General features: G+C 70.0%; 51 protein-coding genes and 1 tRNA gene (1 of these 52 running past the window's edge). 24 read left to right on the top strand and 28 right to left on the bottom strand.

The features are described from left to right. Both HNQ58_RS11090 and HNQ58_RS11085 read right to left on the bottom strand, forming a co-directional pair. Positions 1-1263, bottom strand: partial view of a SulP family inorganic anion transporter gene (locus HNQ58_RS11090; RefSeq protein ID WP_183948990.1) — the 5' portion only. 447 nt of this gene lie to the left of the window's left edge; 1263 of the gene's 1710 nt are visible here — the first part of the coding sequence; the start codon lies at positions 1261-1263; the stop codon falls past the left edge of the window. Further along, a complete protein-coding gene (locus HNQ58_RS11085; protein ID WP_183948989.1) occupies positions 1263-1514 on the bottom strand; it encodes a helix-turn-helix domain-containing protein in 252 nt (83 codons plus the stop codon). The genes HNQ58_RS11090 and HNQ58_RS11085 overlap by 1 nt, the downstream gene beginning before the upstream one ends. Positions 1515-1647: 133 nt before the next feature. On the opposite strand from HNQ58_RS11085, the gene thiD reads away from it, so the two are divergent. Beyond that, positions 1648-2463 carry a bifunctional hydroxymethylpyrimidine kinase/phosphomethylpyrimidine kinase gene (gene thiD, locus HNQ58_RS11080; RefSeq protein WP_183948988.1) on the top strand — a complete coding sequence of 272 codons (816 nt, stop codon included), beginning with the start codon at positions 1648-1650 and terminating at the stop codon, positions 2461-2463. A 67-nt stretch (positions 2464-2530) separates the two neighbouring features. Here thiD and HNQ58_RS11075 read toward each other — a convergent pair whose 3' ends face one another. The 3 genes from HNQ58_RS11075 to grxC all read right to left on the bottom strand — a co-directional run bounded on the left by HNQ58_RS11075 (position 2531) and on the right by grxC (position 4413). Continuing rightward, positions 2531-3535 (bottom strand): isocitrate dehydrogenase, encoded by a 1005-nt coding sequence (locus HNQ58_RS11075; RefSeq protein WP_183948987.1) that lies wholly within the window; start codon positions 3533-3535, stop codon positions 2531-2533. Between the two features lie 195 nt (positions 3536-3730). Further along, positions 3731-4126, bottom strand: coding sequence for a carboxymuconolactone decarboxylase family protein (locus HNQ58_RS11070; RefSeq protein WP_183948986.1), 396 nt, complete (start codon positions 4124-4126; stop codon positions 3731-3733). After that, positions 4123-4413, bottom strand: coding sequence for a glutaredoxin 3 (gene grxC / locus HNQ58_RS11065; RefSeq protein WP_343057298.1), 291 nt, complete (start codon positions 4411-4413; stop codon positions 4123-4125). The genes HNQ58_RS11070 and grxC overlap by 4 nt, the downstream gene beginning before the upstream one ends. 101 nt (positions 4414-4514) lie before the next feature. On the opposite strand from grxC, the gene HNQ58_RS11060 reads away from it, so the two are divergent. The 5 genes from HNQ58_RS11060 (at position 4515) to ppx (ending at position 12209) form a co-directional block, all read left to right on the top strand. Continuing rightward, positions 4515-6188 (top strand): M48 family metalloprotease, encoded by a 1674-nt coding sequence (locus tag HNQ58_RS11060; RefSeq protein ID WP_183948985.1) that lies wholly within the window; start codon positions 4515-4517, stop codon positions 6186-6188. A 191-nt stretch (positions 6189-6379) separates the two neighbouring features. Beyond that, entirely contained in the window at positions 6380-7069 is a 690-nt protein-coding gene (phoB, locus tag HNQ58_RS11055; protein ID WP_183948984.1) for a phosphate regulon transcriptional regulator PhoB, read from the top strand. A gap of 133 nt (positions 7070-7202) precedes the next feature. Beyond that, positions 7203-8516 carry a phosphate regulon sensor histidine kinase PhoR gene (gene phoR, locus HNQ58_RS11050; protein WP_183948983.1) on the top strand — a complete coding sequence of 438 codons (1314 nt, stop codon included), beginning with the start codon at positions 7203-7205 and terminating at the stop codon, positions 8514-8516. An 89-nt stretch (positions 8517-8605) separates the two neighbouring features. Next, positions 8606-10681, top strand: coding sequence for a polyphosphate kinase 1 (gene ppk1 / locus HNQ58_RS11045; protein ID WP_183948982.1), 2076 nt, complete (start codon positions 8606-8608; stop codon positions 10679-10681). 4 nt (positions 10682-10685) lie between these two features. Next, on the top strand, positions 10686-12209 hold the full coding sequence (gene ppx, locus HNQ58_RS11040; RefSeq protein ID WP_183948981.1) for an exopolyphosphatase: 1524 nt from the start codon (positions 10686-10688) through the stop codon (positions 12207-12209). A 159-nt stretch (positions 12210-12368) separates the two neighbouring features. Here the strand turns inward: ppx and HNQ58_RS11035 are convergent, their stop codons facing one another. Beyond that, positions 12369-13565, bottom strand: a complete 1197-nt coding sequence (locus HNQ58_RS11035) for a J domain-containing protein (RefSeq protein WP_183948980.1) — start codon at positions 13563-13565, stop codon at positions 12369-12371. A gap of 167 nt (positions 13566-13732) precedes the next feature. Further along, positions 13733-14047, bottom strand: coding sequence for a DMT family transporter (locus HNQ58_RS11030; RefSeq protein ID WP_183948979.1), 315 nt, complete (start codon positions 14045-14047; stop codon positions 13733-13735). A 202-nt stretch (positions 14048-14249) separates the two neighbouring features. Between HNQ58_RS11030 and HNQ58_RS11025 the strand changes: the two genes are divergently transcribed. Both HNQ58_RS11025 and HNQ58_RS11020 read left to right on the top strand, forming a co-directional pair. Continuing rightward, complete coding sequence (locus HNQ58_RS11025) at positions 14250-15404, top strand: glycosyltransferase (RefSeq protein ID WP_183948978.1); 1155 nt, start codon at positions 14250-14252, stop codon at positions 15402-15404. Between the two features lie 2 nt (positions 15405-15406). Further along, complete coding sequence (locus tag HNQ58_RS11020) at positions 15407-15934, top strand: phosphatase PAP2 family protein (RefSeq protein ID WP_425504176.1); 528 nt, start codon at positions 15407-15409, stop codon at positions 15932-15934. Between the two features lie 177 nt (positions 15935-16111). On the opposite strand, the gene HNQ58_RS11015 is transcribed toward HNQ58_RS11020, so the two are convergent. The 12 genes from HNQ58_RS11015 to HNQ58_RS10960 all read right to left on the bottom strand — a co-directional run bounded on the left by HNQ58_RS11015 (position 16112) and on the right by HNQ58_RS10960 (position 30672). Further along, positions 16112-17935, bottom strand: a complete 1824-nt coding sequence (locus tag HNQ58_RS11015) for a DUF885 domain-containing protein (protein ID WP_183948976.1) — start codon at positions 17933-17935, stop codon at positions 16112-16114. 257 nt (positions 17936-18192) lie between these two features. After that, entirely contained in the window at positions 18193-19047 is an 855-nt protein-coding gene (locus tag HNQ58_RS11010; RefSeq protein ID WP_183948975.1) for a pirin family protein, read from the bottom strand. Positions 19048-19149: 102 nt separating this feature from the next. Further along, positions 19150-19770, bottom strand: a complete 621-nt coding sequence (locus tag HNQ58_RS11005; RefSeq protein ID WP_221301271.1) for a class I SAM-dependent methyltransferase — start codon at positions 19768-19770, stop codon at positions 19150-19152. Between the two features lie 70 nt (positions 19771-19840). Further along, on the bottom strand, positions 19841-21973 hold the full coding sequence (gene rlmKL, locus HNQ58_RS11000) for a bifunctional 23S rRNA (guanine(2069)-N(7))-methyltransferase RlmK/23S rRNA (guanine(2445)-N(2))-methyltransferase RlmL (RefSeq protein ID WP_183948973.1): 2133 nt from the start codon (positions 21971-21973) through the stop codon (positions 19841-19843). A gap of 66 nt (positions 21974-22039) precedes the next feature. Further along, positions 22040-23338, bottom strand: coding sequence for an argininosuccinate lyase (gene argH / locus HNQ58_RS10995; protein WP_183948972.1), 1299 nt, complete (start codon positions 23336-23338; stop codon positions 22040-22042). After that, on the bottom strand, positions 23335-24297 hold the full coding sequence (gene argC, locus HNQ58_RS10990; protein WP_183948971.1) for an N-acetyl-gamma-glutamyl-phosphate reductase: 963 nt from the start codon (positions 24295-24297) through the stop codon (positions 23335-23337). The genes argH and argC overlap by 4 nt, the downstream gene beginning before the upstream one ends. After that, positions 24290-24895: a GNAT family N-acetyltransferase gene (locus HNQ58_RS10985; protein ID WP_183948970.1), complete on the bottom strand. Its 606-nt coding sequence runs from the start codon at positions 24893-24895 to the stop codon at positions 24290-24292. The genes argC and HNQ58_RS10985 overlap by 8 nt, the downstream gene beginning before the upstream one ends. Before the next feature lie 24 nt (positions 24896-24919). After that, a complete protein-coding gene (locus HNQ58_RS10980; protein ID WP_183948969.1) occupies positions 24920-26227 on the bottom strand; it encodes an acetylglutamate kinase in 1308 nt (435 codons plus the stop codon). Positions 26228-26292: 65 nt separating this feature from the next. Beyond that, entirely contained in the window at positions 26293-27375 is a 1083-nt protein-coding gene (locus tag HNQ58_RS10975) for an acetylornithine deacetylase (protein WP_183948968.1), read from the bottom strand. A gap of 117 nt (positions 27376-27492) precedes the next feature. Then, positions 27493-28734 carry an argininosuccinate synthase gene (locus HNQ58_RS10970; RefSeq protein ID WP_183948967.1) on the bottom strand — a complete coding sequence of 414 codons (1242 nt, stop codon included), beginning with the start codon at positions 28732-28734 and terminating at the stop codon, positions 27493-27495. Between the two features lie 100 nt (positions 28735-28834). Continuing rightward, positions 28835-29839 (bottom strand): N-acetylornithine carbamoyltransferase, encoded by a 1005-nt coding sequence (locus HNQ58_RS10965; RefSeq protein WP_183948966.1) that lies wholly within the window; start codon positions 29837-29839, stop codon positions 28835-28837. Between the two features lie 281 nt (positions 29840-30120). Then, on the bottom strand, positions 30121-30672 hold the full coding sequence (locus tag HNQ58_RS10960; RefSeq protein ID WP_183948965.1) for a glycine zipper 2TM domain-containing protein: 552 nt from the start codon (positions 30670-30672) through the stop codon (positions 30121-30123). Between the two features lie 161 nt (positions 30673-30833). Between HNQ58_RS10960 and cysS the strand changes: the two genes are divergently transcribed. From cysS to HNQ58_RS10945, 3 genes are read left to right on the top strand one after another with little or no spacing between them, the layout of a single operon-like run. Next, complete coding sequence (gene cysS / locus HNQ58_RS10955) at positions 30834-32207, top strand: cysteine--tRNA ligase (RefSeq protein WP_183948964.1); 1374 nt, start codon at positions 30834-30836, stop codon at positions 32205-32207. Next, positions 32204-32650 (top strand): SufE family protein, encoded by a 447-nt coding sequence (locus HNQ58_RS10950; RefSeq protein WP_183948963.1) that lies wholly within the window; start codon positions 32204-32206, stop codon positions 32648-32650. Before cysS ends, HNQ58_RS10950 begins: the two co-directional genes overlap by 4 nt. A 17-nt stretch (positions 32651-32667) precedes the next feature. Beyond that, positions 32668-34419: a DUF885 family protein gene (locus tag HNQ58_RS10945; protein ID WP_183948962.1), complete on the top strand. Its 1752-nt coding sequence runs from the start codon at positions 32668-32670 to the stop codon at positions 34417-34419. 136 nt (positions 34420-34555) lie between these two features. Here the strand turns inward: HNQ58_RS10945 and dksA are convergent, their stop codons facing one another. Continuing rightward, entirely contained in the window at positions 34556-35527 is a 972-nt protein-coding gene (gene dksA, locus HNQ58_RS10940; RefSeq protein WP_183948961.1) for an RNA polymerase-binding protein DksA, read from the bottom strand. A 122-nt stretch (positions 35528-35649) separates the two neighbouring features. On the opposite strand from dksA, the gene yidD reads away from it, so the two are divergent. Genes yidD through HNQ58_RS10925 form a run of 3 tightly spaced genes read left to right on the top strand, consistent with a single transcriptional unit; the run spans position 35650 to position 38032 of the window. Beyond that, entirely contained in the window at positions 35650-35892 is a 243-nt protein-coding gene (gene yidD / locus HNQ58_RS10935; RefSeq protein ID WP_183948960.1) for a membrane protein insertion efficiency factor YidD, read from the top strand. Continuing rightward, a complete protein-coding gene (locus HNQ58_RS10930) occupies positions 35889-37223 on the top strand; it encodes a dihydroorotase (RefSeq protein WP_183948959.1) in 1335 nt (444 codons plus the stop codon). Before yidD ends, HNQ58_RS10930 begins: the two co-directional genes overlap by 4 nt. Then, complete coding sequence (locus HNQ58_RS10925) at positions 37223-38032, top strand: M23 family metallopeptidase (protein WP_183948958.1); 810 nt, start codon at positions 37223-37225, stop codon at positions 38030-38032. Before HNQ58_RS10930 ends, HNQ58_RS10925 begins: the two co-directional genes overlap by 1 nt. Positions 38033-38096: 64 nt before the next feature. On the opposite strand, the gene folE2 is transcribed toward HNQ58_RS10925, so the two are convergent. The 6 genes from folE2 to efp form a co-directional block, all read right to left on the bottom strand. After that, the gene (gene folE2 / locus HNQ58_RS10920; protein ID WP_183949007.1) at positions 38097-39041 is read right to left on the bottom strand and encodes a GTP cyclohydrolase FolE2; all 945 of its coding nucleotides are present in this window, start codon (positions 39039-39041) and stop codon (positions 38097-38099) included. A 149-nt stretch (positions 39042-39190) separates the two neighbouring features. Continuing rightward, positions 39191-39964 (bottom strand): isoprenoid biosynthesis enzyme family protein, encoded by a 774-nt coding sequence (locus tag HNQ58_RS10915; protein ID WP_183948957.1) that lies wholly within the window; start codon positions 39962-39964, stop codon positions 39191-39193. Beyond that, positions 39951-40634, bottom strand: coding sequence for a phosphoglycolate phosphatase (gene gph, locus HNQ58_RS10910; protein WP_183948956.1), 684 nt, complete (start codon positions 40632-40634; stop codon positions 39951-39953). The genes HNQ58_RS10915 and gph overlap by 14 nt, the downstream gene beginning before the upstream one ends. Further along, a complete protein-coding gene (gene ubiG, locus HNQ58_RS10905) occupies positions 40631-41362 on the bottom strand; it encodes a bifunctional 2-polyprenyl-6-hydroxyphenol methylase/3-demethylubiquinol 3-O-methyltransferase UbiG (protein ID WP_183948955.1) in 732 nt (243 codons plus the stop codon). Before ubiG ends, gph begins: the two co-directional genes overlap by 4 nt. Before the next feature lie 9 nt (positions 41363-41371). Then, entirely contained in the window at positions 41372-42718 is a 1347-nt protein-coding gene (locus HNQ58_RS10900; protein WP_183948954.1) for a TRZ/ATZ family hydrolase, read from the bottom strand. Between the two features lie 130 nt (positions 42719-42848). Beyond that, a complete protein-coding gene (gene efp, locus HNQ58_RS10895; protein ID WP_183948953.1) occupies positions 42849-43415 on the bottom strand; it encodes an elongation factor P in 567 nt (188 codons plus the stop codon). Positions 43416-43499: 84 nt separating this feature from the next. Here efp and epmB point away from each other — a divergent pair, with 84 nt between their 5' ends. Continuing rightward, a complete protein-coding gene (gene epmB, locus HNQ58_RS10890; RefSeq protein ID WP_183948952.1) occupies positions 43500-44543 on the top strand; it encodes an EF-P beta-lysylation protein EpmB in 1044 nt (347 codons plus the stop codon). Between the two features lie 32 nt (positions 44544-44575). Continuing rightward, positions 44576-46651 (top strand): EAL domain-containing response regulator, encoded by a 2076-nt coding sequence (locus HNQ58_RS10885; protein WP_183948951.1) that lies wholly within the window; start codon positions 44576-44578, stop codon positions 46649-46651. Between the two features lie 109 nt (positions 46652-46760). Here the strand turns inward: HNQ58_RS10885 and htpX are convergent, their stop codons facing one another. After that, entirely contained in the window at positions 46761-47636 is an 876-nt protein-coding gene (gene htpX, locus HNQ58_RS10880; protein ID WP_183948950.1) for a protease HtpX, read from the bottom strand. 154 nt (positions 47637-47790) lie between these two features. On the opposite strand from htpX, the gene gluQRS reads away from it, so the two are divergent. The 4 genes from gluQRS (at position 47791) to phbB (HNQ58_RS10860) (ending at position 50935) form a co-directional block, all read left to right on the top strand. Then, the gene (gluQRS, locus tag HNQ58_RS10875; protein WP_183948949.1) at positions 47791-48741 is read left to right on the top strand and encodes a tRNA glutamyl-Q(34) synthetase GluQRS; all 951 of its coding nucleotides are present in this window, start codon (positions 47791-47793) and stop codon (positions 48739-48741) included. Further along, the gene (phbB, locus tag HNQ58_RS10870) at positions 48738-49478 is read left to right on the top strand and encodes an acetoacetyl-CoA reductase (protein ID WP_183948948.1); all 741 of its coding nucleotides are present in this window, start codon (positions 48738-48740) and stop codon (positions 49476-49478) included. Before gluQRS ends, phbB (HNQ58_RS10870) begins: the two co-directional genes overlap by 4 nt. Before the next feature lie 127 nt (positions 49479-49605). Further along, positions 49606-50094, top strand: a complete 489-nt coding sequence (gene phaR, locus HNQ58_RS10865) for a polyhydroxyalkanoate synthesis repressor PhaR (RefSeq protein ID WP_183948947.1) — start codon at positions 49606-49608, stop codon at positions 50092-50094. A gap of 100 nt (positions 50095-50194) precedes the next feature. After that, positions 50195-50935 (top strand): acetoacetyl-CoA reductase, encoded by a 741-nt coding sequence (gene phbB / locus HNQ58_RS10860; protein ID WP_183948946.1) that lies wholly within the window; start codon positions 50195-50197, stop codon positions 50933-50935. A gap of 204 nt (positions 50936-51139) precedes the next feature. On the opposite strand, the gene HNQ58_RS10855 is transcribed toward phbB (HNQ58_RS10860), so the two are convergent. Continuing rightward, complete coding sequence (locus tag HNQ58_RS10855; protein WP_183948945.1) at positions 51140-53005, bottom strand: formylglycine-generating enzyme family protein; 1866 nt, start codon at positions 53003-53005, stop codon at positions 51140-51142. A gap of 83 nt (positions 53006-53088) precedes the next feature. Here HNQ58_RS10855 and rnd point away from each other — a divergent pair, with 83 nt between their 5' ends. The 4 genes from rnd (at position 53089) to HNQ58_RS10835 (ending at position 56251) form a co-directional block, all read left to right on the top strand. Next, complete coding sequence (rnd, locus tag HNQ58_RS10850; protein WP_183948944.1) at positions 53089-54207, top strand: ribonuclease D; 1119 nt, start codon at positions 53089-53091, stop codon at positions 54205-54207. Positions 54208-54246: 39 nt separating this feature from the next. Then, positions 54247-54322, top strand: a tRNA-Ala gene (locus HNQ58_RS10845). 633 nt (positions 54323-54955) lie between these two features. Next, positions 54956-55162 carry an integrase core domain-containing protein gene (locus HNQ58_RS13690; RefSeq protein ID WP_409617599.1) on the top strand — a complete coding sequence of 69 codons (207 nt, stop codon included), beginning with the start codon at positions 54956-54958 and terminating at the stop codon, positions 55160-55162. A 186-nt stretch (positions 55163-55348) separates the two neighbouring features. Further along, the gene (locus HNQ58_RS10835; protein ID WP_425504173.1) at positions 55349-56251 is read left to right on the top strand and encodes a S1C family serine protease; all 903 of its coding nucleotides are present in this window, start codon (positions 55349-55351) and stop codon (positions 56249-56251) included. The last annotated feature ends 94 nt before the right edge of the window (positions 56252-56345 follow it).

Below are 56345 nucleotides of genomic sequence, written 5' to 3'. Positions count from 1 at the left end.
CACCGTCGCGGACATCCGGTGCATGAACACGAAGGCCGCCACGACCATGCCGACCTCGATGGCGATGGTCAGGTCCACCAGCACGGTGAGCACGAACGTCAGCAGCAGCACCAGCCGGTCGCCCCACGGCGCCGAGAGTGTGTGGCGGAAGTGGCGATGCTCACTCATGTTCCAGGCCACCACCACCAGCACGCCAGCCAGCGCCGGCAGCGGCACGTAGCGCATCCAGTCGGCCAGCAGCAGCATGAACAGCAGGATGAACAGCGCGTGCAGCATGCCGCTGACCGGGGTGCGTCCACCGGCGCGGACGTTGGTCGCCGTGCGGGCGATGGCGCCGGTCGCCGGCAAGCCGCCGACGAGGGCCGAGCCGGCATTGGCGATGCCCTGCGCGATCAATTCGGTATTGGAACGATGCCGCCCGCCGGCCATGCCGTCGGCGACGACCGCCGACAGCAGCGATTCGACACCGGCGAGAAAGGCGATCGTGAAGGCGCTGGGCAGCAACTCGATCAGCCGCGCCCACGACACCTCGGGCAGACTCAGGGACGGCATCGCCAACGGAATCTCGCCGAAGCGCGAGCCGATCGTCTCCACCGGCAGCCCGAACGCGGCCACCAGCACCGAGGCCGCCAGCACCGCCACCAGAAAGCCGGGAGCAGTCGGGGCGATCCGGCGCAGACCGACGATCAGGCCGATACAGGCCAGCGCCAGGCCCAGGGCCCAGGGATTGAAGCTGCCCAGGTGGGCATACAGGGTCGCCAGCACCGGCAGGAACTCGCCCGGCATGCGCTCGACCTGCAGGCCGAGCAGCTCCCTGAGCTGGCTGGTGAAGATGATCACTGCGATGCCGGCGGTGAAACCGGTGATCAGCGGCTGCGGCATGTAGCGCAGCAGCGCCCCCAGCCGCAGCAGCCCGGCCAGCACCAACATCGCACTGGCCATCAGCGTCGCCAGCAGCAGACCGTCATAGCCGTGGCGCGAGATGATCAGGTACACCACCGGGATGAAAGCGCCGGTCGGCCCTCCGATCTGGAACCGTGAGCCGCCCAGGGCAGAGATCAGGAATCCGGCGACCACGGCCGTGAGCAGCCCCTTCTCGGGGGTGGTGCCGCTGGCGATCGCCAGCGCCATCGCCAGCGGCAGGGCGACGATCGCCACCGTCAGGCCCGCGACTGCGTCACGACGCAGATCGCTCCAGCCGTAACCGGCGCGCAGCGCCGTCACCAGCTTGGGCAGGAACAGCGGCGGCCGCTGGATGGCCATCAACGCGGCGCCTTCAGCCTGACGCCACGGCCGCGACCGATGCTCGGCTGTGCCTCGCCGATCAGTTCGATACCGGCCGCATCCAGCGCTTGGACGATCCGGGTCATCGTGTCGAGCGTGCCGCGCACGCGGTCACCCGACGCCTCCATCCGCTGCACGGTCGCCAGCGAAACCCCGGCCAGTTCGGCCAGCCGACGTTGGTCGATATCCAGCAATGCCCGCGCCGCGCGCAGTTGCGAGCCACTGATCACCGGCCGTACCCCATTATGATCTTGAAAGTGTCCATTCTGATGTAAAAAACATCGATACTGAGTGTAAAACTAGCCCAACGCCCCTTGCGCTGCAAGCCGACCCGGCGGCCCGCCGCCCGACTACAATCCGCCGATGCCCACCGACACCCGCCCCGTCTCCGCCCTGACCATCGCCGGCTCCGATTCCGGCGGCGGCGCCGGCATCCAGGCCGACCTGCGCAGCTTCGCCGCCCACGGCGTGCACGGGCTGTCCGCGCTGGCCGCGCTGACCGCGCAGAACACCCGCGGCGTCGATGCCGTGCACGTGCCTCCGGCGGACTTCCTGCGCGCGCAGATCGACGCCTGCTTCGCCGACTTCCGCATCGGCGCGGTCAAGCTCGGCATGCTCGCCACCGCCGAGGTGATCCATGCGGTCGCCGATTCCCTCCAAGCGCATCGTCCTGCCCACGTCGTGCTCGACCCGGTGATGGTCGCCACCTCCGGCGCCAGGCTGCTGGCCGATGACGCCCTCGACGCATTGCGCCAGCGCCTGATGCCGCTCGCCACCGTCATCACGCCGAACATCCCCGAAGCCGAGCTGCTGCTCGGCCAGGCCATCGACGACCACGAGGCCGCCGAGGCCGCCGTGGTCGAGTTGCTGGCACGCGGTGCCGCCGCAGTGCTGCTCAAGGGCGGCCACCTGCCCGGCGATCCGGTCATCGACCGTCTGCAGACGCAGGAGGCGCTGTACGAGTTCGAGCATCCGCGGCTGGCCGTCAACGGCCACGGCACCGGCTGCACCCTGGCCTCGGCGATCGCCGCCAACCTTTGTCTGGGCCTGCCGCTGCCCGACGCCTGCGCCGAGGCCGGCGACTACATCCACGGCGCGCTGGCCCACGCCTACCGGCCCGGCAACAGCGACGTGGCCGTGCTCGACCACTTCTGGAGAGGGCTGAGCCCCAGGGGCTGATGGCTGTGCCGCAAACGAAACGGGGCGCCGAAGCGCCCCGTTGCTCCATGCAGCGATGCCGACCAGCTCAGACGCGGCTGGCGATGGCCCGGGCGAACGACATCGTGGTGCCCTCGCCACCGAGGTCCGGGGTGAGGTTGTCGCGGGCCTCCAGCGTGGCGACGATGGCCGCGCGCAGGCGCTTGGCGTCATCGACCTTGCCCAGGTGGTCGAGCATCTGCGCCGCCGCCAGCAGCAGCGCGCAGGGATTGGCGACGCCCTTGCCGGCGATGTCCGGCGCCGAGCCGTGCACCGCCTCGAAAATCGCCGCCTCGGTGCCGATGTTGGCGCCCGGCGCCAGGCCCAGGCCGCCGACCAGGCCGGCGCACAGGTCGGAGATGATGTCGCCGAACAGGTTGGTGGTGACGATCACGTCGAACTGCTCGGGCTTCATCACCAGCTGCATGCAGGCGTTGTCCACGATCATCTCGTTGCACTCGATGTCGGGATACTGCGCCGCCACCTCGCGCGCCACCCTCAGGAACAGGCCCGAGGTCGATTTCATGATGTTGGCCTTGTGCACGACCGTGACCTTCCTGCGGCCGATCCTGCGGGCCAGGTCGAAGGCGTAGCGCACGATGCGCTCGGAGCCGCGGCGGCTGATACGGATCAGCGACTGCGCCTGCTCGCCATCCGGCGACAGGGTCTGGCCTTCCGAGCCGTAGGCACCCTCGGTGTTCTCGCGCACCGTGATGATGTCGATACCGCTGTAGCGCGCCTTGGTATTGGGGAAGCTGATCGCCGGGCGCACGTTGGCATACAGGTCGAAGCGCTTGCGCAGCTCGACGTTGATCGAGCTGAAGCCCTCGCCGACCGGGGTGGTCAGCGGGCTCTTGAGGGCGACGCGGTGGCTGCGGATGGCGTCCATGGTGGCGGCCGGCAGCAGTTCGCCATGCTTGTCCATCGCCGACACACCGGCATCGACGAAGTCGTATTCCAGGCCGACCTGCAGCGCATCGAGCACGTGCAGGGTGGCGTCCATGATCTCCGGGCCGATGCCGTCGCCGCGGATGACCGCAATCTTCTGAGTCATAGGGGGATTTTCGTTCTTCGGGGGATGCGGCCGCGCGCCATGCCGGGCCGTACGGGGCGCAGATTATGCCCGAAGCGGCTGGCGGCTGCAGGCGCCGGCGTGCGCTCGAACGTGCGGCAAGCCTCGGCCGCGACCGGGCACGGTGTGGTGCTGCCGGTCGCGGCTCACGCCGCTCCCCCATCGAAGCCGGAGGTCTCAGCCGTGCTCGTGGCCAGGGTCGGCAGGCGCCACGGCGCCTGCCGCGTCCTCCAGCCGGTCGAGGAAGTCCACCGCCCGGCGCAGGTGCGGGATCACGATCGAGCCGCCGACCACCAGGCTGACGCTGAAAGCCTCGAAGAACTCGTCACGGTTGACGCCGGCCTCCCGGCACTGGGCGATGTGGTAACTGATGCAGTCGTCGCAGCGCAGCACCATCGAGGCGACCAGGCCCATCAGCTCCTTGGTCTTGGTGTCCAGCACACCGCGCCGGTAGGTCTGGGTGTCGAGCGCGAAGAAGCGGCGCACCACCTGGTTGTCGTGTGCCAGGATGCGCTCGTTCATGCGCTTGCGGAACTCGGTGAAGTCCTTCACGCGATCGTCGCCGCCGCTCATGCCGCGTCCTCCAGCAGCGGCTGCAGACCGCCGGCGCGGTCGAGCGCCACCAGATCGTCGTAGCCGCCCACGTGCGTGTCGCCGACGAAGATCTGCGGCACGCTGCTGCGGCGGGTCCGGGACATCATCTCCTCGCGCCGAGCGGGATCGGTGTCGACGCGGACCTCGGTATAGTCCACGCCCCTGCTCTTGAAGAAGTTCTTGGCGGCGACGCAGAACCCGCACATCGCCGAGGAATAGATGGTGACTCGTGCCACGGAAACTCTCCTGTGAGGACGCGGTCGAATATGGGGCTCGCCGGCTTGGATTTCCAGCGGGCAGTCCGCATTTCCGACAGGACCTGCCGGAGTTTTACGACCGGTTCACACCGCCCCCCGCCTGCTGCGGCATGCTTCCCAGGCCAGTCCGGACTCGACCGCCCGTGCGTACCCGCCTCCCGCTCGCCCTCGCCATCGCGCTGACCCTCGGCGTCACCACGCCGGTCCGGGGCCAGGGCATGGCCAACCTGCCCGACATCGGCTCCTCGGCCGGCGAGCTGATCAGCCCGGCGCGCGAGGCGCAGTACGGCGCCATGTACCTGCGCGAGCTGCGCCGCCACGGCTACGTGCTGGACGACCCGCTGGTCGATGACTGGCTGCAGGCCATGGCCTTCCGGCTGGTCGCCGCCAGCGAGCGGCCCGGCAACGACTACACCTTCTTCATGCTGCGCTCGCGGCAGATCAACGCCTTCGCCACGCTGGGCGGCTACATCGGCACCAACGCCGGACTGGTGCTCACCGCCGAAAGCGAGGACGAGGTGGCGGCGGTACTGGCCCACGAGATCGCCCATGTCACCCAGCGCCACATCGTGCGCTCGGTGGAGCGCGCGCAGAAGGACACGCTGCCGATCATGCTCGGCATGCTGGCGGCGGTGATCGCCGCGCAGTCCTCCGGCAGCTCCAGCAGCGACAACGCCGCCCAGGCCGCCATCGCTGGCGGCATGGGCCTGATGCAGCAGCGGCAGATCAACTACACCCGCGCCAACGAGCACGAAGCCGACCGCCTCGGCATCCACACCCTGGCCCGCGCCGGCTACGACCCTGGCGCAATGGCGGTGTTCTTCGGCCGCCTGCAGCGCAGCTACCGGGCGGTAGGCTACGAGGGCTACATCCCCGACTACCTGCGTACCCACCCGGTCACCACCACCCGCATCAGCGAGGCGCGCGACCGCGCCGCGCGCTATCAGACCACGTCAGGCGGCAGCGTCTGCGTGATGGAGAACGACGGCCGGGTCGTCGAGTGTGTGCGCAGCGTCGCCCAGGGCGGCAGTGCGTCCATCGCGCACCGCAACCCGCTGCTGCCCGAACACCTCAGCCGGAGCCGGCTCGACCCGGGCGCCGTCGGCGAGCCGGGCCTGTTCGACTGGGCGCGCGAGCGGCTGCGGGTGATGAGCGCCGAATCCGGCGCCGCCGCCGTGGCCGAATACCAACGCCTGATCGAGGGCGGCGCGGCCCTCAGCGACGCCCAACGCTACGGCCTGGGCCTGGCCCGCCTGCGCGCGAATCAGGGCAAGGCGGCGATGGCCGAACTGATGCCGCTGGTCGACCGTCACCCGGCCAACTACTGGGCCGCCCTGGCACTGGCCGAGGCCGAATTCCGCGCCGGCCGCATCGACGCCGCACGCACGCGCTTCGACGCCATACAGGCCAGCCTGCCGAACAGTCGCGCCGTGGCGCTGAACTACGCCCGCGTGCTCGGCGAGATCGGCACTCCCGAGGCCGGCCGGCGCGCGCAGGAAGTGCTGCGCCCACTGCTCCCCCACGCTGCCGAGGATTACGCCTTCCAGCAGATCTTCGCCCGTGCCAGCGAGCTGGCCGGCGACCTGGTCCGCGCCGGCGAAGCCCATGCCAAGGCGGCCTTCCTGTCCGGCCGCGCCGAGGACGCGCTCAACCAGCTCGAAGCGCTCAAGCGCCGCGAGGATCTGGACTACATCCAGCGCGCCCGGATCGATGCCCGCATCGCCGCCCTGACCCCGATCGTGCTGGAGATGCGCCGGCAGGGGATCGGGCCGGGACGGGGCTGAGTTTCGGGACCGGGGACCGGGGACCGGAAAAGCGTCTCCACCCGTAGCCCGGATGCAGGCCGCAGGCCGGAATCCGGGAAGGTAACGAACCGGCGCCGCCCGCCCCGCCGCGCCTGCGCGCCACGTCACCGAACGGTCACAAAACTGTTATCTACTTGCACGCAGGTTTGCAGACTGAGACGGTATCCCGCGTGCACAAGCGCATCCTCATCGTCGACGACGAGCCAGCCATCCGCGAGATGGTCGCCTTCGCCCTGCGCAAGGGCGAGTACGAACCGGTCCACGCGGGCGACGCCCGCGAGGCGCAGGCGGCCATCGCCGAGAAAGTCCCCGACCTGATCCTGCTCGACTGGATGCTGCCCGGCACCAGCGGCCTGGAGCTGGCCCGCCGCTGGCGCAAGGAGGACCTCACCCGCGAGATCCCGATCATCATGCTCACCGCCCGCGGCGAGGAGAACGACCGGGTCGGCGGGCTGGAGGCCGGCGTCGACGACTACGTGGTCAAGCCCTTCTCCGCGCGCGAGCTGATGGCGCGGGTGCGCGCGGTGATGCGCCGCAGCCGCAGCGACGAGGAGGACGGCAGCGTCTCGCTCGGCGGTCTGCGCATCGACGGCGCCGCCCACCGCGTCTTCGCCGGCAGCGAAGCGATCCACATCGGCCCGACCGAGTACCGCCTGCTGCACTTCTTCATGACCCATCCCGAGCGGGTCTACTCGCGGGCCCAGCTGCTCGACCAGGTGTGGGGCGGCAACGTCTATGTCGAGGAGCGCACGGTGGATGTGCACATCCGCCGCCTGCGCAAGACCCTCGAGCCTTACGGCCTGGATCACCTGGTGCAGACGGTGCGTGGCGCCGGCTACCGCTTCTCCACCGCACCCTGAGGCGGCGCAGCCGGGCGAGGCATGCCCGCCGGACAGGCGCACGCTCATGACCGCAATCGGGCAAACTCGCACTCCGGTCGCAGTCACGATCACGACCCTGGCCACCCCCACCCTGCCCGCACACGCCTGATCCATGTCCTTCACTCTTGGCCGCTCGGTCCAGCACTCGTTCTGGCGCCTGCTGGCCTACTACCTGGCCTGCGGCCTGACCGGCTGGGCGCTGGGCATGTTCTGGCCGACCCTGGCGATCGCCTCCACCCTGCTCGCGGTCTGGCACTTCCTCAAGCTGTGGGACGTGCTGCGGATGCTCACGAACCGGCAATGGATACCGATGCCCGACGGGGCGGGACTGTGGGCCGAAATGGAAGGACTGCTCAACCGACGCCAGCGTGAATCGCGCCATCGCAAGCGCCTGCTGCTGGACATGGTGCGCGCCTATCGCCGCGCCTTCGCCGCGCTGCCCGACGCCACCGTCATCCTCGACCGAGAACTGCGCATCGAGTGGTTCAACGAGGCCGCCACCCGCCTGCTCGGGCTGCGCCACCCACGGGATCGCGGCGCCGTCTTCACCCACCTGCTGCGCTCGCCACGCATCGCCGACTGGCTGGCCGAGCGCCGCACCGACGAGCCGCTGCTGGACGTGCCGGCGCCGACCGACCCCGGCGTGCGGCTGAGCCTGCGCCTGATTCCCTACGCCGACGAGGGCTGGCTGCTGGTCGCGCGCGACATCACCAAGCTGATGCACCTGGAACAGGTGCGGCGCGACTTCGTCGCCAACGTCTCGCATGAGCTGCGCACCCCGCTCACGGTCATCCACGGCTATCTCGACCTGTTCGAGCCCGAGGACGACCCGCAGATGGCGCCGATGATCGAAGAGATGCGCCGGCAGTCGCAGCGGATGGCGCAGATCGTCGAGGACCTGCTCACCCTGTCGCGGCTGGAGGCGCAGGAGCGCCCCGCCGAGGAAACCGTCGCCATGGCCCCGATGCTGGCCACCCTGCGCCGCGAGGCCGAGGCGATCAGCCAGGGCCGGCACCGGGTCAGCGTCGAGGACAGCGCCGGCTGCGACCTGTTCGGCTCGACCAAGGACCTGCACAGCGCCTTCTCCAACCTGGTCGCCAACGCCGTGCGCCACACCCCGGCCGGCGGCGAGGTGCGCATCCGCCTGTCCCCGCACGGGGACGGCGTGGCACTGGCGGTCGAGGACACCGGCCAGGGCATCCCGGCCCAGCACCTGCCGCGCATCACCGAGCGCTTCTACCGCGTCTCGGCCAGCCGCTCGCGCGACTCCGGCGGCACCGGACTGGGCCTGTCGATCGTCAAGCACGTGCTCAACCTGCATCAGGCCCGGCTGGAGATCGAAAGCGAGGTCGGCAAGGGCAGCACCTTCCGCTGCGTGTTCGGCCCCGAACGGGTGCGGCCGCGCGCCGCCGAGGCCACTGCATGACGCCGGGCTTGCAGGACACCGGCACGATGGCCTCCAATGCGCCGGATACGCCCCGGCCTCCGCCGGCGGATGCCACGCCTTCCGACGCCATGGATCAACCCCAGCCCACGCCCGACCTGCGCGACCCCGCGCTGTACCTCAACCGCGAACTCTCGCAGCTGGAGTTCAACTACCGCGTCCTCGCCCAGGCGATGGACCCGAGCGTCCCGCTGCTGGAGCGGCTGCGCTTTTTGTGCATCTCCTGCACCAACCTCGACGAGTTCTTCGAGATCCGCGTCGCCGCGGTCCGCCACCAGCTCGACTACGGCGGCAGCATCGGCCCGGACGGCCTCGGCGCCGCCACCGCGCTCAAACTGATCCACGAGAAAGCCAGCGGCCTGGTCGAGGCGCAGTACCGCTGCTGGAACGAGGTGCTGCGCCCGGAGCTGGGCGCGGCCGGCATCCGCATCCTCGCCCGCGACAGCTGGAACGCGCGCCAGCAGCGCTGGCTGCGCAATTACTTCCGCGACGAGATCCTGCCGGTGCTGTCGCCACTGGGCCTGGACCCGGCGCACCCGTTCCCGCGCATCCTCAACAAATCGCTCAACATCGTGGTGGTGCTGCAGGGCAAGGACGCCTTCGGCCGCGCCGGCCACATGGCCATCGTGCGCGCGCCGCGCTCGCTGCCGCGCATCATCCAGCTGCCCGAGCGCGTCTCCGGCGGCGCTCACGACTTCGTGCTGCTCTCGGCCGTGCTCGGCGCCTTCGTCGACGAGCTGTTCCCCGGGATGAAGGTCAAGGGCGCCTACCAGTTCCGCGTCACCCGCAACTCCGAGCTGTTCGTCGACGAGGAGGAAGTCGAGAACCTCGCCCTCGCGCTCAAGGACGAACTCGCCGGCCGCGGCTTCCGTCGCGCGATGCGGCTGGAGATTGCCGAGAACTGCCCCAAGCCGATCGTCAAGACGCTGCTGAAGAACTTCGAGCTTCCGGAAAACGCGGTCTACCGCATCAACGGCCCGGTCAACCTCAACCGTGTGATCCAGGTCTACGACCTGGTCGACCGCCCGGAACTGAAGTTCCCACCATTCCAGCCGCGCAAACTGCCGCCCGAGGGCGGCACGATCTTCGAGCGCCTGCGCGAGGGCGACGTGCTGCTGCACCACCCGTTCGACTCGTTCAACAGCGTGCTCGAACTGGTGCAGACCGCCGCCATCGACCCCAACGTGCTGGCGATCAAGCAGACGCTCTACCGCACCGGCGGCGATCCGGCGCTGGTCGAGGCGCTGGTGCAGGCCGCGCGCAACGGCAAGGACGTGACCGTGGTGGTGGAGCTGCGCGCGCGTTTCGACGAGGAGGCCAACATCCTGCTCGCCGACCGCCTGCAGGAGGCCGGCGTGCAGGTCGTCTACGGTGTGGTCGGCTACAAGACCCACGCCAAGATGCTGCTGATCGTCCGCCGCGAGGGCAGGAAGCTGCAGCGCTACGTGCACCTGGGCACGGGCAACTACCACGCCGGCACCGCCAAGGCCTACACCGACATCGGCCTGATGACCGCCGACGCCGACCTCGGCAACGACGTGCACCAGGTCTTCCAGCAGCTTTCCGGCCTCGCGCCCGCGATCAAGCTCAAGCGCCTGCTGCAGTCGCCGTTCACCCTGCACGCCGCGCTGATCGCCAAGATCGAGCGCGAGGCCCGGCACGCCCGCGCCGGCCGGCACGCCCGCATCGTCGCCAAGATGAACGCGATCAACGAACCGGGGGTGATCCGCGCGCTCTACGAGGCATCGCAGGCCGGCGTGCGCATCGACCTGCTGGTGCGCGGCGCCTGCTGCCTGCGCCCCGGCGTGCCCGGCGTGTCCGAAAACATCCGCGTGCGCTCGGTGGTCGGCCGTTTCCTCGAACACAGCCGCGTGTACTGGTTCGCCAATAACGGCGCGCCCGAAATCTTCTGCGCCAGTGCCGACTGGATGGAGCGCAACCTGCTGCGCCGGGTGGAGACCTGCTTCCCCATCCTCGATCCGCGCCTGGCCGGCCGCGTGTTCGACGAGGAGCTGGCCAACTATCTCGCCGACAACACCCAGTCCTGGGAATTGCAGCCCGATGGCAGCTACCGCAGGATCAGGCCCGAGGGCGACGAGATGCCGCACTCGGCCCAGGCCGCGCTGCTGGCCAAACTCTGCGGGTGACCGGATGCCGCTGACGCCCACCCCTGCCACCCGGCTCACCGACGGCGAACTGCTGGCGGCGGTGGACCTGGGCTCCAACAGCTTCCACATGGTGGTGGCGCGTTATGTCCTGGGCCAGCTGCGCATCGTCGACCGGCTGCGCGAAACGGTACGGCTGGCCGACGGTCTCGACGGTCACGGTGGCCTTGACCCGGTCGCGTTGCAGCGCGCGCTCGACTGCCTCTCGCGCTTCGGCCAGCGCGTACGCACTCTCCCGCATCACCGCGTCCGCGCCGTTGCCACCAACACCGTGCGCCTGCTGCGCGTGCCGCAGTCCTTCCTGCTGCCGGCCGAGACCGCGCTCGGCCACCCGATCGAAGTCGTCTCCGGCCGCGAGGAGGCGCGCCTGATCTATCTCGGCGTCGCCCATGGCCAGCCGCCGAGCGGCCGACGCCGGCTGGTCATGGACATCGGCGGCGGCTCCACCGAGTTCATCATCGGCGAGCGCTTCGAAGCGCTGGAGCGCGAATCGCTGCAGATGGGCTGCGTCGCCACCACCAAACGCTTCTTCGGCAACGGCAAGCTCTCGCGCAAGCGCTGGAAGGAGGCGCTGACCGAGATCGCCGCCGAATTCCAGCAGTTCGCCGCCGCCTACCGCGCCCGTGGCTGGGAGGAAGTGATCGGCTCCTCCGGCACCATCAAGGCCATCGGCGAGATCGCCCAGGCGATGAAGCTCGGCCGCGGCGCCATCACCGCCGCCGCGCTGGCCGGCGTCCGCGACAAGCTGCTGGGCTTCGAGCGCATCGAGGACATCCGTCTGCCCGGCCTCTCCGACGAGCGCCGTCCGGTGATCGCCGGCGGCCTGCTGGTGCTGGAAGCCGCCTTCCAGGAGCTCGAACTCAACCGCATGCAGGTCAGCAAGACCGCCATGCGCGAAGGCGTGCTGTACGACATGATCGGCCGCGCCAGCGACGCCGATCCGCGCGACGCCTCGATCCGTGCCCTGGCCGAGCGTTATGCCGTGGACGCCGCCCAGGCCGAGCGCGTCGAGCGCACCGCCCTGCTGCTGTTCGATCAGGTCGCCGACCACTGGGCCCTGGGCGAAGAAGAACGCCGCATGCTCGCCTGGGCCGCGCGCATCCACGAACTCGGTCTGGCCGTCGCCCACAGCCAGCACCACGTCCACGGCGCCTACCTGATCGAACACTCCGACATCGCCGGTTTCTCCAAGCAGGAGCAGCAGGTGCTCGCCGCGCTCGTCCGCTGCCAGCGCCGCGGCATCCCCGGCACCGTCCTCGATGCCCTGCCCGACCGCCTCGCCCTCGGCGCCCTGCGCAGCGTGATCCTGCTGCGCCTGGCCGTCCTCCTGCACCGCAGCCACGACACCGCCCCACTGCCGCCGATGCAGTTCGTCGCCGACACCCGCGAAATCGAGCTGCGCCTGCCCAAACGCTGGCTCGACGCCCATCCCCTCACCCGCGCCGACCTCGACACCGAGCGCGAGCACCTGGCGGACATCGGCTTCCGGCTGGTCGTCAAGGCGGGCTGAGGAAGACGCCACAGGGCGCGAACCCAGCGATGGCGGAACCCGCCACCGGTCCCGTCGCGCCCGCCGGGCCGCCATCATGGCGAGGGCGCGTTCCCCCGGAGCGCACTGTCCGCCGGGCATGCCGTCCACGGGAGCAGCCATGCGCTCCGGCACCGCTTGCTATCGGCCGGCGAAAATCAGGTCGTCGAGAAAATCGATGTCGTCGAAGTTCGCTTCCTTCATCGCCTCGACGATGGAGGCAAGCTCGGCCTTGCGCTGCTGCGGATCGGCCAGTGCCCGCGGCACACGCTGACAGTCGGACAGCGCCACACGCAGCTCGCGCAGCCGGGCATCGAGCAGGCGGTCGACATCGCGCGGATGATCGACGCGCACCAACGGATCCATGCCGAGTGCGTCAAGCAGCGCGCCGGCACGATCGATGGTTTCCTGCCGGAGGACGGCGAGCTGCTCCTTGAGCACGCGGTTGTAGTGGCGCAGGCGTTCGACCGGCAGCCCGGCCAGGGCAGCGTGGTCGATGTGCTCCATCTCGATCTGCATGCCGAGCAACGAGAGCAGGTCGTTGCGTCTGTAGGCCTGGTTCAGCCGCTGCATCAGCATGGTCTTGCGCGCGCGCTCGTCGGGGTCGGCCTCGCGATCCGGATGCAGGCTGCTGGCGAGCTTGCGGTATACCTCGCGCACCGACTGGCTGGCTGCCTGCGCCTCCTGTTCGCGCTTGCTCGGGCCGCGCCGTTTGCTCCGCTTCGCGGCGCGCGCCTCGCGTTCCACTGCCTCGGCCTGCGCCGCTTCCGATAGCCGCGCGTGGACGTGCTGCAGCAGCTCCTCTGCGCTCTGCGCCTGATTGCCGTCGAGGATGTCCTCGCCGAAGAAGCGACCGAGCATGCCTTCGGCCAGCTCCATCTCCAGCGCACGCGCCTCCTCCTGCTCCTCCCGGTAGGAGACCGCATTGTGCCGGTCGTAGATCGCTTCCAGGCCCGGATCGTGACGCCCGGCGAGCAGGCCCTCGACGACATCGCACAGCAGATCGGTCAGCGCGCCACGTTGCCGCTTGCCCAGGCGCGCGCCCTTGGGCGGCGTGGTCAGGAAGGCATCGAGGTATTCGACCAGCGCTCGCTGCGCCTGTTCGAGGGCGTGCATCTGCGGCATCAGCTCGCGGGTGACGCGCTCCATCAGGCGTGGCGCCTCGCTCTCCCACTGCTGCAGGGCCGCCCGGGCATGCTCGATCTGCTCGCAGAGGCGGTTGAAGCTGCGCTGCTCCGGGCTGAGCCTGCCCGCACGCCGGCCGATGCGTACCAGCCCGTTGCCGGGCCCGCCGGGGGCTTCGACATCGAAAAGAGATTGTTGTCCGGGGGATTCCATACGCTCTCGATCTGCTGTTGCGGACTCGTCGATCCGGTACTACCGGGATACGCGCTGCGCCCCCGTCCCGCCGCAAACGGCCCCGAGGGCCACGGCAGTTGCAAGCGTAGCCAAAACGCGATCCGCCTGCGCAGGCCACGTATCGCCTGGCCTGGAATCGCAGGCTGTCACGCGCCGAGCTTGAGTCCGGCGATGCCGATCACGATCAGCGCCAGACACGCCGCGCGCCACGGCGTCAGCGCCTCGCCGAACAGCCACACGCCGAGCGCGAACGCGCCGACCGCGCCGATGCCGGTCCACACCGCGTAGGCGGTGCCGAGCGGCAGCGCGCGCACGGCCTGCGCCAGGCACCAGAAGCTGGCGACCATCGCGAGCAGGGTGAATACGGTGGGCAGCGGGCGACTGAACCCGTGCGAATACTTCAGGCCCGCCGCCCAGGCGATTTCGAGCAGGCCGGCGAGCCACAGCCACGTCCACGACATGACGACCTCCGCAGCAACGCGGGGCCGTCCCCGGAACGGGACCCGGCACGCGGCCGGAGCACGGGCCGTCCCGTGCCGGGCCATTATCCACGCCGGCGATGGCGCTGACTGAACCGCTGCGCGCCGTGTCATCGCGCCGTCATCGCACTGTCATGCCGGCGGAACAGCGCACGCCGAGACTTCGCGAAACGCGGAGACCGGCATGCGCTTCACCCTCGTCACCGAGACCTACCCGCCCGAGGTCAACGGCGTGGCGCTCACCGTCGCCAGCCTCGAAGGCGGGCTGCGCGCGCAGGGCCATGACGTGTGCATGGTGCGGCCACGGCAGCCGGGCCATGACGATGCGCCCGGGGATCACCTGCTGGTGCGCGGCGCGGCGCTGCCCCGCTATCCGGGCCTGCGCTTCGGCCTGCCGTCCGGTGGCGCGCTGCGGGCGCTGTGGCGACGCGAGCGGCCGGATGCGGTCTATGTCGCCACCGAGGGGCCGCTGGGCTGGTCGGCGGTGGGTGCGGCGCGCAGCCTCGGCATTCCCGTCGGCACCGGCTTCCACACGCGCTTCGACGATTACGTGGGTCGCTACGCCACCCCGCTGCTGTCGCCGCTGGTGTTCGCCGGGATGCGCCGCTTCCACAACCGCGCCGACGCCACCATCGTGCCGACCGACGAGCTGGCCGGATTCCTGCGCGGCAGGGGCTTCCGACGGGTGGAGCTGCTGCGCCGTGCCGTGGACACCTCGCTGTTCGACCCGACACGCCGCGACCAGGCACTGCGCGCGACCTGGGGTCTGCGCGACGAGGCGCTGGCAGTGATCCATGTCGGCCGCATCGCGCCGGAGAAGAACCTCGACCTCGCCGTGCGCGCCTTCCGTGCGATCCAGTGCCGACGGCCGGAGGCGCGCTTCGTCTGGGTCGGCGACGGCCCGTCGCGGGCGGCGCTGGCGGCGGCGAATCCCGACTTCGTCTTCGCCGGCGTGCAGCGCGGCGAGGCGCTGGCACGGCACTTCGCCAGCGCCGACCTGTTCCTGTTCCCGAGCCTGAGCGAAACCTTCGGCAACGTCACCCTGGAGGCGATGGCCTCGGGCGTGCCGACGGTGGCCTTCGACTACGGCGCCGCACGCGAGCACCTGCGTGGCGGCGAGCACGGCGCTGCGGTGCCGTTCGGCGATACCGCCGCCTTCGTCGAGGCGGCGCACATCCTCGCCGCCGACGACACGCTGCGGGCGCGGCAGTCGCGCGCCGCGCGCGAGGCCGTGCTGCATCTGAGCCCCGACGCGGTATCGCGGCGCTTCGCCGAGCTGCTTGGCGAATTGGCCGGCGCGCGCGCCCTCCGTCCCCTCAGCCTGTCGAGGCCGGCATGAACATGCGCCCGCACGCCTTCGTCCACCGCGAAACCCGCTGGACCATCGCCGCCAACCGCTGGGGCCATCGCGCGCTGGTGCGGCGCTGCTTCGCCGCGGTCAGCCGGCTCGGCGACGGCCTGTTCTGGTATGCGCTGATGGGCGCGATCGTGCTGGCCGACGGCTACGCCGGGCTGGTCGCCTCCACGCATATGGCCGCCACCGGGCTGGCCGCGCTCACGCTCTACAAGCTGCTCAAGCGCTGGACCAAACGCCCGCGCCCGTTCGCCAGCGACCGCCGCATCCGCGCGCTGGTGCCGCCGCTGGACGAGTTCAGCTTCCCCTCCGGGCATACGCTGCATGCGGTGGCCTTCACCGGCGTCGCCCTCGCCTACTACCCGGCACTGGCCTGGCTGCTGCTGCCGTTCACCGTCAGCGTCGGCGTGTCGCGCGTGGTGCTGGGCCTGCACTACCCCAGCGACGTGCTGGCGGCGACGGGCGTGGGCTTGGTGCTGGCGATGCTGTCGCTGTCGATCGCGGGAGCGGCGTAAGCCACGACCGGGACGCAGCAGCGAAGATTCCGCCACGGATCGCCGCGGATAAGCGCGGATGGAGCCGATTCAAAGTCTTATCCGCGCCTATCCGCGCAGATCCGTGGCCGAAGGCTGCTGCCGTTTCCGGGCATCCCGGTCGCGGCCGACGCCGCCCCTGTGGGGAAGAAAGCCGGCTCAGCCGCCGGCCTGCTCCCGCGCGATCCACGCTTCCACGCGCCGCGACAGCAGCGTCAGCGGCATCGCACCGCCGGTCAGCACGACGTTGTGGAAGCGGCGGATGTCGAACTTGTCGCCCAGCGCGGCCTGCGCCTGCTCGCGCAGGGCGAGGATGTGGTTCATGCCGACCTTGTAGGCCAGCGCCTGGCCCGGCCACACCAGATAGCGCTCGATCTCGGCCACCACGTCGCCCTCGGGCATGCCGGTCTTCTCCCGCATGTAGTCGATGGCCTGCTCGCGGGTCCAGCGCTTGTGGTGCATGCCGCTGTCCACCACCAGGCGCACGGCGCGGAACATCTCGGCCTGCAGGCGGCCCAGCTCGTCGAGCGGGGTGGGATGGAAGCCGGCCTCGGAGGCCACGCGCTCGGCGTACAGCGCCCAGCCTTCCGCGTACGCGGTGAACGGCAGGATCTTGCGGAAGGTCGGCACGCCGGTCAGTTCCTGCTGGATCGCGAGCTGGAAGTGATGGCCGGGGATCGCCTCGTGGTAGGCCAGTGTGCGCATGCCGAAGCGGGCGATCTCGTCGGTGCTGCGCAGATTGATGTAGAAGATGCCGGGCCGCGAGCCGTCGAAGGCGGGGGTGGTGTAGTAGGCGCCGGGCGCGGTCTTCTCGCGGAACTCGGGCACGCGCTCGACCCGCACACCGATCCGCGGCCGCACGTCGAAGTATTCGTCGAGGCTGGCGTCGGCCTCGTCGATGATGGCCTGGAAATCGTCGATGATCTGCTGGCGGCCGGCGTCGCTGTCGGGATAGAGCTGGTCCTCGCGTTTGGCGATGACCTGCACGCGCTCGCCAATGCTGCCCTCCTCCAGCCCTTCGCCGCGCAGGATGGCGTCCATCTCGGCCTCGATGCGCGCCACCTCGGCCAAGCCGAGTTCGTGCACTTCGTCGGCGCTGATGTCGGTGGTCGTGTTGCTGCGCACCGACCAGGCGTAGAAGCCGGCGCCGTCGGGCAACTCCCACACGCCGTTGTTGCCGCGGGCGCGCGGCAGCAGGCCGTCGTAGTAGTCGATGAACATCTGGTAGGCCGGATAGACCCGCTCGGCGATCAACCGGCGTGCCTCGCCCAGCAGGCGCTCGCGGGCGGCCTCGTCCAGCGTCCCGGCCGGCAGCTTGGCCAGCTTCTCGGCGAACGAGGTGTAGAGGATGTTCTCCTCCGGCGCCGCGCCGACGAAGCCGTTCATCTCCGCCAGCACCTTCTCGACCACGAAGCGCGGCGGCAGGATGCCTTTGTCCTCGCGCAGCCGCAGGCCATCCATCACCTGGTCGAACGCTGTCGGGATCGCCGCCAGCCGCGCCAGGTAGTTGTCAGCGTCGCGCCGGCTGTCGACCGGGTGCTGGGTGGCGAGGAAGGTCGGGATGCCGTTCTGCACGCCGAACAGCTGGTTCAGCGGGTAGTTGTGGTGGCGGTAGGGCTCGCCGTCGACCTGGTTGGCGAGGAAGAACTCCAGGATGTCGTAGGACATCCGGGTCTGCTCGTCGAGCCGCCCGCGGTCGTAACGGCGCAGGGTGGCGAGGTCGGCGTGCAGCTTGCGGCTCATCGCGGCCTCGCGGGCCAGCGAGCGGTCGGTGAGCTTGCCGCTGTGGAAGTCCAGCCAGCCGGGCAGGATGCGCAGGCTGGACAGCAGTTCGGGATCCTTGAGCGCGTACTCGACGAAGACGCGCTCGAAGAACCACTCGATTTTCAGCGGCTTGAACCAGAGGGTATGGACGACCAGCAACGCCGCCAGCACGAACACCAGCGCGAGCCCGCGCAGACTCCACTTGAGCGCCTTCCTCATCGCCGCATCCCCGGTCCGGAAAGTCGGCAAACTAGCACGGCGGCGGGTCGCCGACAGGCCCGAAAGTCATCCTCTTCCCTGCGGGGCGGCGGGGCCGCGAGCCGGAAGCGCGGGATACGGGGGGAGAAACGGGAGCGCATGCCGCCCGCGATCCCGCGGGCTTTCCCGGTTTCCCATCCGCTCGCCGCATCGCGTTTCCGGCCGCGGCCCAGGCCTGGCCCACCGTCAAGGCGTCTGCGGCATCCGCCGGCGGCGGGTCAGAACCGCCCCGCCTGATAGTCGGCGAAGGCCTGCATGATCTCCTCGCGCGTGTTCATCACGAACGGGCCGTAGCGCGCCACCGGCTCGCGCAGCGGGCGACCGGCGACCAGGATCAGGCGGGTGTCGGCCGCCCGGCCCTCGACCCGCACGCGTTCGCCCTCGCCCAGCACCGCCAGTTCGTGTGCATTCACGGTGGCGGCGCTGCCGCCCTCGCCCACCCGCGCCCCGCCCTCGTAGACGTAGACGAACGCGCTGTGCCCGACCGGCAGCGTGTGCTCGAAGCGTGCGCCGGCACCGAGATGCACGTCGAGGTAGGTCGGGTCGGTGGCCGGCTGTGCGACCGGGCCGACCACGCCGTCGACCGCGCCAGCGATCACCTTCACCCGCACGCCCTCGGCCGGCCGCACCTCGGGGATGCGGTCGGGGCCGAATTCCTGGTAGCGCGGCGCGGTCATCTTGTCCTTGGCCGGCAGGTTCACCCACAGCTGGAAGCCGCGCATGCGGCCCTCCTCCTGCTCGGGCATTTCCGAATGCACGATGCCGCGCCCGGCGGTCATCCACTGCACCGCGCCGGGCGTGAGCAGGCCCTCGTTGCCGTGGTTGTCGCGGTGGCGCATGCGACCATCGAGCATGTAGGTGACGGTTTCGAAGCCGCGGTGCGGATGGTCGGGAAAGCCGGCGATGTAGTCCTCGGCCCTGTCGGTGCCGAACTCGTCGAGCATCAGGAACGGGTCGAGGTCGGGCAACTGCGGCGTGCCGATCACGCGGGTGAGCTTGACGCCCGCGCCGTCGGAGGTGGGCAGGCCGCGCTGGATGCGGCGGACGGCTCGAATGGAAGCGGCGGTGCTCATCGTGGTCTCCGGCAACAGGATGCCCTCGATGTGGGGGCGGTGCCGGCAATCGACAGGTTCTCGGCTGGAATCCAGCGTTGCAGCACGGCGACGATGTCGCGCTCAGGCCGGCGAGCGGTCCGTACGGCGTGTGTAGACGTACACGGTCGCCGGCGGGATGTTCCACCAGGCCAGATTGCCGCGGCGCGCGACCAGCCCGAGATCCGCGACCACCTCGCCCGCCACCGGGCCCGCCGGGCCGTAGGTGAACTGGATGAAACGGCCGTCCGGCCGCAGCACGTCGAAGGCGGCCTGCAGGATGCGGCGCTGGGTGGCGCGCGGCATCGACAGCATGCCGAGCCCCGACACCACCGCATCCGCCGGCCCGTCGGCGAGCAGGCCGGCGCGCCTGGCCACCTCCGGCAGGTCGCAGGCATCGGCGCAGGCCACCGCCACCTGCGGGAAACGTCGGCGCAGGTGGTCGTGCAGTTCGGGGTTGAGTTCGAGCACCAGCAGCTGGTCGGCAGCGATGCCGTGGTCGAGCAGGGCCTGGGTGATCACGCCGGTGCCGCCGCCCAGCTCGATCACGCGGCGCGCATCGACCGGCAACTCGGCCACCATCTGCCGCGCCAACTGGCGGCTGGACGGGGAAATGGCGGCGATCGACAGCGGGCTCTTCAGCCACTGGCGGAAGAAAGTCCAGCCGAGCGGCTCGTCGCGAAGGGGGCTGGGATGCGAATCCATGGCCCCAAGCATAACCCCGGGGACCGGGTCGGGCGGAAGTCCCGCCGGGAATCGCCGTCTCAGCACCGCCTCAGCGCCGCCGCAGCTCCCAGCAGCGGTGGATGCGGGCATTGCGGGCGAAATCGGGCGGGATCGTGTCCGGACTGATCTCGCGCACCTGTGCGAACTCCCCCACCGCCGTCTCGTCCAGCCGGAAGCGGCGGAAGTTGTTGGAGAAGATCAGCAGGCCATCCGGCGCCAGCCGGGCCACCGCCGCGCGCAGCAGGCGCACGTGCTCGCGCTGGACGTCGAAATCCTCGGCCCGGGCCGAGTTGGAGAAGGTCGGCGGGTCGCAGAAGATCAGGTCGTACTCGCCGCGCTCGGCCTCCAGCCAGGCCACGGCGTCGGCCTGCACCAGCCGGTGCCGTTGGCCGGCGCAGCCGTTGAGCGCGAGATTGGCGGCGGCCCATTCCAGGTAGGTGGCCGACAGATCCACGCTGGTGGTCTGCGCCGCACCGCCCATCGCCGCATGCACGCTGGCCGCGCCGGTGTAGCAGAACAGGTTGAGGAAGCGCTTGCCGGCGGCCTCGCGGGCGATGCGCAGCCGCACCGGGCGGTGGTCGAGGAACAGCCCGGTGTCGAGGTAGTCGAACAGGTTCACCCGCAGCCTGACCGCCCCCTCGCGCACCACGATGAACTCGCCGCGCCGGTCGAAACGGCCGTACTTGCTGCCGCCCTTGCCGCGGGCACGGGTCTTGAGCGCGATCCGCTCGCGCGGCACCGAGAACACCTCGGCCGCGGCGCGCACCAGTTCGCCGAAGCGGCGGCGGGCATCGGCCTCGGGAATTTCGCGCGGCGCTTCGTACTCCTGGATGTGGAGAAAGACGCGCTCTTCGCCGCCGTCCTCGGTGTAGACATCGATTGCGGCGGCGTATTCGGGCAGGTCGGCGTCGTAGGCGCGGTAGCAGCTCACGGCTTCGCGCTCGCGCCAGCCTTTGAGCTTGCGCAGGTTCTTGCGCAGCCGGTTGGCGACCATCTGCGCGCCTTCGCTCAGCGGCTTGTCCTCGCGCGGCGCGCGCGCGGGCACGGCGATCGGGTCGCAGACGATCAGTGCGCATTCGAGCGCGCCGTTGAACAGCGTGTAGGTCTTGTTCGCACGCAGGCCGGTGGCGAAGGCCAGTTCGCGGTCGCCGCACAGCAGCGCGGCGCGCCAGTCCGGCACGGCGCGCCGCAGCGCGTCGCCGAGGTCGCGGTACAGCGCCGGGTCGGCGGCGAGGCGCTCGTCGTAGGGCGGGTTGCAGACCACGACGCCACGCGCCGGGCCGGGTGCGGCCAGTTCGCGCACGTCGGCGCACTCGAAGTGGATCGCCTCGGCCACGCCGGCCGCCTCGGCATTCGCCATCGCCGCGCGGATCGCCTGCGGGTCGCGGTCGCGGCCGAAGCACACCGGCCGCAGCGCGGCGCGGCCGGCGCGCTCGCGCTCGCGCGCCTCGTCCACCAGCCGCTGCCACAGCGCCGAGTCGAAGCCGCGCCAGCGCGTCGGCATGGCGTCGCCATGACGCGCCAGACCGGGAGCGACATCGGCCGCCATCAGCGCGCCCTCGATCAGCAGCGTGCCCGCGCCGCACATCGGGTCGAGCAAGCCGCCACCCTCGGCGTATGCCTTCGGCCAGCCGCCACGGATCAGCATGGCGGCGGCGAGGTTTTCCTTCAGCGGCGCCTCGCCTTGCGCACGGCGCCATCCACGCCGGTGCAACGGACCGCCGAGATCGACCGACAGCACCGCACGCCCCTTGCGGACCACCAGGTTCAGACGCAGGTCGGGCGATTCGGCATCCACCGAGGGCCGCACGCCGCCCTGCTCGCGGAACCGGTCGACGATGGCGTCCTTGACCCGCTGCGCGGCGAAGCGCGCATGGGTGATGCCGGCGCCGGAAACGTTGGCGTCCACCACCAGCGTGCCGTCGGCGGCGAGATGGCGCGACCAGTCCAGCGCGCGCACGCCGGCATACAGGGCGGCTTCGTCGGCGCACTCGAACTCGGCCAGCGGCCACAGCGCGCGGCTGGCCAGCCGCGAGTGCAGCACGACGCGATACGCCAGTTCCACCGATCCCTCGGCGTTCACACCGGCCACCGCCGCGCTGGCCCGTGTGGCGCCCAGCGCCAGCAGTTCGTCGACCAGCAGGTATTCCAGGCCCTTGGCGCAGGGGAAAAAGAACTTCACGGCGTCTCGCGGTCGTGGGGTGGGCGGGGCCGACAGCCTACAGGCGCGGCGCGCGCGCGGCGACCGTCAGCCCGCGCGCAGCGCCGCCAGCCGCGCGGCCAGCGTGTCCAGCCGCAGGTCGGCCGCCGCGCCGGGCGAGACACGCGCGGCGAGGCTGGCGTCGGGGTCGGCGCCGTACGAAGGCAGCGGCTCGCTGGCCGCGATGCGGTAGGCCTCGCGGAACGGCACGCCGGCGGCGGCCAGCTCGATCGCCTTGTCGGTGGCGAACAGGCCCGGCTCCATCGCCGCGGCGATGGCCTCGCGGTTCCACTGAAGGCCGCGCAGCAGGTCCGGCACCAGCGCCAGCGCGTCCAGGCCGTGGCGGAAGGCGCGCAGCAACGGCCCCTTGCTGAACTGCAGGTCGCGGTGATAGCCCGAGGGCAGCGACAGCATCTGCTCGATCTCGGCCTTGGCCCCCGCCACCACGGCGTAGCTGGCACGCAGCAGCTCGACCAGATCCGGGTTGCGCTTGTTCGGCATCAGCGAGGAGCCGGTGGTGTACTCCGGCGGCAGCCTGACGAAACCGAACTCGGCGGTGGTGAACAGGCTCAGGTCCCAGGCCAGCCGGCGCAGGTCGAGCAGCGCCTGCGACAGCGCCGTGAGCGCCTGCAGCTCGAACTTGCCGCGCGAGAGCTGGGCATAGGTGGCCGCCACCTGCAGGCGCCCGAAGCCGAGCGCCCGCGTGGTGTGGTCGCGGTCGAGCGCGAGATTGACGCCGTAACCGGAGGCCGAGCCGAGCGGGTTGGCATCGACCCAGCGCGCCGTGTCGGCGGCGAGCACGGCGTCGTCGATGAAGGCCTCGACCCAGCCGCCCCACCACATGCCGGCCGAGCCGACCATCGCCCGCTGCAGGTGGGTATAGCCCGGCAGCGGCTGCATGGCCTCGACGCGCGCGCGCTCGAGCGCGGTGTCGGCGATGGCGACGCAGGCCTCACGCAGCGCGGCCAGCGCGTCGCGCAGGTAGAGCCGGCTGGCGACCAGCACCTGGTCGTTGCGGCTGCGGCCGGTATGGATCTTGCGGCCGACGTCGCCCAGACGCTCGATCAGCCGCGCCTCGATGGCGGAGTGGCCGTCCTCGTAGCGTTCGTCGAGCACGAAGCGGCCTTCGGCCCAGTCCTGCGCCAACGCGTCCAGCTCACGGCACAGCGCCTCGCATTCGTCGGTGGAGAGGATGCCGACCCGCGCCAACCCTTCGGCATGGGCGCGGCTTGCGCGGATGTCGTGAACGAACAGCACGCGATCCAGCGCCACGTCCTCGCCGGCGAGGAAGCGCTGGATGCGCTGGTCGATCTTGATGCCGGGTTTCTGCCAGATCAGGTCGCTCATGGCCGCTCTGCGGTCTCCACGGGAATGCCGGTCAGCTCGTCGAAGCCGAAGGCGAGGTTGAGATTCTGCAGCGCCTGCGTCGCCGCGCCCTTGAGCAGATTGTCCTCGGTGGCGACGACGACCAGGCGGCGGCCGTCCTCGCTGAGGGCGAAACCGCCGATCTCGACGTGATGGCGGCCGGCGATCGCGCTCACCCACGGAGCCTCGTCGATCACCCGCACCAGCGGTTCACCGGCATAGCGCTCGCGGTAGCGTGCCTTGACCTCGTCGAGCACGAACGGCCGCGACAGATGCAGGTTGGCGGTGATGGTCAGGCCGCGGAAATGCGGCGCCACGTGCGGCAGGAATTCCACCGGGTGCCCGAGCCGACGGCTCACTTCACGCTCGTGCACATGACCGACCAGCGAGTACGGCATCAGGTTGTCGCGCAGCTTGTCCGGGTCGTTCCTGTCCGAGGGCGTGGTGCCCGCGCCGCTGTAGCCGGAGACGCCGAAACACTGCGCCGGCCCGTCGAGGTCGCCCAGCATCGGTGCCAGCGCGAGCTGCATGGCGGTGGCGTAGCAGCCGGGATTGCTGATGCGCGTCGTTCCGACACCGTGACTGCGGGTCAGCTCGGGCAGACCGTAATGCCAGCCGTCGTCGAAGCGGTAATCGGCGGAGAGGTCGATGATCACCGTCTCCGGCGCGGCCTCCTCGATGGCGGCGACATAGGGCGCAGCCTTGCCGTTCGGCAGGGCCAGCACCACGGCATCGGCGCCCTTCCCCGCCACTGCGGCCGGATCGAGGTTCTCGAAGGCCAGTTCGCCGTCGAAGCCGGCGACGTGATCCTTCACCGGCCGCCCGGCCAGCTCGCGCGAGGACACGAAGGCCAGCGTGAAGCCGGGATGGCCGGCGAGCAGCCGGATCAACTCGCCGCCGACATGGCCGCGCGCGCCGACGATGCCCAGGGACTTACGCATCGCCGCGCCCTCCCTGCTCCAGTCGCCAGTCGAGGCCGCGCCGCACGGTCGGCCATTCGGATGCGATGATCGAAAACACCACCGTGTCGCGGTACGTGCCGTCCGGCATGATCATGTGGTTGCGCAGCACGCCGTCCTGCCTCGCGCCGAGCCGGGCGATGGCCTCGCGCGACCGGCGGTTGTGCCAGTGGGTGCGGAACTCGACCGCGATGCAGCCCAGCGTTTCGAAGGCGTGCGCCAACAACAGGCGCTTGGCCTCGGTGTTGAGCGCGGTGCGCTGCACGCGCCTGGCGTACCAGGTGTAGCCGATCTCGACCCGACGGTTGGCCGCGTCGGCGTTGCAGTAGCGCGTGCTGCCGACGATGTCGCCCTGCGCATCGCGCACGGCGAACGGCAGCGCCAAGCCGGCGTCCTGTTGTGCCAGCGCCTTTTGCACGTATGCCTCCACCTCGTGCGGCCCGGGCACCGAGGTATACCAGAGCCGATGCAGCTCGCCGTCGGCGGCGGCCAACGCCAGCGCCGGCGCGTGCGCGGGCGACAGCGGTTCCAGGCTGACGTGCCGTCCTTTCAGCGTGAGTGGTTGCAGCCATGCGGACATGGGGGGCGACTCCGGTGCCGGGGTTCAGTTCTTCAGCGTGGCCGGGCGGGCGCGGCAGTGCTCGACGGCGTAGCGCACGTCGTCGAAGCGCTCCAGCCCGTACCAGAACACGTTCCACTTCTCGCCTTTGATGCAGCCGTCGGCCTCGGAGAAATAGAACTCGTTGACGGTGTTCTCCGGCCGCGAGCGCCAGAACAGCCGCGGGTTCTCGGCCCGCATCACCTGCCAGGCGGCACGACCCAGTCCCTCGCCCTGGGCATCGTCGCTGACGGCGAACTTGTCCAGGTGCGGGATGCCGTTCTCGCGCGTCAGGATCAGTGCGGCGCGATAGTGCTCGCTGACGTAGACGCGGTAGGGCACGGTCTTTTCGAAGTAGTCGGGCGCCAGCTTGCGGCCGAAGCCGGACTCGATCAACAGCTTGAGCTTCTTCAGGTCGAGCTTCTTCCACGAAGTGACGCAGCGGATCTTCTCGCCGCGCCGCACCAGCGTGCCCGAACCACGATGGGTGAACAGCTCCTTGGCCAGCTCGTCGGGGCGGGTGATCGACACCGACGAGGACGGCGGCAACTGCATCAGCAGGTCGTGGATCTGCTCGATCTTCACCTTCATGCCCGAGTGCAGCCAGGGCTGCGACATCAGCTCGTCGTACTCGGTGCTGAGGTTGATCGAGTCGATGATGTTGCCGTCGCCGTCGAGCAGGCCGCCGGTGCCGGTGAGGAAGACGATCTTGTACGGCTGCAGCTTCTTGACCAGCTCGTTGGCGGCCCAGTCGGCGTTGATGTTGAGGATCTGCCCGCCGGCGGTCTCGCCGAGGCTGGCGATGACCGGGATCGAGCGCACCTTGATCGCCGCCTCGATGCCGGCGGTGTGCACGTTCACCACCTTGCCGACCAGGCCGTACTTGCGGCGGCCGAGGAAGTCGGATTCGAACACGCCCGACTGGATCGAGGTGGCGCGCACGCCCACCGCCTGCAGCGCCTCGACCAGCCGCAGGTTCTCCTGCTGGAACACCCGGCGCACGATCGCCAGCGTCTCCGGGGTGGTCACGCGCAGGCCGTCGACGGTCCGCTTCTCGATGCCGGCGGCGGCCAGCGTCTCGTCGAGCTGCGGGCCGGCGCCGTGCAGCACGATCGGGGTCAGACCGACCTGCTGCAGGAACGCCAGCGAGGACACCAGCGCGTCGAGGTCGTCGCGCAGGATCGCGCCGCCCACCTTCACCACCGCGAACTTCGCGGCGTCGAGCTGGGAGAAGCGCTTGAGGTACTGCTGGATCTCCTTGGCGCTGGCCATGTTGGAGAGCAGCCGGACGATGGTGGGGCGGAGGTCGGTCATGTTCGTGGTGTCTGGGGCGACTGTGCAGGAGCGGCGGCCGCCGCTCCTGCCGTGGGGAAGGCAGGTCAGGTGAGGATGCGCTTCACGGACTGGGCGTAGGTTTCGAGCTGGTCCAGCGCCACCCACTCGTCGGCGGTATGCGCCTGGGCGATGTGGCCGGGGCCGTAGACGATGGCGGTGAGGCCGGCGCGCGAGAACAGCGAGGCCTCGGTCCAGAAATCCACCGCGTTGCCGACCGGCAGGCCGAGTTCGTCGGCGAGGTCGCGTGCCTGCAGGCGGCGTGCTTCGGCCGCGGCGACATCGCCAGCCGGCAGTGGCGGCCCGCGGAAGGTCTCCTCGTACTCGGCCAGCGCGGCCGGGTCGGCGAGACCGCGGAAGGTGGCGTGCAGCGCGTCCATGTCCTGCGAGGGCAGCGGACGGAAGCCGAAACGCACTTCCGCGGCCGGTGCGATCACGTTGGCCTTGATGCCGCCCTCGACCTTGCCGATGTTGAAGCGCAGCCCGGTCAGGCCGCCGAAACGCAGGTGGCTGCAGCCCTGCACGTGGTCGAGCGCCTTCACGCCCCAGCGCATCGCCTGGTGCAACGCACTGGCGTCGAGCGCATCGGCCGAAGAGGCATGGCCGGCGCGGCCACGGAAGGCCATCCGCACCGCGCTCATGCCGCGGTGTGCCAGCACCGCCTCGCAGCCGGTCGGCTCGGCGACGATGGCCTCGCGGAAGCCGTGGTCGCCGGCGAGGAAGCCGGCGATGCAGCGCGCGTCGTTGGCCTCCTCGTCACTGCTGAACAGGAAGGCGGCATCGCCCCGCGTCTCTGCCGCCGCCGCGAGCAGGCCCGCCGCCGCGCCCTTGATGTCGCAGGCGCCCAGGCCGATGGCGCGGCCGCCCTCGACGCGCAGCCGGTGCGGGTCGGCGCTCCACTCCGGCGAGGATGGCACCGTGTCCAGGTGCACGTTGAACAGCCGGCTCGGGCTGCCGCGCACCGCCAGCAGCGACACCGCCCCGGCGCCGAAGTCGGTGACCTCGATGCGGAAGCCCGGCAGGTGCTCACGCACGTAGTCGAAGATTCCGCCGGTGCCGATGGCGCGTGGCGGGTTGCGGGTGTCGAAGGCGACAAGCGCTTCGAGATGTTGGAGGACTCGCTCGAGCATGTTCGTCTTCACGGGGTGGTTGGTAACCGGGAACCGGTAATCGGTAACCGGAAAACGATTGCGGGGGAGACAAGACTCGATCGCCGACGAAAGCACCGCCGCACCACTGGCTCCTGGTTACCGGTTACCGGTTACCGGCCCACGATTCACCTCCGCCCACAGCGTCGAGCTCATCCCGTACAGCCGGATGAAGCCCTCCGCCTCGGCCACGCCCCAGTCGGCCGACTGGGCGTAGGTGGCGCCCTTGGCGTGCAGGATGTGCGGGGACTCGACCGCCACCGCGTCGACGCGGCCGCCGCTCGTCTCCAGCGTCACCACGCCGTTGACGCAGGCCTGGCTGGAACGCAGGAAGGCCTCCAGGTCGGTCTTGAGCGGATCGTGGAAGAAGCCTTCGTAGACCAGTTCCACCCACTTGCGCGCGACCTCGGGCTTGAAGCGGTTCTGCTGCTTGCTCAGTACGGCTTCCTCCAGCGCCCGGTGCGCGGCGAGCAGGGCGCTCAGTCCCGGGGCTTCGTACACGATGCGGCCCTTGAGACCGATGGTGGTGTCGCCGGTGTACAGGCCGCGACCGACGCCGTACTGCGCAAACAGGCCGTTGAGTTTCGCGAGCAGTTGCGCACCGGGCAGGCGTTCGCCGTCCAGCGACACCGCCTCGCCGCGCTCGAAGCCGAGCCGCACCCGCAGCGGCTGTGCCGGCCACTCGGCGCGCGGCGCGCACCAGCCGCGCGCGCCCTCGCCCGGCGCCTGCCACTGGTCGATCTCACCGCCGGACAGCGTCACGCCGAGCAGGTTCTCGTTGATGGTGTAGCGCTTCTGCTTGGCGCGCACTTCGAAGCCGCGCGCTTCCAGATAGGCCTGCTCGTAGGCGCGGGTCTGGGTGTGCTCCTTCTGGATCTCGCGGATCGGCGCGACGATCCGGTAATCGCCCAGCGCCTTCACCGCCAGGTCGAAGCGGACCTGGTCGTTGCCCATGCCGGTGCAGCCGTGCGCGATGGCGCGCGTGCCCAGCTCGGCGGCGCGCCGGAGCGCGGCCTCGACGATCAGGTAGCGGTCGGACACCAGCAGCGGGTACTGGCCCTGGTAACCCTCGCCGGCCATCACGAACGGCACCACGAAGCCGTCCCAGATCGCCGGCCCGCCATCGACGGTGATGTGCGAGGCCGCTCCGAGCTCGGCTGCGCGCGCCTCGATGTAGGCACGCTCGGCGGCATCGACGCCGCCGGTGTCGGCGAACACGGTGTGCACCGTCCAGCCGCGCTCTTTCAGCCAGGGGATGCAGAAGCTGGTGTCGAGGCCGCCGGAGAAGGCGAGGACGATGTCTTTGTTGTCCGCGGTCAGCGGTGATTGGTGAGTGGTCATGAGCGTAGTCCGGCCGGTATTCGATTGATTGGGATATTCGGGATGACAGCGGGATCAGCGATCACCGGCGAGCGGCATTTCTCCGCTCACCGCTGTCCGCTCACTGGTGCGCCAGCGCCGCCATCACCGCCTTCTGCACGTGCAACCGGTTCTCGGCCTCATGGATGGCGATGCAGTTGGGGGAGTCCATCACCGCGTCGGTGGCCTTGACGTTGCGGCGCAGCGGCAGGCAGTGGCTGAAAACGCCGTTGTTGGTCAGCGCCATCTTGGCCTCGTCGACGATGAAGTGCTTGTGGGCGTCGCGGATGGGCTTTTCCGGACCCCAGTTGCCGAAGTACGGCAGCGCGCCCCAGCTCTTGGCGTACACCACGTCGGCGCCGCGGTAGGCGCTTTCGATGTCGTGACTGACCTGCAGGCTGCCGCCGCTCTCGGCGACGTTCCGCCGCGCCCACTCCATGTAGCGCTCGTCGAGCACGTACTCGGGGGTCGGGCACAGCAGGGTCACGTCCATGCCCATGCGGGTGGCGATCGTCAGGGCCGAGTTGGCGACGGCGGTGTTGAGCGGCCTGGGGTGGTAGGTCCAGGTCAGCACGTACTTCTTGCCACGCAGGTCGGTGGTGCCGAAGTGCTCCTGCAGGGCGAGGATGTGGGCCAGCTCCTGGCAGGGGTGGGTGATGGTCTCCATGTTGATGACCGGCACCGTGGCGTACCTGGCGAAGCCCTTGAGCACGCGGTCCTCGCGGTCCTGCGACCAGTCGACGAACTTCGGGAAGGCGCGCACGCCGATCAGGTCGACGTAGCGGCTGAGCACCCGCGCCACCTCGGCGATGTGCTCCTCGGCCTCGCCATCCATGACCGTGCCGAGGTCGAACTCGATCGGCCAGGCATCCTTGCCCGGCGCCAGTACCACCGCGTGGCCGCCGAGCTGGAACGCGCCGATCTCGAAGCTGGTGCGGGTGCGCAGCGAGGGGTTGAAGAACACCAGTGCGATGGTCCGGCCGCGGAGCTGGTCGCCGAACTTCGAGCGCTTGAATTCGGCCGCCTGGGCGAGCAAGGCGTCGAGCTCGGCGCGGGACCAGTCCTGGGTGTTGAGGAAATGCTTCATGGCGGCTTCCGGTGGTGGAGGGCGGTGCGGGAATGGCGGGGCCAGAAACGCGAAAACCCAGCGCGAGGCTGGGTTTTCGAGACACGAAGACGACGATGCCGTTACCCAGCTACATTGGCGGGTTCGGTCGGCGCGCGCGCGAGGTCATCCCCGCCGCCATGCGGGCGGAGGTCAGGATGTCGGCGTCGGCGCACGGGGTCGTCATGGGGCGCGAAGTGTGGCACAGCGTCCCGGTCGGCGCAACGATGCGGGGGACGGGCCGGGACGGTGGCGCTGGGCTTTCAGCGCTGGCCGCGGTAGTCGTCGGCGACCGGCGCCACGCTGACCCGGATCCGCAGACGGTCGCCCGGGTCGTGGTCCAGGCGTGACATGTAGACGTCGCCCTTGTAGCGGTACTCGACGTCGTAGCCGGCCAGCCGGCGCTCCTCGCGCTCGACCTCGACCAGACGGCAGCCCGGCCGCACCTCGCGACCGTTGGCGCCCTGGGCTTCGCCGATGTTGCCGCCGATCGCGCCACCGGCGATGGCGCCGGCCACCGTGGCGGCACGACGGCCGCTGCCCTTGCCGACCTGGTTGCCGACCACGCCGCCGATGACCGCACCGATCACGGTGCCGGCCGCGCGGTTGCCGCCATCGACGCGTTCGTAGACCACGTCCTCCTCGCAGCGCTCCTCCGGCCGGGTCAGGATCACCCGCTCGTAGACCGGATCCACCCTGAGCACCTGGGCGTAGGCGTAGCTGACGTTCTCGCTCGCGCTCGTCGCCGCTGCCGGCTGGGCGGCGGCGGCGAAGGGAAGCAGGCTCAGCAGGGCGATGGCGTGGATGGACTTCATGCGGGCACTCCTGGGGGACGGCGCGCCACCCCGGGGGGCCGCGCACGCCTGGACACGGTCACATTCCAGCACCGGCAGACTGAACCCCCGCTTTAGGATTCCGTTAAAGCCGGGGCGACGATTGGTAGACTTCAGGTTTCCGCTCCCCCGCCCCGCCCCGCATGGACCTGCGTCTTTACAACAGCCTGACCCGGCAGACCGAAACCTTCGTCCCGCTCGACCCCAACCGGGTGACGATGTATGTCTGCGGGCCGACCGTCTACAACTACGTGCACATCGGCAATGCCCGCCCGCCGGTCGTGTTCGGCGTGCTGGCCAATCTGCTCCGGCGGCGCTATGGCGGCGTGGTCTATGCGCGCAACATCACCGACGTCGACGACAAGATCAACCGGGCCGCTGCCGAGCTGGGCGTGCCGATCGCGACGATCACCGAGCGCTACGCCGCCGCCTACCGCGAGGACATGGCCGCGCTCGGTGTCGAGCCGCCCGACATCGAGCCGCATGCCACCGCCCACATCCCGCAGATCATCGCCATGATCGAGCGGCTGATCGCCTCCGGCCATGCCTACGCCGCCGAAGGCCATGTGCTGTTCGCGGTCGCCACCTACCCCGACTACGGCCGGCTCTCGCGCCGCGACCCCGAGGAAATGCTGGCCGGCGCCCGCGTCGAGGTCGCCCCGTACAAGCGCGACCCGGGCGACTTCGTGCTGTGGAAGCCGTCCACGCCCGACCTGCCCGGCTGGGACAGCCCCTGGGGCCGCGGCCGGCCCGGCTGGCACATCGAGTGCTCGGCGATGAGCGCCACCCACCTGGGCGAGACGATCGACATCCACGCCGGTGGCGTCGACCTGCAGTTCCCGCACCACGAGAACGAGATCGCCCAGAGCACCTGCGCCCATGGCGGCAAGACCTTCGCCCGCTACTGGCTGCACAACGGCATGCTGACCTTCGGCGGCGCCAAGATGGCCAAGTCGGTGGGCAACATCCAGCGCGTGCACGACCTGGTCCGCCAGCATCCGCCCGAAGCGCTGCGTTATGCCCTGCTCTCGGCCCACTACCGCCAGCCGCTGGACTGGTCGGATGCGCTGATCGAACAGAGCGTGCGCACGCTCGACCGCCTGTACGGCACCCTGCGCGACCTCGGCGACGTCGAGGCCGGCACGCCGGTCGTGCCCGAAGCGGTCGAGGCCGCGCTCTGCGACGACCTCAACACCCCCGCGGCGCTGGCCGAGCTGGCCCGCATCGCCGGCGAGGCGCGCAAGGCCGGGAGCGCCGACGACCGCCGCCGCCTGAAGGCCGAGCTGCTCGGTGCCGGGCAACTGCTGGGGCTGTTGCGGCAGGATCCTGCGGAGTGGTTCGGCCGTGGTGTCAGCCGCGACGACGACAGTCGCATCCAGGCGCTGGTGGACGAGCGGGCGGCCGCCAAGAAGGCGCGCGACTTCGCCCGCGCCGACGCCATACGCGACGAACTCGCAGCACAAGGCATCATCCTCGAAGACACGCCGCAGGGTGTGCGCTGGAGGCGCGCGGGATGAGCAACCGGCACTTTCCCCTCGAACCCACCGCCGCCGAGGCCCAGCGCGCCATCGCCGAGGAGTTCGGCTTCTTCGGCGACTGGTCCGAGCGCTACCAGTACCTGATCGACCTCGGCCGCCGGCTGCCGCCCTTCCCGGAAGACTGGAAGACCGAGGAACACCGCCTGCACGGCTGCCAGTCGATGGTCTGGATCGTGCCCGAGGTCGAGGGCGACCGCCTGCACTTCCATGCCGTCAGCGATTCGGCCATCGTCTCCGGACTGATCTACCTGGCGCTGCGCGTCTATTCCGGCCGCAGCGCGGAGGAGATCCTCGCGACCCGCCCGGACTACATTGCCGACATCGGTCTGGCCAAGCATCTTTCGCCCACCCGCAGCAACGGCCTGGCCGCGCTGCTCGCCTTCATCCAGGAGCGTGCCCGGCAGATGCCGGCCGCCGCCTGAGCCGAGGAAACCCATCGATGCCCAAGATGCCCCGTCTCACCGCCCTCGCCCTGACGGTCGCCCTCGCCTGCCCGTCGCTGATCGCCGCCCAGCCCTCGCTCGTGCCGGACTTCGACACGGTTCCGGTGCAGACGCAACGGATGGCGCCGCTGATCCAGCGCTTCACCAGCGACCTGCGCAGCGTCGAGCACGTCAATGACATCCAGCACGGCCTGCGCCGCGAAGCGGCATTGCGCGAGCTGTACTCCGGCTGGCTGACCCGGGTGCGGGCGATGGACACGAGCGGCTTCGGCATCGAGGACAGCATCGACCACCTGCTGTTCACGCGCACGCTGGAGCACCGGCTCAAGCAGCTCGACTTCGAGGCCCGCCGCTACGTCGAGGCGGCCGCGCTGCTGCCGGAGGTCGATGCGCTGATCGCCCTGATGGAAGCGCGCCGCGCGCTCGATTACCAGGATGGCCGCGCCAGCGCCGACGTGCTGGAGCGGGCCAGGGTCGCGCTTGCCGCGCGACTGGACGCGGTGAAGAAGGACGGCGCCCGCGCCGCGCCCGGCGTGCGCCCGGTGGTCGCCAACCGCGCCGCCGCCATCCTCGACCGCAGCCGCGAGTCGCTCAAGGCCTGGCGCGACTTCTACGCCGACTACGATCCGCAGGTCACCTGGTGGATCGTCCAGCCCTACGAGGGACTGGACAAGGTGATGGCCGAGTACGCGCAGGCGCTGCGCGACAAACTGGCCGGCGCCAGCGACCCCGAGGCCATCATCGGCGACCCGATCGGCCGCGAGGCGCTGCTGGCCGACCTCGCCTACGAGATGATCCCGTACACGCCCGAGGAGCTGATCCGCCTCGCCGAGCGCGAGCTGGCCTGGTGCCGGGAGGAGATGCGCAAGGCCGCCAGCGAGCTGGGCTACGACGACTGGCGGCAGGCGCTGGAGTACGTCAAGACCCGCCACCCGGCGCCGGGCGAACAGCCGCGGCTGGTGAGGGAACTGGCCGAGGAAGCCGTGGCCTTCCTCGAAGCCAACGAGCTGGTCACCGTGCCCGAATTGTCCAAGCGCGACTGGCGCATGAACATGCTCAGCCCCCAGGCGCAGTTGCAGGCGCCGTTCTTCCTCGGCGGCGTGGACGTGTGGGTGGCCTTCCCCACCAGCACCATGCCGCACGAGAAGAAACTGATGAGCCTGCGCGGCAACAACCGCCACTTCTCGCGCGCGGTGGTGCACCACGAGCTGATCCCCGGTCATCACCTGCAGCACTTCATGAACCAGCGCTACCAGCCGCACCGCAACCTGTTCCGCACGCCGTTCTGGACCGAAGGCTGGGCGCTGTACTGGGAGTTCCTGCTGTACGACCTGGATTTCGCCAGGACGCCCGAGGACAGGATCGGCATGCTGTTCTGGCGCGCCCACCGGGCCGCCCGCATCCAGTTCTCGCTTGGCTTCCACCTCGGGCAGATGACGCCGCAGCAGGCCATCGACCTGCTGGTCGCCAACGGTCACGAACGCGAGAACGCCGCCGCCGAGGTGCGTCGCAGCTTCGCCGGCGACTATCCGCCGATCTACCAGGCCGCCTACATGCTCGGTGGCTTGCAGTTCCGCGAACTGCACCGCGAGCTGGTGCAGTCGGGCCGGATGAGCAACCGCGACTTCCACGACCGCATCCTGCAGGGCGGCGTGATGCCGGTGGAGATGGTCCGCGCGCGCCTGCGCGGTGAGGCGCCGGCGGCCGACTTCAAGTCGAACTGGCGGTTCTACGACCTCGGTCGCTGAGGCCCCACGCAAGCTCCCGGCAGGGCGCAGGACAGCGCCCTCGCCCCGGCCGGTCCTTTTCCCCGCTCCAGACACGAGAGCCCCGCCGATGCGGGGCTCTCGATACCGCGGAGGACAGGCGACGGATGGCGACGGATCAGTCGCCCATCTGCTTCTGAAGATGCTCCCAGCGCTCCTGCGCGTCGATGGTGCGCTCGGCGGTCAGCCGCGCCTCCAAACGGTCCAGGCCGATCTCCTCACCGGTGTCGATGCAATAGCCGTACTCGCCCTCGTCGATGCGCCGGAGCGTGCTGTCGATCTTGTTGATCAGCTTGCGGTAGCGATCGCGGGTGCGCAGCTCCAGCGAGTTCTCGGTCTCGCGGGTGGCGCGCTCGGCTTCGTCGCCGACGTCGCGCACCTCTTCCCTGAGATTTTCGATGGTCTGCTTGGACTCCTCGATCAGTTCCTCGCGCCAGGCGAGCAGACGCTGGCGGAAGTACTCCAGTTGAAGCGGGTTCATGTACTCCTCATCCGGCGAGGGCTTGTAGCCCGGCGGCAGGATGGGCCTTCCGTTTTCGTCTGTCTGGTACTTCACGATCTTCACCGGACGCTTGGGGGCGGCGTCCTTCTTGGGTTCGGGTTTGGCGGCCACGGCCTTGGGGCCGGCGCGGACAACGGGTTCCGGCTTGGTCGCCGGCGGTGTGGCTGGAGCCGGCCTGGTCTCGATCTTGCCGACCGGCTTGGCCGGGGCGGCGGGCTTGGCGGCGGCCTTCTTCGGCGGGACCGGCGCCGCGGCCGGTTTCATCGTCTTGCCGGGCGTCGGACTGGCTGGCTTGACCTGTTTCCCGGAAGCCTTCCTGACTGTGCCCGTGGCTTTCTTCGCGGACGATGCCGTGGCTTTCTTCGCAACCGGCTGGGCAGACTTGCCGGCCTTCTTCGCCGGCGCCTTGACCGGGGTGACCTTCGTCTTCGGCAGCGCCTTCTTGACCGGCGCCTTCGCCTTCGTCGCCTTGACCGCGGGCTTCGTGGCCTTCTTGGCGGCCGGCTTGGCGGCAGTCTTCCTGGCAACCGGCTTGGTGGCCTTCTTGGCCGGTTTGGCGGCCTTCTTCGCGGGTTTCTTCGCAGCCACGTCGGAATTCCCTGGTGGTGGAGTCGAGATTGAGGCTGAGCGGCGGCGTGTTATAGCCTAGTCGCGTGGCAGCGGCAACCGCTGCCGCCTCGCGCAGTCTCCGTCCGCCCGGCATTCTAGCGGTGAAATCCCTCTTACTCCTCCTGCTGCGCGGCTACAAGCGTTTCCTCAGCCCGCTGCTCGGCCCACGCTGCCGCTTCCATCCGAGCTGTTCCAGCTACGCGATGGAGGCAGTCGAGCGCTTCGGCGCGCTGCGCGGCGGCTGGCTGGCGCTGCGGCGGATCGGGCGCTGCCATCCCCTGAACCCCGGCGGGCTCGATCCGGTCCCGGACACCTGGCCGCCCTCTTCCAAGGAACGCGAATGAGCGCCTGGCTGATCACCAATGCCACCCTCGTCAACGAAGGTCGACGTTTCGAGGCCGACCTGCGTGTCCGCGACGACCGCATCGAACAGATCGGCGGCGGCCTGTCCGCCCGCCCGGGGGAACGCGTGTACGACGCCTCCGGCCTCTGGCTGCTGCCGGGCGTGATCGACGCCCAGGTGCACTTCCGCGAGCCCGGGATGGAGCACAAGGGCGACCTGGCCACCGAGCCGGCCGCCGCGGTCGCCGGTGGCGTGACCAGCTACCTGGAGATGCCGAACACCAGGCCGCCGACGCTGGACGACGATGCGCTGGAGGACAAGTACCGCCGCGCCGCCGGCCGCTCGCGCGCCAACTTCGGCTTCTACTACGGCGCCAGCAACGACAATCTGGAAGCGATCAAACGGCTCGATCCGCGCGCAACGCCGGGCGTGAAGGTGTTCATGGGCGCCTCCACCGGCAACATGCTGGTGGACGACCCGGCGATTCTGGAAGGCATCTTCCGCGAGTGCCGGGTGCCGATCATCACCCACTGCGAAGACACGCCGATGATCGACGCGGAGATGGCCAAGGCCCGCGCCAAGTACGGCGAGGACATCCCGGTCGAGCTGCACGCCGAGATCCGCTCGCGCGCCGCCTGCCTGAAGTCCACCGAGCTGGCCCTGTCGCTGGCGCGCCGCTTCGGCAGCCGCCTGCACGTGCTGCACATCTCCACCGCCGAGGAGCTTGCGTTGTTCGCGCCCGGCCCGGTCGAAGGCAAGCGCATCACCGCCGAAACCTGCGTGCACTTCCTGCGCTTCGCCCGCGAGGACTACGCCACGCGCGGCACGCTGATCAAGTGCAATCCGTCGATCAAGGAGGCCTCCGACCGTGCCGCCCTGCTGCGTGCGGTGGCCGAGGACCGCATCGACGTGTTGGCCACCGACCACGCCCCACACACGCTGGACGAAAAGCGGCAGAAGTACGAGAAGGCGCCATCCGGCCTGCCGCTGGTGCAGGACTTCGTGGTCGCGGCGCTGGAATGCGTGCACGAGGGGCACTTCCCGCTGGAGCAGCTGGTGCGCAAGTTCTGCCATGCGCCGGCGATCCGCTTCGACATCGCCGGTCGCGGCTTCCTGCGCGAGGGCTATCACGCCGACCTCACCCTGATCGATCCCGCCGGCGGCACCGAGGTGACCCGCGGGCGGGTGCTGTCCAAGTGCGGCTGGAGCCCGTTCGAGGGCGTGCGCTTCCGCTCGCGCGTGGCCGCCACCTTCGTCAACGGCGAGCTGGCTTTCGACGGCGAGACGCTGCTCGGCGCACCGCAGGGCCGGCGGCTGGAGTTCGCCCGGTGATGCGACTGGCGCTGATGCTGCTGGGGCTACTTCTCCTGCCGGCGGTCCGTGGCGCGGACCGCCAAACCGAGCTGCCCGAGCGCGTGTATCAGGGCCAGCTGGTATTCGGCCGGACTGCCGTGGGCAACCGGGTCGAACTGAACGGCCGCGCGATCCGGGTCGATGCGGAAGGTCACTTCGTGTTCGGCGTCGGCCGCGACGAAGCCGGCCCGCTGCCGCTGAAGATCGTCTGGCCCGACGGCGCGGTGGAACACGTGAACCTGAAAGTTTCGCCGCGCGAGTGGCCGATCGAGCGCGTCACCGGGGTGCCGCAGGCCACGGTGACACCGCCGCCGGAGATCGCCGCACGCATCGCCCGCGAGCAGGCGCAGGTGACGAAGGCGCGCGAGCTGGACGACGACCGCCAGGACTGGCGCACGGGTTTCGTCTGGCCGTTGCGCGGCCGGGTCAGCGGGGTCTACGGCAGCCAGCGCATCTACAACGGCGTGCCGCGCGCCTTCCACTCCGGCCTGGACGTGGCCGCGCCGACCGGCACACCGATCCGGGCCCCGGCCGCCGGCATCGTCACCTTCGCCGCGCCCGATCTGTACCTGACCGGCGGCACCGTACTGATCGACCACGGCCACGGCGTGAGCTCGAACTTCCTGCATCTGTCGCGCATCGACGTCGCCGTCGGCGAGCGCGTCGAGCAGGGACAGGTCATAGGGGCGGTCGGCGCCACCGGGCGCGCCACCGGGCCGCACATGCACTGGGGCATGAACTGGTTCGACGTCCGCATCGACCCGCAGATGCTGGTCGAGGGGCAGTAGCGGCGCAAGCCGTGAGCGGACGCCCTGCGAAGCCGCCGGTCGCGGCTTACGCCGCCCCTACGGGTTACCCGCGCAGGTGCGCCACGCCTTCGAGCCCGGCCGAGTAGCCGCCCGGGACACCCTTGGTGGCGACGGCGACGGCGTTGTGCGGGTGCAGGCTCTCGTAGTGCGAGGCGCGCACCCAGAAGTCGGTGACGCGCTCGTCCTGGTCCAGCGCGGCCTGCATGCGGCGGGCAGCGTCCTCGCAGAACATCAGGTTCTGGCCGTTGAGGCGGGCGAAGGCCTGCTCGTCCTCGCGCTTGACCGCGGTCTGCACCGGGGTCTTGAGCGCGCCCTCGATGCGGTCGATGAGGTCGACGATCGGGAAGTCCCGGAACGAGGGCACCAGCCGCACCCTCACCTCGGCGCTGCTGCGCTGGCTGTGCGGGGTGGCGCAGATGCCCTGCTCGCTGCCCAGCCAGGCCAGCACGGCGTCGTAGTCGAGCGGAGAGGTCTTCGCGAAGTCCTGCTGGAAGCGCTCCTGGATCAGCTGCCGCGCCAGCGCGGCAGAGCACGGGCAGGTGCTCGAATAGGCCACGTCGAAGGCCAGCTCGAGCGTGAACTGGCCATGGTCCATCACGCCGGTGACGGTGACCGGGTAGCTCTTCCAGCCGCTGTTGTCGCTCATCAGCGCCGGGCGGCGCACCATGTAGTCGAAGCGCACCTGGACCATGGCGCGGTCGGACAGGTCGGCGTGGGATTCGAGGAAATCCTTGAGCAACCGGCGCACGCCGCAAGGGCTCAGCGGCTCGCTCGACAGGGCCTTGTCCACATGCAGGTACAGCCGCGACATGTGGATGCCGCGCACCTCCGGGCACTTGAGGTTGACGAAGGCGTTGACGCGGGCGCCGCTGGTGACCACGCGACCGTCCGTGCCGGCAAGGCTGATCGGGACCTCGATCTCGCCCATGCCGACCCAGTCGAGCTGCCCGGCCACCACGGGGCGGGCCTCACTGGCGATGTCGGGCATCACGCGGGCGGTGTTGTCTGGCTGGAAAGGGGCCACCTCGGTTCTCCTCATCGGCGCGAGTGCGTGGAGCCTGGATGAGGCCCCGTGCAGGCAGTGTCAAGCGGCGCATTGTAACCGCTGTGCGGCGACCGCCCCCGGAACGGAGCGTTTCAGCCCCGCCGGGCGGCGCGCCAGGCGTGCCAGGCGGTGGCCGGACCGGCCCCGGCATCCAGTCGCCCGCGGCGTGCCAGCCGGGCCAGCCGCTGGCGGTCGAAAGCCAGACTCAGGCGGCGATACAGGCCAGCCCGTGGCAGGCGCGCCGGCAGGCTGCCGGCCAGCTCGCGCGCCCAGTCCCGGCGCACCGGCAGGCCACGCTCGCCGGCCAGTTCGGCGGCAGTGACGCCGTGCCGCGCCAGCAGCGACAGCGGCACGCGGCCGGCATCCCCGGCAGTCAGGCCGACCAGCAGCCGGTGCAACAGCAGATGCACCGCCACGGCCCGCTCGGCGTCGGCATCGTGAACGCCGTCGAACAGCGCCGCCTCCATCGCCACGATACCGCGCGCCAGCGGCATCATGCCCGCCAAGGCCGCATCACGATCGGCCGGCCGGCTGTCGTCCTGCGCACACTCGGCCAGCCCGCGCGCCAGCATCGTCCACGGCGGATCGCCCGGCCCAAGCAGCGCATGGGTGACCGGATGCCGTGCCCTGCCCTGCGCGAGTGCAACGAGCTCTTCCACCCACCAGCCGGACTTGGCGGCGATGACGCGCGCGTCGCTGAGTTCGAACGCCGCTTCGCGCAGCTCGAACAGCAGCGCGCCCCAGGCGCGGAAGCGCGGGCGCAGCGACGCCGGCACGAACAGCTCGCCGATCTCCATTTCCGGCTCGCGGGCGCGCCACTTGCCGACGTAGTCGTCGATCGGCGTGATCCGGTCAGGCAGCGCCACGCATCGGCTCCAGCCGGCCATCGGCCAGCAGGTCGATCGGCTGGACGGCGCAGGCATCGGCGCGCCAGGCGAAGGGATCCTCGTCGTCACCGCGATAGCCCCACAGGGCAGCGACCGACTTCGTGCCGGCAGCGCGGGCGGCGATGATGTCGCGTTCGTCATCGCCGACGTAGACGCACTCGGCCGGCGCCACGCCGAGCTCGCGGCAGGCGTGAAGGAGCTGGTCGGGCGCGGGCTTTTTCGCCGGCAGGCTGTCGCCGCCGACGAGCAGCGCGCAGCGCGTCGCCCAGCCCATGCCGGCGACCACCTCGCGCGCCAGGTACAGCGCCTTGTTGGTGACGATGCCCCAGCGCGCACCGCTGGCCTCGATGGCGGCGAGCACGCGCTCGATGCCGTCGAAGGGCGTGCTGTGCTCGGCCAGGCGCTCGGCGTAGTAAGCGAGGAAGACCGGCAGGCGCGCCTCGCGTTCGTGCTCGTCGAGCTCCGGATAGGCCACCCGCAGCATCGCCCGGCCGCCCTTGGACACGACCTGACGGAATCCGTCCATCGGCAACGGCGGCAAGTGCTCGTCGGCGCGCAGCCGGTTCATCGCCGCCAGCAGATCGGCGGCGCTGTCGACCAGGGTGCCGTCGAGGTCGAACAGCACCAGCGGCGCGATCGTCGTCCTCATGCCGGGTCCGGCTCCGCCGGCTTGCGTGCGCAGGCCAGGTAGTTGACCCCGGTGTGACGCGAAATCCACGCCTTGCGACGGATCGGGTCGTAGACCAGTCCGCTGACGTCCTCGAGTTCCAGTCCGGCCTCGCGCAGCCACGCCGCCAGCTCGGACGGACGAATGAACTGGCGATAGTGGTGCGTCCCTTTCGGCAGCAGGCGGGCGATGTATTCGGCGCCGACGATGGCCAGTGCGAACGCGGCCGGCGTGCGGTCGAGCGTGGACACGAACAGCCGCCCGCCCGGTTTGAGCAGCGTCGCGCAGGCGCGGATCACCGAGGACGGGTCGGGCACGTGCTCGAGCATCTCCATGCAGGTGACCACGTCGTAGCTGCCGGCGCGCTCGGCCGCCAGATCCTCGACCGACGACAGCACGTATTCGACCTGCCGGCCGGACTCGTACAGGTGCAGCCTGGCGATCTCGATCAGGTCCGGCGCCAGGTCCAGCCCGGTGACCTGCGCGCCTTCGGCGGCCATCGCCTCGCTGAGCAGGCCGGCGCCGCAGCCGACGTCGAGCACGCGCCGGCCAGCCAGCGGCATGCGTTCGTTCACGTAGGCCAGCCGGGTCGGGTTGAGTTCGTGCAGTGGGCGCTGCGGGCCGTCCGGATCCCACCAGCGATGCGCCAGCTTGGCGAACTTCGCCAGCTCGGCCTGGCTGACGTTGGGCTTGTCGGGAGCGGCGTTCATCGGGCGTGCCTATCGGGCGGCCGGCATCGTGGCGATGCGCTGGCGCCAGCGCGCGACCTTGGCCTTGAGCGCATCGGTGTCGATGTCGACCAGTACGCGCTGGCGGAGCTTCGCGCGGCCGTCGATCCAGACATCGCTCACCTGCTGGCGACCGGTGGCATAGACCAGTTGCGAAATCACATGGTGCAGCGGCTGGGTCTCGATCTCGCGCAGGTCCACGCAGACCAGGTCCGCGCGCTTGCCCGGCTCGATCGAGCCGATCGTCTCGCCCATGCCGATCGCGCGCGCACCGCCGAGGGTGGCCATGCGCAGCGCGCTGGCGGCGTCGAGCGCGGAGGCGTCCTGCGCCACGCCCTTGGCCAGCAGCGCCGCGGTGCGCATCTCGCCGAACATGTCCAGATCATTGTTGCTGGCGCAGCCGTCGGTGCCCAGCGCCAGGTTGACCCCGGCGCGACGCAGCTTCTCCACCGGACAGAAGCCGGAGGCCAGCTTGAGGTTGGATTCGGGGCAGTGCACCACCGACACCCCGCGCTCGGCGCACAGCGCGATCTCGGCCTCGGTCAGCGCGGTCATGTGCACGGCGATCAGCTGGCTGTTGAGCAGGCCGAGCCGGTCGATGCGGGCGATCTGGCGCATGCCGTGCTGCTTCACCGCCTCGTCGGCCTCGTGCGCGGTCTCGTGCAGGTGCAGGTGCACCAGCAGGTCGAGCTGGTCGGCCAGCATGCGGATGCGCGCGAAGCTCTCGTCGGACACGGTGTACGGCGCATGCGGCGCGAAACAGGTGCGCACCAGCGCGTCGCCGCGCCAGTTGTCGTGGACCTCCAGCGCCTTGTCGAAGTACTCGTCCTGCGAGGACGCCCAGGCGGTGGGGAACTGGATCACCGGCAGGCCGACCAGGGCGCGGAAGCCCAGGCGCTTGTAGGTGGCGGCCTGCACGTCCGGGAAGAAGTAGTCCTCGCTGGCGCAGGTGGTGCCGCCGCGCAGCATCTCGGCCACTGCCAGCTCGATGCCGTCGGCGACGAACTCCGGCCCGATCAGCGCGCCCTCGATCGGCCAGATGTGATCCTGCAGCCAGGTCATCAGCGGCAGATCGTCGGCGACGCCGCGCAGCAGCGTCATCGGGTTGTGGCAGTGGGCGTTGACCAGGCCCGGCAGCAGCACATGCCCGGGCCGTTCGACGACCTCGGCCGCAGCGAAGCGGGCGCGGGCCTCGGCGCGCGGCAGGATGGCGAGGATCTCGCCATTGCGCACGGCAACGGCGTGGTCGTCGAGCACCACGCCATGCGGCTCGACCGGCACCACCCAGCCGGCTTCGATCAGCAGGTCGCAGGACTGGGGGGAGTGCGGCTCGATCATGTCGTTCCCGTCGGAAAGCCGGGCGCGAACGCCCGGAGCACGGCTGGAAAGCGGAGCGGACGGACCCCGACCTGCGCCGGGACGGCGCCTGGGTGAAGCCGTCCGCGCGCCGCGCGAGCGGGCCCAGGCGTCACTTCACGCGGCTGACGTACTCGCCGCTGCGGGTGTCGACCCGGATGATCTCGTCCTGGCCGACGAACAGCGGCACGCGCACCACCGCGCCGGTCTCCAGCTTGGCCGGCTTGCCGCCGCCGCCGGAGGTGTCGCCGCGCACGCCGGGGTCGGTCTCGACGACCTTGAGCTCGACGAAGTTCGGTGGCGTGACCTGGATCGGCGTGCCGTTCCACAGCGTCACCACGCAGGGCTCCTCGCCCTTGAGCCACTTGGCGGCGTCGCCGACGCCGGCCTTGTCGGCCTGCACCTGCTCGAAGGTCTCCGGCTGCATGAAGTGCCAGAACTCGCCGTCCGAATACAGGAACTGCATGTCGGTATCGACCACGTCCGCCGCCTCCAGCGAGTCGGTGGACTTCATGGTCAGCTCGACAACGCGCCCGGACTTGATGTTGCGGTACTTCACCCGGGTGAAGGCCTGGCCTTTGCCCGGCTTGACGTACTCGGTGTCGACGATCACGCAGGGCTCGTTGTTGACCAGGATCTTCATCCCGTTCTTGACGTCGTTCATGCCATAGCTGGCCATGGATGCTCCTGAGGGGACAGGCCGCCGCGGCGGGCGGCTACAATGGGAAATTCCGCAGACCGGGCGGACCGATCCGAGCGCGTCATGATAACCGCTAACCCCTTGCCGGCGCAGCCGCGCCGCTGGCAGACGCTGTGGCGCCAGGCCGTGCGCGACCCGCGCGAGCTGCTGTCCCTGCTCGGGCTGGAGTCCCTGGCCGGACGGATCTCCGCCGCCGCCGCCGCCCAGTTCCCGCTGCGGGTGCCGCACGGCTTCATCGCCCGGATGCGCCCCGGCGACCCGGACGACCCGCTGCTGCGCCAGGTACTGCCGGTGATCGACGAGGAACGGATCGCGCCCGGCTACGACCTCGATGCAGTCGGCGACCTGGCCGCCCGCGGCGCCAGCGGCGTGCTGCACAAGTACGACGGCCGCGCCCTGCTGATCGCCACCGGCAGTTGCGCCGTCCACTGCCGCTATTGCTTCCGCCGGCATTTTCCCTATGGCGAGGAGACCGCCGCCGCCAATGGCTGGCGCCAGGCGCTGGATTACCTCGCCGCCGACACCTCGCTCTCGGAAGTGCTGCTGTCCGGCGGCGACCCGCTGTCGCTGGCCACCCGCAAGCTGGCCGAGCTGACCGACGCCCTCGCCGGCCTGCCGCACGTCCGTCGCCTGCGCATCCACACCCGCCTGCCCATCGTGCTGCCCGAGCGGGTCGACGAGGAGCTGCTCGACTGGCTGACCCGGCTGCCGCAGCAGGTCGTCGTGGTCGTCCACGCCAACCATCCCCATGAGATCGACGGCAGCGTCCGGCAGGCGCTGCTGGCGCTGCAGGGGAGCGGTGCCACCCTGCTCAACCAGGCCGTGCTGCTGCGCGGCGTCAACGACGATGCCGGAACGCTGGCCGCGCTCTGCGAGCGCCTGTTCGAGACCCGCACCCTGCCCTACTACCTGCACCAGCTCGACCGCGTCGCCGGCGCCGCCCATTTCGAGGTGCCGGAAGCGCAGGCCATCGCGCTGCACGAGGCACTGATGCGGCGCCTGCCCGGCTATCTCGTGCCCAGGCTGGTGCGCGAGCGGGCCGGTGCTCCCTACAAGGTGCCGCTGACAGCCCCCGGCTCGGTGGCCATTTCCCCCGCCAGCGTGTAAAACGCCCGGACTCCCCCGGAGAAGCCCGCCCGATGTCACGACAGGAGTCCGTCCTCCGCCTGCTGCTGATCGAAGACCGCCTCGAGGACGCCGAGAGGCTCATCAGCATCCTGCGCAACGGCGGCCTGGCGGTACGTCCGCAGCGACCCGATGATGCCGAGGCCCTGCGCAGCCTGCTGGCCGAGCGCAACGCCGACCTCATCCTCGCCTCGCCGACGGCAAGGACGATCCCGTTCGACGAAGTGGTGCGGATCGTCAACGCCAGCGGCAAGGACATTCCTGTCGTCGCCACGCTCGACACGCTCGCCGAGGATGCGGTCGTCGCCGCGCTGTCCGCCGGCGCGCGCAACCTGGCGTTGCGTGACAGCCCGCAGCACCTGCAGCACGTCGTCCGCAACGAGTTCGCGGCGCTCGAAGGACGCCGCGCGCAGCGTCATCTCGAAGCCGCGCTGCGCGAAACCGAGCGCCGCTGCGACGCGCTGATCGCCTCATCGCGCGACCCGATCGCCTACGTCCACGAAGGCATGCACATCCGCGCCAACGAGGCCTATCTGGAAATGTTCGGCTACGAGAGTTTCGACGACATCGAGGGACTCCCGCTGCTGGACATGATCGCGCCATCGCACACCGGCGAGTTCAAGCAGCTGCTCAAGCGGCTCGGCAAGGGCGAGCCGCCGCCGAAAACCCTGCAGCTGGCCGCTCGACGCGCCGATGGCACGGTGTTCGACGCGGTGATGGAGTTCGCCCAGGCCAGCTACGAGGGCGAGCCCTGTCTGCAGATCGTATTCCGGCAGAAGACGCTGGACGCGGACATGGCGCGCGAGCTCGACGCGCTGCGCCAGCGCGACCACGTCACCGGCCTGTACAACCGGCAGCACTTCCTGACCGAGCTGGAAGCGGCGGTGTCCTCCGCCGTCGAAGGTCACGGCGCACAGGCACTGCTGCTGGTGCAGCCGGACAACCATGCCGCCCTGCTGTCGGAGATCGGCCTGACCCATGCCGACGAGCTGCTGGTCGAGCTGGCACGGCGGCTGGAAACCGCGCTGGACGAGGACTGCATCGCCGCGCGCTTCTCCGACCACGGCTTCGCCGTGTTGTGCCGGCAAAGCGACCACCGGCGCACCGGCGAGATCGCCGAGCGCATCCGCAAGGCCTATCACGGCCACATCGTCGAAGCCGGCGAACGCTCGCTGAGCCTGACGGTCAGCATCGGCGGCGTGCAGATCGGCGAGAAGATCGCCAGCCTGCAGCAGGTGCTGGGCAAGGCCGGACAGTGCCTGCAGTCGGCCGGCAGCCTCGGCGGCAACCGGATCGATATCTTCGACCCGTCCGCCCGTGATCGCGCCGAGGAAGAGCGTGTGCTGCGCCGGGTCGAAGAGATCCGCCAGGCGCTGGCCGGCAACGGCATGCTCCTGCACTACCAGCCGATCATCAACCTGCATGGGGAGCCCGGCGAAACCTACGAGGCCTACCTGCGGATGAAGGGCAGCGGCGACGAAATGGTGCCGCCGCTGGATTTCCTGCCGGCCGCCGAGGAACATGGACTGCTCGGCGAGATCGACCGCTGGGTGGTCGGTCGCGCGGTCGAGGTCCTGGCCGAACGCCGCAAGGCCGGCAAGCACACCACCCTGTTCGTGAAGATCAGCGCCCAGTCGCTGACCGGCCCCGAGCTGCCCGTGCTGATCGGCGAGCGGCTGCGCAAGCTCGGCGTACCCGGCGACCGGCTGGTGTTGCAAATCCCCGAATCCAAGGTGCACACCCACCTCAGGGCGGCCCAGGAATTCCAGCGCGCGGTCGCCGCCCACGGCTGCCGTCTGGCGCTGGAGCAGTTCGGCTCCGGCCTCAACTCCTTCCAGCTGCTGGCGCATATCGACCCGACCTTCCTCAAGATCGACCGCAGCTTCATGAGCGATCTGCCGCGCAATGCCGAGAGCCAGAAGAAGATCCGCGAGATCGCCGACCAGGCGCGCGCGGCCGGCAAGCTGACCATCGCCGAATTCGTGCAGGACGCCGCCTCGATGACCGTGCTGTTCTCCAGTGGCGTGGACTATGTCGAGGGCCACTTCCTGGCCCCTGCCGGGCCGGTGATGAACTACGACTTCGGCTGAGAAGCCGGGGATCGGAAACCGGAAACCGGGAATCGGCAAGCGCGTGAGACGAAACGGCCCGCCGGAAGGCGGGCCGTTTCGTTGGGGTTGCCGGAGGTGCCGGCCCGGCTCAGCCGTTGCGCAGCGCGGCGATGCGCTCGGCCAGCGGCGGATGGCTCATCAGCAGGCGCTTGAGGCCATGCGCCACACCGCCGGAAATGCCGAAGGCGCGCACCTGGTCGGGCAAGGTGCTGTGGCCGTAGGTCTGGGCGAGCCGCTCGAGCGCGCGGATCATCTTGTCGCGGCCGGCCAGCTTCGCGCCGCCCGCATCGGCACGGAACTCGCGATGGCGGCTGAACCACATCGCGATCATCGAGGCGAACAGGCCGAAGATGATGTCCAGCACGATCACGATGATGTAGTAGGCGAAACTCGGTCCACCGTCGCGGTTGCCGCTGATCCAGGCGTCGATCATCCGGCCGACCACCCGGGCCAGGAAGATCACGAAGGTGTTGAGCACGCCCTGGATCAGGGTCATGGTCACCATGTCGCCGTTGGCGATGTGGCTGACCTCGTGAGCGAGCACGGCCTCGGCCTCGTCGCGATTCATCGCCCGCAGCAGACCGGTCGAGACCGCCACCAGCGAATTGTTCCGGCTCGGACCGGTGGCGAAGGCGTTGATCTCCGGGGCGTCATAGATCGCCACCTCGGGCATGGCGATGCCGGCGGCCTCCGCCTGGCGACGCACGGTGTTGAGCAGCCAGGCCTCGGTTTCGTTGCGCGGCTGGGTGATGACCTGCGCTCCGGTGCCGCGTTTGGCGACCCACTTCGACATCAGCAGCGAGATGAACGCGCCGCCGAAGCCGAAGATCGCCGCGAACAGCAGCAGCCCGGCGTTGTTTCCGAGGGTGATGCCGAATACGTTCTGCAGCACCGACAGCACGATACCCAGCAGCACCAGCACGGCCAGGTTGGTGAGCAGGAAGAAGAACATTCGCTTGATCATTTTTCTCTCTCGTCGTTGCGGACCCGGCGAGGGCGTTGGCGGGAGTATAGATTGGGTAGACTGCGCGAAGTTCAAGCCGCTGTGCGCCGTGCCGCGCCGGCCGGCGTGAAGCCCTCGTTCAGGACTGGCACCGACGCCGCCACCGCGCCCGCGCATGACCCCGCCCCCCTCCGGCTACCGTGGCCGCTTCGCGCCCTCGCCCACCGGCCCGCTGCATTTCGGTTCGCTGGTCGCCGCGCTCGGCAGCTGGCTGTTCGCCCGCCGCGCCGGCGGCGCCTGGCTGGTGCGGATCGAAGACATCGACCCGCCACGCGAGGTGCCGGGCGCGGCCGAGGACCAGTTGCGCACCCTGAGCGGCTTCGGGCTGGAGCCCGACGAGCCGGTCGTTCGCCAGAGCGGGCGCAGCGACCTCTATGCCGCCGCCCTGCGGCGTCTGCTCGACGCCGGTCATGCCTTCGCCTGCCGCTGCAGCCGCAGCGACCTGGCGGCCGTCGGCGGCATCCACCGCGGCTGCGCGCCGAGCGACCCGGCACGCGCGCAGGCGATCCGGCTGCGGGTGCCCGAAGGCGAGCACATCGGCTTCCGGGATGCGATCCAGGGCCGGTTCGAGCAGGCGCTCGACCGCGAGGTCGGCGACTTCGTGATCCGCCGCGCCGACGGCCTGTGGGCCTATCAGCTCGCCGTGGTGGTCGACGATGCCGCCCAGGGCATCACCGACGTGGTGCGCGGCGCCGACCTGCTCGACTCCACGCCGCGCCAGATCCTGCTGCAACGCCGGCTCGGCCTGCCGACGCCCCGCTACGCGCACTTGCCGATCGTGCTCGATGCCACGGGCCGCAAGCTCGGCAAGTCGCTGGCCGCCCTGCCGGTGGATCCCGCCGACCCGCTGCCGGCACTGCGCGCCGCCTGGGGCTTCCTCGGGCAGGCGGCCGTCGCGGTCGCCGGCGCGGGCAGCGTCCGGGCCTTCCTGGCCGCCGCGCAGGCCGCCTTCGAGCCACAGCGGGTGCCGCGCACCGCCCCCGGGCCCGCCGCAGCGAAAAAGCGGGCGGACGGCAGTACACTGCCGGCATACCGGACCACAGCCCTGGGGAGGGACACCGCATGACTTCTCGCGTCGCACTCGTCACCGGCGGCACCGGCGGCATCGGCACCGCCATCTGCGCGCGCCTGGCCGGCATGGGCCACCGCGTCGCCACCAACTACCGCAACCGGACCAAGGCGGAGGAATGGCAGCGGGCGATGCAGGCGCGTGGCATCGAGGTCACGCTGGTGCCGGGCGACGTCGGCGACACCGCCTCCGCCGAGGCGATGGTGCGCGCGGTCGAGTCCGAGGTCGGCCCGGTCGAGATCCTGATCAACAATGCCGGCATCACCCGCGACACCACCTTCCACCGCATGACCCCGGCGCAGTGGCACGACGTCATCAACACCAACCTCAACGCCTGCTTCAACGTCACCCGTCCGGTGATCGAGGGCATGCGCGAGCGCAAGTGGGGCCGCATCGTCCAGATCAGCTCGATCAACGGCCTCAAGGGCCAGTACGGCCAGGCCAATTACGCCGCCGCCAAGGCCGGCATGCACGGCTTCACCATCTCGCTGGCACGCGAGAACGCCAAGCTGGGGATCACCGTCAACACCGTCTCGCCCGGCTACGTCGCCACCGACATGGTGATGGCGGTACCGGAAGAAGTCCGCGCCAAGATCGTCGCCGACATCCCCACCGGACGGCTCGGCAAGCCCGAGGAGATCGCCTACGCGGTGGCCTTCCTGGTCAGCGAGGAAGCGGCCTGGATCACCGGCTCCAACCTCGACATCAACGGCGGCCATCACATGGGCTGGTGAGCCCTCCGGCGAACGCGGGCCACGGATTTCCGTCCGGCCCGCGCTTGCATCGCCCCAGCCGCTACGCCATGCTGCGAAACGGCCGCCGCGCCTGGTGCGCCGCAGAACGAACCGCAACGGTTGTCGCATGGCACAAGTCCGCATCATCAAGAAGTATCCGAACCGTCGCCTCTACGACACGGAGATCTCCAGCTACATCACGCTCGAGGACGTGCGCCAGCTGATCGTCGACGGCGAGGAATTCCAGGTACGCGACGCCAAGACCGGCGAGGACCTGACCCGCTCGGTGCTGCTGCAGATCATCGCCGAGCACGAGCAGGACGGGCAGCCGATGCTCTCCACCCAGCTGCTCAGCCAGATCATCCGCTTCTACGGCGACTCCCTGCAGGGCTTCATGGGCAGCTACCTGGAGCGCAGCATGGAGATGTTCCTGGAGCAGCAGCAGCAGTTCCGCAGCCAGCTCAACAGCCTGATCGGACAGACGCCGTGGGCGATGCTCAACCAGATCACCGAGCGCAACATGGACCTGTGGAAGGACTTCCAGAAGGGGCTGCTCGGCAGCATCGACCCCGAGGGCAACAAGCCCCGCCAGGGCGGCAGGACGCGCTCGCGCTGAAGGTTTGACGGGCCGCTCCGCGGCCGCCTAAGCTCCCCGCTTTTGTGCGCGGCAGCACGTGCTGCCACGCAGCAAACCCTCGCATTTCCGGGAGCCCGGCATGAACAAGCGACTGGCGGTCGTCACCGGCGGCATCGGCGGTCTGGGCACGGCCATCTGCCGCCATCTCGCCCACGACGGCCGCCGCGTGGTCGCGGTCGATCTCGATGACCGACCCGAACGGCTGGCCCGCTTCACGGCCGATACCGCCGGCCTCGACGTGCGCTTCGCGCCCTGCGACGTCGCCGACTATGACGCCTGTGCCGACCTGATCGACCGCCTCGGCCGCGAACTGGGCCCGGTCGAGATCCTGGTCAACGCCGCCGGCATCACCCGCGACGCCACCCTGCGCAAGATGGAACGCACCCAGTGGACGCAAGTGCTGCGGGTGAACCTCGAGAGCGTGTTCAACCTCTGCCGGCATGTCGTCGGGGGCATGGTCGAGCGCGGCTTCGGCCGCATCGTCAACATCAGCTCGGTCAACGGCCAGACCGGCCAGTTCGGCCAGACCAACTACGCCGCCGCGAAAGCCGGCATGCATGGCTTCACCATGGCGCTGGCACGCGAGGTGGCCCGCAAGGGCGTGACCGTCAACAGCGTCTCGCCCGGCTACATCGACACCGAGATGACCCGCGCGCTGCGCGAGGACCTGCGCGCGCAGATCATCGCCTCGATTCCGGTCGGCCGCATGGGCCGGCCCGACGACATCGCCCGCACGGTACGGTTTCTCTGCGGAGACGACGCCGATTACATCACCGGCGCCAACATTCCGGTCAACGGTGGCCTGTTCATGAGCTTCTGAGGCCGGGACCCGGCACGCGGGAGCGCAAGCCGGGATCCATCCCGGGCCCGCCCTCCGGCTGCCACAGCGCGCAGCCTCCCGGCCCGGACGCAGCCCGACACATGCCCGGGGCGGGCGTGCCGAAGGGCCGGGACGACGCCCCTGCGGGAACCTGCATCACCGCCGGCCCGCCACTGCCGGCGGCGATGCGTGTCCGGCCCGTTCTCAGAACTCCCGCACCACGCGGATGCCCAGGCGCGGATTGGTGGTCTGCGGCGGCGCGGCGATGCGGAACGCCGAGCGCACCTGTTCGGGCGCACTGGCCCAGGATGCTCCGCGGACCACCCGCGTCGGGCAGCCCGGATTGACCCAGGCGCTGCCGTCGGTCGGCGCACGCTGGTAACTGTCGTGCCAGCAGTCCTCTACCCAAGCCGACACATTGCCGATCATGTCGTACAGGCCGAACGGATTGGGCTCGAAGGACCCCACCGGCGCGGGTCCCCAATGCCCGTCGTCGTAGTTCGGGAAGGCGTTGGACCAGTTGCGCCGCGTTTCGGAACGGTCCTTGTCGCCGGTCAGGTTGCCGACCACGCGATCCGGATTGCCGTCGCCCCACGGGAAGCGGGTGGTGCTGCCGGCGCGCAACGCGTACTCGTATTCGGCCTCGGTGGGCAGCCGGTAGCGCTTGCCGGTCTCGCGCGACAGCCAGTCCACATAAGCCTTGGCGTCGTTCCAGGAGACGTGGATCACCGGCATCTCGGGCCTGGCGCGGCGACCGAGGTGGTCGTCCTGCCAGGTCACGCCGCTCTTCTCGGTCAGCGTGCCGGTGCTCTCGTCGTAGACGGTGGCGCGCCCGGTCTGCTGCGCGGTGGTGACATAGCCGGTGGCGTTGATGAACTGACGGAACTGGCCGACCGTGATTTCGGTGCGCGACATCGCGAAGCCGCGCGTCAGCCGCACGGTGAAGCGCGGCCCTTCGTTGGCCTGCCGGCCGCGCTCGTTGTTGGGCGAGCCCATCTCGAAGGTCCCGAGCGGGATCACCACCATGTCGGGTCCATGACCGCCGGACGCGATCGGGTCGCGGATGACGTCGCCGGGCTTGTGCGAGGCGTAGTTGCGCGCGTTGTCCAGCTGGGTGCGCAGTTCCTCGACGCGCCGCTCCTGCAGCGTCACCTGTCCCAGTTGCGCGATAAGCGCCTCGGCCTGCTCGTACTGCCCGCCCTCGATGGCGATGACGATGTCGTGCTCCAGCCCCTGTGCACGCCGCTGACGCAGCTCGACGATCTGCGCGCCGGCGTTCTGCACGCGCTCGGAGCCGGGCTGCACACTGGCGGCCTGGGCGAGCAGGCGGTCGGCCTCGGCGTAATTTCCGGCTTCGGCCGCGGCCTGGGCACGGGCCACCAGGGCCTCCTCCAGCGCGCGCAGGCCCTCCTGCGCGGCAGCGTTGCCGGGCTCGCGCGCGAGGATGTCGCGGTAAATCTGCAGGGCGCTGTTGTTGGCCGGTTCGACCAGCCGCCCGGCGGCGATGTGCCGCTGTGCCTCGGAGAGTTGTTGCGCCATCTCGCGGCCAGCGGCGATCTTGCTCGCCAGCGCGCGCGCGGCCGGCGCCTGCGGGCGGTAGCGGTTGGCGACGGCGGACAGGCGGGCCGCCTCGTCGAAACGGCCGGCCGCCAGCGCACTCTCGCCGCGCTGCACCAGCATGGCCACGGCACGGTCCATGCCGGCGTTGGCACCGGCATGGTTGGCATCGATGGCCAGCGCGCGCGAATACAGCACCAGCGCGCCGCCGTCGGCTTCCTCGATGCGGCCTGCCGCCACGGCCTGATCGCCACGCTGCACCAGCTCGCGCAGCTCCTCGGCCGGACTCATGCGCAGGTCGGGCGCCCACTCCGCCTCCTGGGCGGTGGCATCGACCAGACGCCGGCGCAGCCGCCGGTCCTCGCCCTCCTCGCCGCGCTGCGCCCCTGCTTCCCGCCCGGGCGGCGCGGTATCCTGAACCGTCGCGCCCGCATCCTGCAGCGCACCGAATGTCATCGTGATCGCAACCACGGCCAGCCAGCGGCCGCCTGCCCCCAAAAGCGAAAACTGCATTCGACTCTCCCCGAAAGCGTGGGCTTGCCGCCCCATCTTGTACGAATGGCCAGAAAACGGCCTCAACTTAAAGGCGATAGCGCATGGCTGCAACCGATTCCGCTCACGATTCCGCCGTCTGGCTGGATCGGCCCGATGCGCTCACCCGGACCTTGGCCGCCTGGTCCGGCCAGCCCCTCGTCGGCCTGGACACCGAGTTCATCCGCGAGCGCACCTACTGGCCAAAACTCGCCCTCGTGCAGCTCTCGGTGCCTGGCGAGGTGGTGCTGGTCGATGCGCTCGCCCCCGGGATGACCGAGGCGCTCGTCCCGCTCCTGACCGACCCGACCGTCACCAAGCTGATGCACAGCGCCGGCGAGGACCTGCAGGCCTTCCGCACCGGCATCGGCGTGCTGCCGCGCCCCCTCTACGACACCCAGATCGCCGCCGGCCTGGCCGGCATCGGCGCTTCATTGAGCTACCAGAAGCTGGTGGAAACCGTGACCGGCGTCCTGCTCCCGAAAGGCGAAACCCGCTCGGACTGGCTGCGCCGACCGCTCAGCGAGGCCCAGCGCGCCTATGCCGCCGACGACGTGCGCTACCTGCACGCCGTGCACACCCACCTCGACGCCCGGCTGGAGGCGCTCGGCCGCCGCGACTGGCATGCCGCCGACTGCACCCGCGCCGTCGACCAGGTCGAACGCGATGCCGTCGACCCGTGGCCGCACCTGGCTCTGCGTAGCGCCCAGTTCCTCGACCGCGAGGGCCAGGCCCGCCTGCGCCGGCTGCTGCTGTGGCGCGAGGCCGAGGCGCGCCGCGCCGACAAGCCGCGCAGCTGGATCCTCGACAACGAACTGGCCGTCGCCCTCGCCCGCAAGCCGCCGGCCGACCGCCACGCCTTCAACATCCTGCTCGACGGCCACCCCAAGGCACCGCGCCGGCTGCGCGGCGCGCTCTGGGACGAACTCGGCCGTCCGCTCGAGCCCGACGAGCTCGACATCCCGCTGGCACGGCCTCAGGACGGCGACTACAAGGTACGGCTGCGCCAGCTGCAGGAAGCAGTCGCCGAGGCGACCCGCCGCCACGAACTGCCCGAGGGCGTGCTCGCCTCGCGCCGCAGTCTGGAAACGCTGATGCTCGGTGAAGGCTGGCCGGACAGCCTCGCCGGCTGGCGTCGCGAGATCCTGCAGCCGCTGCTCGACCCGCTGCTCGCAGGGGACTAGCGCCGCCCCCCGTCGCAGGCTATCATTCGCCGCTCACGTGGGGCGGTAGCTCAGCTGGGAGAGCGTCGCGTTCGCAATGCGAAGGTCGGGAGTTCGATCCTCCTCCGCTCCACCACCATTCCACGCCCAACCCCTATCGGTTGGGCGTTTTCATTTCCGGGTTTCGCGACACCGCGCGGGCTTTGGCGGCGTTCTGCGTGTGCCACGCGGTGAGGGCGGGCCGCCCAAAAGTCGCCCGGTTCGCCTCTCTTCTGCCCTCTCTTCTCTCTCAAAACCGGCGCCGACTTCCTCGCCGGAGCGCACGCAGACGGCCCTGCGCGTCAACGACTTGCACATGCCTCGCCGCCATCGGTGTCCATCGTGTCTGGGGCAAAGCATCGAGCCTGCACGGCACTGGAGGCTGCAGCACAGGAGAGCATCGAGTACAGCCCTGGGCGCCCCTGCGCGACCTGGACGAGGATCCGGTATGCAAACACTGGCCCTCCGGCTTCGGGCATGCCCTTGTCGCGCGCCTTGACCGAGAATCTGGCTGTCACGCGCGACTCGATTTATCGCTGGATCGAGCGCAAAGTCCTGCCCGCACGCCGCGTGAGGAGTCTTGCCCCCAAGTCCTTGGCCCCGATGGAATGTTAGCCAACCATCGAGGAGCGAGACATGGGACGCAAGCGCGAGATGCCGGCAGAGAAGCATTTAGAACCGGTACTGGCGCTGTTGAGGAAGGAGGAGCCGGCTGCGCAGATCGCGCGTCGTGCCGGGATCAGCGAACCGGCGCTGCACCGCTGGCGTGACGAGTTCATCGCCGGCGGCAAGGCGCAGCTCGGCGGCAAGGGCCACGAGGCGCTTCCTCATCGATTACAACGAGCACCGGCCCCATGACGGCCTCGGCGGAATGCCCCCCGCCGAGTACCGCAATCACCACGAGGCCAGAGACTCTACTTTCAACGTGTCCGCTTGATGGCAGAGGTTACGGCTGGACGAAGCGATGCGGCAGGATGCAGAGTTGCGACAAGCCGCCTGACCCGGCGCGGACTTGCACAAATCCGGGCAGATCGGGTCCGAGGGAACTGGGTGGCAAGACAGAGGTGCTCAAGGAAGTTCGAAGTGTGCTGGATGGACGACTGGGCAGGCGCCGAGGGCGCAGATGAAGAAAGATGCAGTGACGGCTGCCACCATCAACAAAGGGAACCGGCCTATGAGCTACCCGCCCCCCTATCAACCGCCAGACCGATTTCTGCGACGCTGGCTCGTCATCTCTGCCAGCGTGGCGGCGTTGATGTTGCTGTGGCAGCTCCTTCCGGCAATCGAGGACTGGTTCACACCCATTGAAGGAACACCGCGCGTAGTCACGGCCCGTGGCGACCTCGCAGCAGACGAAAAGGCCACCATCGAGCTCTTCGAGAATTCGCACGATTCGGTGGTGTACATCAGTACCGCGCAACGCGTGCTCGACGTCTGGACGCGCAATGTATTCGAGGTGCCCCGCGGCACCGGTTCGGGTTTCATCTGGGACGACGCCGGCCACGTGGTGACCAACTTCCACGTCATCGAGGGCGCCTCCAGCGCCACGGTGCGGCTCGCCGACGGGCGTGACTATCAAGCCGGCCTGGTCGGCGCCTCGCCAGCCCACGACATCGCAGTCCTGAAGATCGGGGTGGGCTTCAAGCGCCCGCCGCCTGTGCCCATCGGCACCAGCCACGACCTCAAAGTGGGGCAGAAGGTCTTCGCCATTGGCAACCCCTTCGGCCTGGATTGGACGCTGACCACCGGCATCGTCTCAGCCCTCGACCGCTCGTTGCCCAATGAGCGTGGGGGCCCACCCATCGAGCATCTCATTCAGACCGATGCCTCGATCAACCCGGGAAACTCCGGTGGACCGTTGCTCGATTCCGCCGGCCGGTTGATTGGCATCAACACCGCGATCTACAGCCCCTCAGGCGCATCGGCCGGTATCGGCTTCGCGGTACCTGTGGATACGGTCATGCGCGTGGTGCCGCAAGTCATCAGGACGGGGCGCTACATTCGCCCGGCGCTAGCAGCCTGTTAAAATTCGACCCGGCGAAGCCCCCGACTCGGTCGGCAGCGCGGATTTCTCGCTGCTCAAGCGCTCCGCAAGCGCGTCCCGCGCTCTGAAACAAGCC

The organism is Rehaibacterium terrae (assembly GCF_014202935.1).
Taxonomy (GTDB): Bacteria; Pseudomonadota; Gammaproteobacteria; order Xanthomonadales; family Xanthomonadaceae; genus Rehaibacterium; species Rehaibacterium terrae.
This window is presented reverse-complemented; position numbering and strand designations above follow the sequence as displayed.

Bases quoted from the DNA above. Each gene is read 5' to 3' on its own strand.
- HNQ58_RS10835 (WP_425504173.1), top strand. From the start codon at position 55,349: ATGAAGAAAGATGCAGTGACGGCTGCCACCATCAACAAAGGGAACCGG.
- phbB (WP_183948946.1), top strand. From the start codon at position 50,195: ATGAACAAGCGACTGGCGGTCGTCACCGGCGGCATCGGCGGTCTGGGC.
- HNQ58_RS11035 (WP_183948980.1), bottom strand. From the start codon at position 13,565: ATGGAATCCCCCGGACAACAATCTCTTTTCGATGTCGAAGCCCCCGGC.
- phoR (WP_183948983.1), top strand. From the start codon at position 7,203: ATGTCCTTCACTCTTGGCCGCTCGGTCCAGCACTCGTTCTGGCGCCTG.
- HNQ58_RS11070 (WP_183948986.1), bottom strand. From the start codon at position 4,126: ATGAGCGGCGGCGACGATCGCGTGAAGGACTTCACCGAGTTCCGCAAG.
- phaR (WP_183948947.1), top strand. From the start codon at position 49,606: ATGGCACAAGTCCGCATCATCAAGAAGTATCCGAACCGTCGCCTCTAC.
- HNQ58_RS10960 (WP_183948965.1), bottom strand. From the start codon at position 30,672: ATGAAGTCCATCCACGCCATCGCCCTGCTGAGCCTGCTTCCCTTCGCC.
- HNQ58_RS10950 (WP_183948963.1), top strand. From the start codon at position 32,204: ATGAGCAACCGGCACTTTCCCCTCGAACCCACCGCCGCCGAGGCCCAG.
- ubiG (WP_183948955.1), bottom strand. From the start codon at position 41,362: ATGAACGCCGCTCCCGACAAGCCCAACGTCAGCCAGGCCGAGCTGGCG.
- thiD (WP_183948988.1), top strand. From the start codon at position 1,648: ATGCCCACCGACACCCGCCCCGTCTCCGCCCTGACCATCGCCGGCTCC.
- HNQ58_RS11010 (WP_183948975.1), bottom strand. From the start codon at position 19,047: ATGAGCACCGCCGCTTCCATTCGAGCCGTCCGCCGCATCCAGCGCGGC.
- HNQ58_RS11005 (WP_221301271.1), bottom strand. From the start codon at position 19,770: ATGGATTCGCATCCCAGCCCCCTTCGCGACGAGCCGCTCGGCTGGACT.
- gph (WP_183948956.1), bottom strand. From the start codon at position 40,634: ATGAGGACGACGATCGCGCCGCTGGTGCTGTTCGACCTCGACGGCACC.
- phbB (WP_183948948.1), top strand. From the start codon at position 48,738: ATGACTTCTCGCGTCGCACTCGTCACCGGCGGCACCGGCGGCATCGGC.
- HNQ58_RS10980 (WP_183948969.1), bottom strand. From the start codon at position 26,227: ATGACCGACCTCCGCCCCACCATCGTCCGGCTGCTCTCCAACATGGCC.
- HNQ58_RS11030 (WP_183948979.1), bottom strand. From the start codon at position 14,047: ATGTCGTGGACGTGGCTGTGGCTCGCCGGCCTGCTCGAAATCGCCTGG.
- HNQ58_RS10965 (WP_183948966.1), bottom strand. From the start codon at position 29,839: ATGAAGCATTTCCTCAACACCCAGGACTGGTCCCGCGCCGAGCTCGAC.
- folE2 (WP_183949007.1), bottom strand. From the start codon at position 39,041: ATGCCCGACATCGCCAGTGAGGCCCGCCCCGTGGTGGCCGGGCAGCTC.
- HNQ58_RS10945 (WP_183948962.1), top strand. From the start codon at position 32,668: ATGCCCAAGATGCCCCGTCTCACCGCCCTCGCCCTGACGGTCGCCCTC.
- argC (WP_183948971.1), bottom strand. From the start codon at position 24,297: ATGCGTAAGTCCCTGGGCATCGTCGGCGCGCGCGGCCATGTCGGCGGC.
- HNQ58_RS10975 (WP_183948968.1), bottom strand. From the start codon at position 27,375: ATGCTCGAGCGAGTCCTCCAACATCTCGAAGCGCTTGTCGCCTTCGAC.
- HNQ58_RS10900 (WP_183948954.1), bottom strand. From the start codon at position 42,718: ATGATCGAGCCGCACTCCCCCCAGTCCTGCGACCTGCTGATCGAAGCC.
- htpX (WP_183948950.1), bottom strand. From the start codon at position 47,636: ATGATCAAGCGAATGTTCTTCTTCCTGCTCACCAACCTGGCCGTGCTG.
- argH (WP_183948972.1), bottom strand. From the start codon at position 23,338: ATGAGCGACCTGATCTGGCAGAAACCCGGCATCAAGATCGACCAGCGC.
- HNQ58_RS10925 (WP_183948958.1), top strand. From the start codon at position 37,223: ATGCGACTGGCGCTGATGCTGCTGGGGCTACTTCTCCTGCCGGCGGTC.
- HNQ58_RS11060 (WP_183948985.1), top strand. From the start codon at position 4,515: ATGCTTCCCAGGCCAGTCCGGACTCGACCGCCCGTGCGTACCCGCCTC.
- gluQRS (WP_183948949.1), top strand. From the start codon at position 47,791: ATGACCCCGCCCCCCTCCGGCTACCGTGGCCGCTTCGCGCCCTCGCCC.
- HNQ58_RS10970 (WP_183948967.1), bottom strand. From the start codon at position 28,734: ATGACCACTCACCAATCACCGCTGACCGCGGACAACAAAGACATCGTC.
- ppk1 (WP_183948982.1), top strand. From the start codon at position 8,606: ATGGATCAACCCCAGCCCACGCCCGACCTGCGCGACCCCGCGCTGTAC.
- HNQ58_RS11020 (WP_425504176.1), top strand. From the start codon at position 15,407: ATGCGCCCGCACGCCTTCGTCCACCGCGAAACCCGCTGGACCATCGCC.
- HNQ58_RS10855 (WP_183948945.1), bottom strand. From the start codon at position 53,005: ATGCAGTTTTCGCTTTTGGGGGCAGGCGGCCGCTGGCTGGCCGTGGTT.
- ppx (WP_183948981.1), top strand. From the start codon at position 10,686: ATGCCGCTGACGCCCACCCCTGCCACCCGGCTCACCGACGGCGAACTG.
- efp (WP_183948953.1), bottom strand. From the start codon at position 43,415: ATGGCCAGCTATGGCATGAACGACGTCAAGAACGGGATGAAGATCCTG.
- HNQ58_RS11075 (WP_183948987.1), bottom strand. From the start codon at position 3,535: ATGACTCAGAAGATTGCGGTCATCCGCGGCGACGGCATCGGCCCGGAG.
- HNQ58_RS10885 (WP_183948951.1), top strand. From the start codon at position 44,576: ATGTCACGACAGGAGTCCGTCCTCCGCCTGCTGCTGATCGAAGACCGC.
- rnd (WP_183948944.1), top strand. From the start codon at position 53,089: ATGGCTGCAACCGATTCCGCTCACGATTCCGCCGTCTGGCTGGATCGG.
- HNQ58_RS10985 (WP_183948970.1), bottom strand. From the start codon at position 24,895: ATGTCCGCATGGCTGCAACCACTCACGCTGAAAGGACGGCACGTCAGC.
- HNQ58_RS11025 (WP_183948978.1), top strand. From the start codon at position 14,250: ATGCGCTTCACCCTCGTCACCGAGACCTACCCGCCCGAGGTCAACGGC.
- cysS (WP_183948964.1), top strand. From the start codon at position 30,834: ATGGACCTGCGTCTTTACAACAGCCTGACCCGGCAGACCGAAACCTTC.
- HNQ58_RS11015 (WP_183948976.1), bottom strand. From the start codon at position 17,935: ATGAGGAAGGCGCTCAAGTGGAGTCTGCGCGGGCTCGCGCTGGTGTTC.
- HNQ58_RS10930 (WP_183948959.1), top strand. From the start codon at position 35,889: ATGAGCGCCTGGCTGATCACCAATGCCACCCTCGTCAACGAAGGTCGA.
- epmB (WP_183948952.1), top strand. From the start codon at position 43,500: ATGATAACCGCTAACCCCTTGCCGGCGCAGCCGCGCCGCTGGCAGACG.